Raw genomic sequence first — 57,671 nt, 5'->3', positions numbered from 1 at the left:
TCCCCACACGGTGTTGTATTCCTCGTTAAACACGTTGTGCACGCCGAAATTCACCGTCATGTCGGCCTTCTTAACGTGATAGGAGCCAATGAGGTCAAACAGCGTGTAACCTTCGATTTTGTAGCCGGAATTATCTTCCAGATCGAAGATATGCTGACCCTGCAGGCGCAGATTGAGTGTTTCATTGCCCCAGCCTACATGACCGCCAAGCTTGGAAACACTGGCCGAGCCGATGGTATCCTTGACCCAATCACCGTCTTGATCGACTTCAGTGCGTACCCATTGGCCAAGAATGCCCACATCGAAGCCATGATCGAGTTTCATACCCGCCTTACCTTCGATGCCATAGACCCGACGTTCATTATCCTCAAGCTCGACTGCAAGCGTCGTGCGATTAAGCACGATGGAACGATCGGAGGTGGAGTAGAAGCCTGCGGCCTCCAGATTATAGGTGCCGTCATCAAGACGGTAGCCGATCTCGAATGAATCGGTTTTGATCGCTTCAAGAGCGGAATTTGCAACATTTACGCCGCTCATCAACGCGTAATGGCCACCTGAGAGCGAGTAAGCACCATAACCGTAATATTTTGCCGGATCGGGAAGCTCAAAGCCCTGGCTGAAATTCGCATAGACCTGCTGTGTGTCTGTCAGACTGTAAGTAGCACCAGCATTGAACAAGAAAGCGTCGTAATCGACCGAGCCGCCGGGAATTGAATCGGCCGAAGTCGCTGTCCCATTAAGAATAGCGATCTGTTGCGCCGCGCCAACAAAGTCGCCAACTTCCGTTTTGGTGTACTGATAGCGCACGCCGCCATTGAAGGTAAGACGATCCGTTGCTTCATAGGAGGCCTCTGCGAAGCCAGCGAAGGTGGTAACGTCAATCTTGGGATAAAGGCCCGTGACGCCTGCAGTCTGGAAATCCATCGCACCGCTCTGCAAGGCCTTGCTCATATCGAAGATGTGTTGGTTTGAAGAAAGCGAATCCCTGTCAGCATCAACACCATAGGTAATGCGCAACCCGTCAAGCGGCTCCGAGATGAGTGCGGCCTTCATGCCGTAATAATCCGTATCCTGCGCGCTGCCATAAAAGTAGGTCGAGCTTGGGAACGGATGGAAATTGATCTTTTCGCTGCGATAGAAGCCTTGCAAGAGCAACTGCTGGCCGAAAAAGTCATTGTCCGTATAAGTCGCATTAAACATGGATCGGCGCGTGCGTGGATTGAAATCCGAATTGTAGCCGTCCCGTGTTTCGATGAGGCTTGGATTGCGCAGCCCAGCGAGAAATTGCCCAAAGTAGACGCTATAATCGGATTTCTGTTCCGAATTAAAATATTGTCCGCTCACCTCCAGCCGTCTATCCGGGTCAAACTGGAAGCCCGCACTGCCCATAAGATCGATGCGCCGGTTAAAAGCGGTCGAGGTTTGGGTAATATCTGGCACGACCATTGTGCCGTCAGCGTCGTAAAACGCGCCGCTGCGATTGCCCGCGAGCGACAAGCGGGCGTCCCATGCCTCGCTATTATACTTGACAGCAGCAGCGCCGTTGCGATCCAAGTCATTGCCAGCGCGGAACCCGCTTTCTATGCCAGCCGTAACTTCGCCATGCAAACCGTCCGGCGCGTTCTTACCTTTCTTGGTGATAATATTGATGATACCGCCGGTGGCATTGCCGCCATAGAGTGAAGTCGCACCAGAAAGAACTTCAATCCGCTCAATGTTGAATGGGTCGATAGAATCAAACTGACGGCTCAGTCCACGGGCGGAGTTCATCGATATTCCGTCGATGAGCACCAAAGCCGTGCGTCCGCGCAGGTTTTGCCCATACGAAGTACGAGCCCCTTGGCTGGCCGGATCAAAACTCGGTATTTCCTGCGCCAGAATCTGCTGAATGGTTTCGCCGGAACGTGCGCGCATCTGGATCTGCTGCTCGTCAACGACATAGACAGTGCGAGCCGTCTCTGAAATCTGTTGCCCACCGCGACTACCCGTAATCGTGATGGCGTTCAGTACCGTTCCTTTATTGGTCTCGGCATCTACTTCGGTCGCGGTCTGCGCCAATGCCTGTGCGGCAACGCTGCCGGTCGCAACCAGAGCGGCAACCGAAATCCCGAGATATTTGTTATGCATGAATTTCTCCAAGGACATGAGCGACACGATTTCCGCCAGCTATCCAGTATTTTATAAACAGGACTATTCTCGTCATGTTTAATTTATTAAAAGACAGATAGCTTGGAGATGAGCGAACCGGAAATGGATTGAAGCGAACCTTGAAGGGCTTTTGCATTGAATACGATGGGAAGCGTTAAACCGGTAAAATTTGGCAGCACGGCTTCAAGGGCGACAGATGGGCTAAAGCCGTGCCTCAAGATATTGCGAGACATGATGGGCATGCCATCTGTATTGCCGGCGCGGGGTGATCTGTCACAGGTACGCGGACTATTTTGGAACCATGCGTTACTGGTGCTGACCACGATTTATTTTCCGCTGGTCCGCACACGTCTGTCGGCACCCGGTTCTCGGGATGCGGGCATCGTAATTTTGCGCGCAATGAGTGGCCCGGTACACGTGGAGGAAGGACAGACCCGGCTCGATCTCGCAAAAGGCGAAGCCATTTTCATGCCATCGGATGTGCCGCTCTCGCTAATCCTTCCCGATGGTGGGCGTCTGGACTGCGCTTATCTGCCATCGGCAGCGATCTCCAAGATGAAAGCAGAAGTTTCAAATTTGTTTTGGCAACCACTTCCTATCACCTATTTACCTTTTCAATTGCTGGTAACCTATGCAGGTTATCTTTTGCAGCAAGACTATCAGACGGAAAGTGATGCCGAGATTATGGTCAATCACTTTTATGAATTGCTACCCATATTGGTAGCAAATTTGCAGGCACGGAATACAAAGCAGACCCTGACCGGACGAATGGGAGCTGTAAAAGACCGGATTGACGCCCGGGTCGTAGATGCTGGCTTCTCGATAATGGAGCTAGCCCAGTCCGAGGGGATAACTCCCCGTGCTATCCAAAAGCTATTTAAAAGAGAGAACACGACATTCTCGCGTTATCTGCTTGAGCGCAGGCTTGATATGGCACGGTCTGCGATACTGCATGGGGATGTATCCGCCATAGCGAAGATTGCATATGGTTCAGGATTTGACGACCCAGCCTATTTCAGCAGAGTGTTTCGCAATTTTTACGGCGTCAGCCCGTCTGCCTTGAGGCGTCAAATCGCTCGCAGCATATCGGGGTGACGATTAAACGGTCGCAACCCCACCCTTGCGTTTGTTCAGAGACATGGCTGCGTTTGAGTTCAAACCAGCCATGTCTTCGTTCCGAGCGCATTCGCTACAATCGTTGCTGTACGAATGCGGACACTCCAGCTTGGACTCCATACTCGCTCGCATTTGCTTGTATGTATGTCCAGTCTGGAGTTAGCCCTTAGTAATGGACCGACAGTGAGTCGATCAGTGTAGCCTTGGGTGGGGCGAACTTTGTCAGATTTATTCCCTCAACGGCGGAACGATATTCTTCCACGCTAGGCGTACGGCCAAGGATCGCCGACAACACTACCAGAGGGGTGGAAGCGAGAAGCGATTCACCCTTCTTTTCCGCAGTATCTTCAACGACGCGGCCCTGGAACAGGCGGGTTGAGGTCGCGAGAACCGTATCGCCCTTTTCGGCCTTTTCCTGGTTGCCCATGCAGAGGTTGCAGCCCGGGCGCTCGAGATAGAGAATGTTCTCGTATTCGGTGCGGTTTGCCGTTTTCGGCTTCAGATCATCGAATTCAAAGCCCGAATACTTCTGCAGGATTTCCCAGTCACCTTCGGCCTTCAGCTCGTCGATGATGTTGTAGGTCGGCGCAGCAACAACAAGCGGTGCCTTGAACTCGACCTTGCCCTGTTCCTTTTCGAGATTCTTGAGCATCTGGGCAACGATCTTGATGTCGCCCTTGTGGACCATGCACGAACCAACGAAGCCGAGGTCTACCTTCTTGGTGCCGCCGTAGTAGGAAACCGGACGGATCGTATCGTGGGTATAGCGGCGCGAAACGTCGGCATTATTGACGTCCGGGTCAGCGATCATCGGTTCGTTAATCAGGTCCAGATCGACGACGACCTCTGCAAAATACTTCGCATTATCGTCTGGTTTCAAAGCTGGCTTTTCGCCCGAACGGATTTCCGCGATGCGGGTATCCGCCTTATCGATCAGGCCCTGCAACGTGCGGGCAGCATTGTCCATACCCTTGTCGATCATGATCTGGATACGCGACTTGGCGATTTCCAACGACTCGATCAACGTCTCATCCTCGGAGATACAGATCGACGCCTTGGCCTTCATTTCGGCCGTCCAGTCGGTGAAGGTGAAGGCCTGATCGGCAAGCAGTGTGCCGATATGCACTTCGATAATGCGGCCCTGGAAGACGTTGTCTCCATGCTGCTTGAGCATCTGCGCCTGTGTGGCATGGACCACATCGCGGAAATCCATATAGGGCTGCATCGTGCCCTTGAAGGTGACCTTGACCGACTGGGGAATCGGCATGGTCGCTTCGCCGGTGGCGAGCGCCAGCGCTACGGTGCCCGAGTCTGCGCCAAAGGCGACGCCCTTCGACATGCGAGTATGGCTGTCACCGCCGATAATAATCGCCCAGTCATCCACGGTGATGTCATTCAGCACCTTGTGGATGACGTCCGTCATCGAATGATAGACGCCCTTCGGGTCACGCGCGGTGATAACGCCGAAATTGTTCATGAAAGACATCAGCTTAGGGATATTGACCTGAGCCTTCTTGTCCCAGACAGACGCCGTATGGCAGCCCGACTGATAAGCACCGTCCACGAGTGGCGAGATGGTCGTCGCCGCCATCGCTTCAAGCTCTTGCGCGGTCATCAGGCCGGTCGTGTCTTGCGAACCAACGATGTTGACCGTCACGCGCACGTCGGAACCGGCATGCAATACCTTGCCAGGCGTTACGCCAACGGCGTTGCGATTGAAGATCTTCTCGACAGCCGTCAGGCCCTGACCTTCAACCGAGAGTTCCTTGTTCGGAGCAAATACCGGCGTTGCCTCGACACTAAGCGTCTGGGCCGCAAATGTCTGCAACTTCTTGCCGAAGACGATAGCATAGGAGCTGCCCGCCTTCATGAATTCCATTTTCTGCGGTGTGAACGAGGAAGCGACATCGACCAGCTCGTTTCCAGCTTCGTCGCGCAGCTTCTTGTTCTTGGCGTCGATCTTCAGAACGGTACCGGTTTCAACCGAGAACTTCTGTTCCAGGATCGGGTTGCCGTCATTATTGAGGATCGGCTTGCCGTTCTCGTCGAGCTTCTTGACCCAGTTCTTCAGGTTGATACCGATGCCGCCGGTGACGTCGACGGTGGTTGCGAAGATCGGCGAAATGCCGTTGGTGCCAGCGACAACAGGAGCGAAGTTGACGAAAGGCACATAGGGACTCGCCTGTTTGCCGGTCCACAGTGCCACGTTGTTCACACCGGACATGCGCGACGAGCCGACGCCCATCGTGCCTTTTTCGGCGATCATCATCACACGCTTGTCAGGATGCTGCTTCTGAAGCGCTACAATTTCCTGCTGTGCTTCAGGCGTGATCATGCACTGACCATGAAGCTGACGGTCGGAGCGCGAGTGCGCCTGGTTGCCCGGGGAAAGAAGGTCGGTCGAGATATCGCCTTCTGCGGCGATGAAAGTCACGACCTTGATTTCGTCTTCAACGTCCGGAAGCTTCGTGAAAAACTCTGCCTTGGCATAGCTTTCGAGAACGTCCTTGGCGACGGCATTGCCAGCCTTATAGGCATCGCGCAGGCGGAACATGTCAGCGTCGTAGAGGAAGACCTGGGTCTTCAAAATCTCACCGGCCTTCACGGCAATCGCGGCATTGTCGCCAAGCGTGATGTCGAGCAGCACTTCGACCGAAGGCCCGCCCTTCATGTGCGACAGAAGTTCGAGGGCAAATTCGGGTGTGATTTCAGGAACGGCGGTTTCACCGAGCACGATTTTCTTCAGAAACGCAGCCTTGGCGCCAGCAGCACTCGTCGTGCCCGGCAGCGTGTTGTAGATGAAGAAATGCAGGGCATCTTTCCGATATTCGCTGCCAGTGTCCTCAATCAGCGCGATGATTTCACTGGTTAGCCTGCCATCGTCAATCGGCTTGGGAGCAAGCCCTTGATTTTTTCTGCTTTCGATTTCAGCCAAGTAATCCAGATAAAGATTCATCGCAATTCCAACATCATGAGGCTTGAGGTGCCGAAATGCACCGCTACTGAACGATATTTCTAATCGACCGGGGTTTGAGTACGCCAACACGGGCCGCATGACAAGATACTGAATTTCAATAAAACTAGTGTTTATTAGTCAAGTTTTATCGACTAAAAGCGAGATCAGACATTCTCTATTGGACTGGATTCATGGAAACCGAAGAATTCACCCCACTTGGCTTTTCTGATCTGACCAGTGACGAAGCATTTATTGTATCCGCTTTTAGATACTGGCAATCTTCCGGCTCGACGTCGACGGAAGCAGAAAGTAACTTGGCCGACATGCTGAAATATGATCGGCTGCACAACGGTCTCTTTTTGTTGTTCGACCTATTCAGAATGCTTCCAGACCAATATAGCCGACACCAGACGACCGACAGCGCCCTTTTGACATCGGTTGAGGAGGACTTGCTGGAGGAAATCGGTTCCTTTAACGCCAAGTCGAAGCGATGCGTCCAAGCGTTTCAGCAAGTCATGGAACAAGCAGGTACAACTGTTCGGCCCCCGTCGGAGATTCCACGTTCCGGTTACGACCAGCTTGTAGAGATTATTGATCGAAAAGCGGCGAAGGTATTCGACGCACTTTACCCAGGCTATCTTGCGAACTGAATGCAAAAACAGGAGCGCCCCCGCCCCCGACAAGGACGATATACGGCCTCAATTCTTCGTGATTCAGCGCCCACGCTGAACTGATATTCAGTCATCGGGCAAATTTCAGCTTGGCCGCGGACCCGTATAGCGGGATTGCGGTCTGATAAGCCTTCCCGTGCGTTCCTGCTCCAGTACATGCGCAGTCCATCCCGCCATACGACCGGCAGCGAACACATTGGTAAAACTGTCGCGCGGGAAACCGACCGTTTCGAGCACCAGTGCAGTATAAAACTCCACATTGGTTTGCAAAGGACGAAGCGGCTTTTTCTCCTTCAGAAGAGCCAATGCGGCCTCCTCCACTTTGCCCGCGAAAGAAATGCGCGCGGAGCCATCGTTCAGGATAGACAGGGCCCCCTTTAATACGTCGGCTCTCGGGTCACGAACCCGGTAAATACGGTGGCCGAAGCCCATCAGGCGCTCCCCGCGAGCCAGCGCATCCTGCAACCACGGCTCGATATTTGCATCGGTTCCAATCGCATCCAGCATATCAAGCACCGGGCCCGGTGCTCCGCCATGGAGCGGTCCCTTCAAAGCGCAGAGCGCACCGACAACTGACGAAAAAAGGCCGGCTTCCGTCGAGGCAATCACACGGGCCGTGAAGGTGGAGGCATTGAGCCCGTGATCGGCAACCGTAGTCATGTAAGTATCGAGCGCCCGTACCTTCTCCGGCGAAGGCTGCACACCGGAGAGCATCCGCAGGAAATCTGCCGAATGGGCGAGTGAGCTATCAGGCGCAATCGGCGCAAGTCCCTGCTTGTTGCGAATGATTGCTGTGGCAAAGACCGGGACGGCTGCAACAGCAATAATGTGATGTGGTCTTTTTTCATCATCCGGCAGCGACGATAGGAGAAGGCGAAGTGCCTCCACGGCAGAGAGGTGCGAAAGAGCTGGAAGCAAAGGCTGCATCAGTTCAAAGACGCGTTGCCTTGCTATGCCCAGTTGGTCGCGAATGTCCCGTGCAGTGACGATTGGCGAGGTTTGCTCCTTCCAAAATAATTCCAACACCTGCTCGAAGGACCAGTCAGCCAGTTCCGCTAGGTGATGGCCTCGAATGACCAGTTCGCCTGCCTGTCCGTCCACATGGCTCAGCATGGTTTCCGCCGCGACAACATCATCAAGGCCTGGAGCCGAAGCCTGGCGAACAATAGCAGGGGTTGCGGACATGTCATTCTCCTCGGTTCAATGCGAATACAGTTGAGGATGCCGCCGTGTGTATATATGGTCAATCTTGATTCATATAATCAATACGAGATCAGAATGCAGTATCCCGACAAGTTCATGACTGCCGATCGCGCTTCAGTCGAGCTTGGTATCAGCCGGGCAACACTTTATGCCTATGTGAGCCGTGGACTGATCCGCACAAGCAGTGCTTCGGATGACCCTCGCCGCAAACTCTACAGCGCACATGACATTGAGTTACTGAAGAAAAGGAAGGCCGTTGGACGGCGTCCGGGACGGGTAGCTGCCAACGCGCTTGATTGGGGACTGCCTGTTCTGGAGTCGGCCATTACCGAAATCGCGGAAGGCGCCTTGCGCTATCGCGGTCATAGCGCTCTTGATCTGTCCCAAAAAGCGACCTTGGAAGAGGTGGCGTGTTTGCTATGGAATTGCAGCGAAGCTGATCCATTTACCGATCCGAAGGCTTCTCCTCCGTCATGGCCACAGTCGGTTTTAGACCTCGCCAGAAATCTGCCGCTGACAGAACGATGTCAGACACTTCTTCCCCTTGTGGAAGCCGGTCGCCTTACCGCATGGCGGCGCGACAACCGGCGTCTATGGTCTGGCGCTGCGGTCATATTGCGGGCTGTCGCCGGAGCCTGCACCTCAAGCCAGCCGAATACCCAGCCGGCTCACCTGTTTCTCGCCAATGCCTGGCAAACGGATGCTCTGGGTGCTGATCTGATCCGTCGCGCACTGGTTCTACAAGCAGATCACGAGCTTAATGCATCGGCATTTGCCGTGCGGGTTGTTGCTTCAACGGGCGCTTCTCTGGGTGCATGCCTGAATGCAGGGCTTTCTGCGCTGAGTGGTCCCTTGCATGGTGGTATGACCAGCCTTGTTGAGCTGCTATTCGATGAATTGGATCAGAATAGCGACATAGAACGGGTAATCGAAGAACGTTTGCGTCGGGGTGAAACCATTCCCGGCTTTCATCATCCGCTCTATCCGGATGGTGATCCACGCGCAACAGGCCTGCTCCCCCATCTTCCGCCGAATGCACGGCGTGACGAACTTCTGCAAGTAATGAATGACACCGCCGGGCAATTGCCCACCTGTGATGTGGCACTGGTGAGCCTACGGCGAAGTCTCAATTTGCCTCGCGGCTCCGCACTGGCAATTTTTGCCATTGCTCGGACTGTTGGCTGGATAGCTCATGCCCTGGAACAGAAGCTGGACGACAAACTCATCAGGCCCCGCGCGCGCTATGTCGGACAATAACGGCAGAAGATTAGACCAGCATCCGTTCCAGTTCCGGGAGCAAGCATCCACCTCCATGCCCAGTGTCAACTGTTCAGCAAAGACACTGATTGCTAACAATCATTTTGTTTCAGCACCATCGTCCATCAGAGTTTTAGTGTGCCAACAACCTGTCGGCAAATCGGGCGACTATGCGACGTCTATACTGTGCGGGCGTGCAACCAAGCACGCGTCGGAAGACTGTACAGAAAGCCGCCTCTGACAAATACCCGACGGAGAACCCAATATTTCTTACATTGGTCTCCGTGGATTGGAGCAAATCCGCAGCAAGCTGCATTCGCCAACTCGTAAGATAATCAAGCGGGGTTTGACCGACCACTTCGCGAAAGCGAACGGCAAAAGTCGTTCTGGACATGTTGGCAATCCCGGCAAGCTCTGCAACCGTCCAGCGGCTTGCAGGCTCGGCATGCATGGCAGCAATCGCACGGTAGAGCCGTTTATCGGCGAGCGCTCCCAGCCAACCGTTATGTTCATCTGAAGAATCCAGCCAGAGCCGCAATACTTGCAAGAGCATGATATGGGCTAGGTGCTCGGTCATCAGCGCACTGCCAGGCGAGTTCTGGGCCAATTCCAACACGAGCTGTTCAAGTGACCATCTAAGTACACCGGCCGGTCTGGACGACCCGCGAATGTGGATTACCGCCGGCAAAGATGCAAATAGCTGATCAAAGCGCTCTTTCTCAAAAGTGAAGCGTCCGCCGATCAGAGAAAAATCACCACCACCATTATATGTGGCCACCCCATTTTCAGCACCGTCATAAATCGACGCTGCCTCAATCGCTGGCAGTCCGAGCTTGTTTGTCGCAACAACGGGATAGCCGCGTGTAAGCAGCACACAATCCCCGGCCTCAATCCAACGTGGCTCCACCTCACCCTCGACAGTAAGCCAGCAGCAGCCCTTCATTGCCGCGTTAAATTTTATGCCTTCATGGGCGGGAAAACTGATTGCCCAGTCTCCACCCGCCTCAAGGCCCACACTCAGCGTGCCTTTGGGCTTCAGTAAAGAAAGCGCATTGGAGAGAGGGTCCATACCTGAAATCCGAACGATCTAGTAACAAACCAGTACTTCTTAACATGGATTGTTCAGTTGGCACCTCTTATTTTTGTACAAGCCATTCCGGGCAAGCAACATCTATTGGAGAGCAAACATGACAGATCACCAAAAACCGCTTCATTCCGGCTTCAACGCAGACAGTTCAACAATGGATGTCATTTCTGGCGTTGACCTCTCAGGCAAGCGTGCAATCGTAACCGGAGGACACTCGGGTCTTGGCCTCGAAACAACCATAGCCCTGTCGAAAGCTGGCGCCGCTGTGACCGTTGCATCCCGCAACGTCAAGGAAGCACGCACTGCGACCGGTAACATTCCGAAAGTCACGGTCGAACAACTCGATCTGTCGGATTTGCAGAGCGTCCAGGCCTTTGCTGAAAAAGTCCTCAAGGAAGGCGAGCATATCGATATTCTCATCAACAATGCTGGCGTCATGGCTGCGCCCGAAACACGGGTTGGTCAAAACTGGGAAATGCAGTTCGCAACCAACCACCTTGGCCATTTTGCGCTGGCAAACCACCTGTGGCCGGTTTTGTCCGGTGGTGCACGCGTCATTTCGGTCTCTTCAGCCGGGCATCACTTCTCGCCGATCCGATGGTATGACCTTAATTTCGCAGATGGTTATGATAAATGGGTTGCTTATGGTCAGTCCAAAACGGCCAATGCACTTTTTGCTTTGGAGCTGGACAATCTTGGACGCGAAGAAAGCGTTCGAGCCTTTTCGCTGCATCCCGGAAATATTGTTACCCCACTGCAACGACATCTGACGATGGAAGAAATGCTGGCAGCCGGCTGGATCGATGCCGATGGAAATCCACTTATTCCACTCAAGTCACCCGAACAAGGCGCCGCGACGGCCGTTTGGGCAGCAACAACGCCGCAACTTGACGGTCTTGGTGGCCTTTATTGCGAAGATTGTGACGTGGCCATTCGCGCCAATGATACGACGCCGCCTTTGGTAGGCGTGAAAGCCTATGCGACCGACACGGACGAGGCGAAACGTCTTTGGAGAGTCTCAGCCGAGCTCACAGGTGTTAACGCTTTTGCAAAGGGCTAGCGCAGTTTGTGTCAGCTTACGCGCTGAACACAAACAAGAACCCTATACATAAGATCATTGCGGCACGTGGTAAGGCGCCGCGATGGATCGGCACCAGACCTATCCCTGAACCAGAAGCCAAACAAGCTTCGATAGCGCACATGTGCCTGCATTTCATTCTAGCCGCCCAAAACAGTCACCCCGACGCGAAACCCGAAACCGGAAACACAGATGAAAGAAAGAAACATTGCGATATCCAGTATGTTCTTCATGCTGGGACTATGCTTTGGCAGCTGGAGTTCTCGTATTGCATCGGTCAGAGACGCGCTTTCGATGTCGGATAGTATGCTTGGAAGCGTGCTCTTCGCATTGACGATAGGCTTGTTGATCTCGCTGCCGGTATCAGGATGGGCTATTGCAAGGATTGGGAGCAGGCTTGTCGGCGTAGCGACGATCATTATGATCGCTGTCCTGCTTGCCCTAGTACCGTTTATCACAAGCATCGCCCAGCTCGTGGTTGTAGTATTTGCTTTTGGCTTTTCATACAGCGCCGTCAATGTTTCGAATAACACGCAAGCCAGCATCATGGAGAGGTTGAGTGGCGAAACGAAACTACCATTCTTTCATGGCCTATGGGGACTGGCGGGCTTCGTCGGCGCAGGCATCGGCGCTTTGACACTAGGTCAAGGCATCAGCATGTCCCAGCATTTCAGTCTGATATCAACCATTGCGATTGTCTCTGCCTTTGCTTGCTGGCGTTATCTCTACAATGAACCATCCCTCGAAACGGCTGGAAATGCTTTCGCAATACCGGACAGATCTCTCTTAAACTATGGCCTGATCGCCTTCTTTGGCATGGCATGTGAGGCGATTATGTATGACTGGAGTACCGTCTACTTTCACGATGTAGTGGCACCCGACCAACGCTATGTGGGCCTCGGCTTCGCAATGTTCATGGGTGCAATGACAGTCGGGCGGCTGTTTATCCTCAACAAGTTCGTTAATCGGTTCGGCATAAAGAGAACGCTACAATGGAGCGGTGCGTTAACGCTTGCCGGATTCGCAACCGCTGTCGCTTTTCCAACTCTTATACTGTCAATTATCGGCTTCTGCCTCGCGGGGATCGGTATCAGTGGCGTCATTCCGTTGGTGGCTGGTGCTGCCGCCAGATCGTCGAACATGGCACCAAGCTCTGCGATAGCATCGGTTCTGACCATCGGTTTTGCCGGGCAAGCAAAATCCCGGAATAGCGTCGAAAGCACGATGACCACTAGGTGTGGCGTGCGATCGCCAAATCTTGATTAACTCCGCTCAAGTTTGATTGAAAGAACCATCATGAGTCAAAATCAATCCGGCCAAAGCCACTTCCCGTTTTCTTTTTGCTCGTGCCAAGGGAAAACAAAACCACTCCCATCGCTGAATCTTAGCTTCATTTATAAGCACACAGAGGACAATGCCCGCGGCGATCGATGGCGTTTCTTTAAAGCATGGCGGGCGAATCCGCTGCAAATTGCTGCGCTCGCACCCTCTGGCGCGGCTCTCGCTCGGATAATTATCAGTGAGCTCTCACCTGAGACTGGAAGAGTTCTCGAGCTGGGCCCGGGAACCGGAGTATTCACGCGCGCAATCCTGGCGCGAGGGATCAGCGAAGCCGACTTGACATTGGTCGAGTATGAAGAGGCGTTCGCCACCCTACTGACGGATCGATTTCCAGAGGCTGTCGTACTCCAGATGAGCGCAGCTTCTCTGATGGGTGATCCGCGTTTTCAGCAATCGGACTTTGGGGCCGTGATCAGCGGTCTACCGCTGCTTTCGATGTCATCACGCACCGTATTGAAAATACTTAGAGGCTCTTTCGCGGCACTGAAAGACGACGGGGCGTTTTTCCAGTTCACCTATGGCCCGGTTTGCCCCGTACCCCGCAGATTATTGGATCGGTTAGGCTTGAAGGCAACGCCCATCGGCGGCACATTTGCAAACATTCCGCCTGCCCGTGTTTACCGGATCTCGAGACGTTCTATCCGCAGCAATCCATAGCAACATCACTGCGTCTGAATTCAGGCGCGATGCCATAACTCCACGCAGGAAAAATTGCGTTACGATGAGTTGGCATCATGGAAATCTATGCATAACGGCCGACCGCATCAGACCAATCTCGCCCGCTTTTAATAATAAAAGCGGCTGAACACATACGATTAGATATCCGCTTTCCGTCGCCAATTGTGAACCATAATATACTTAATTATTTGATGATTTTCTCATTATATAAAGAAATTTTGATCGTACTTGAATATAGAATAATCCGATAAACAGAAATAAGTTAGTTTTCTTGTTTAATAGTTTCAATCAATACATTCGAAAAACTTTCGTTAATCTCGCGCAAAAAGATGATAAATTCAGTCAAGATAAGTTGACGATATCGCGCCGCGGCTATATGGTTTGATGAACAGTCTGTCACGCTGCAGCGTGAACAACACATTGAATTGATTTATTTGGCTGGCTTTGCTGATGCGGGGCCTTCTGGAGAGGATTTGTTTGTCGTGACCAGACTCCGCCGTCAGTGTAGCTCTCTTAGTCCGCTCACCTGTTACCTATTGCAAACAACATCAGTCTTGGCGGCCACTTTGGCAATGGGCAGTGCTGCCTTTGCTCAGAATAGTTCCGGCAATACGACTCAACTTGCCCCCATCATCATTGAGAACAGCGGTGACATCGGCGGCGTTAGCGAAGATAATTCTACCGTCATGGCCAAGCAGAGCCGTGGCGCTACCAAGATTGCGACGCCTATTCTCGAAACGCCTCGTGCTGTATCCGTCATCACGCAGAAAGAGCTGGAAGAGCGCGCCACCAATAGCATTGTTGAGGCTGTAAACTATACTGCGGGCGTAACCACTGCGTCTACCGGCTTTGATCCCCGCTATGATGTCATTATGTTGCGCGGTCAGATCCTGTCACTCAATGGCGATTTCCGCGACGGGCTGCGCCAATATTATGTCAATTATGGCAACTTCCCGACAGAGCCCTATTCGCTCGAGCGCGTTGAGGTCATCAAGGGGCCGGTGTCCGTGCTCTATGGTGCCGGTTCTCCTGGCGGCATCATCAACAAGATATCCAAGAGCCCAACAGAAGAAACGTTCCGTGAAGTCGGCGTGCTCTACGGCACCCAAAGTCGCGCGCAGGCAACATTCGATTTTGGCGGACCGGTTAGCGAAGACAACAACAATTTCCTATATCGCTTCACCGGTCTCGCACGGGCTGGCGAAACCAATTTCGACATTGCCGATGACCGCTATATGTTCCAGCCATCCTTCACCTGGAAACCGGACGCTGCCACATCGCTCACGGTTTATGGACTGATACAATCTGACGAATCTGACGCCAGTCCGAGTGCTGTCGTCACACCAAGCGGGCAGGTTCTCGATATTCGCGCCAGCGATCCGAAGTACGATTATCAGAAAGTGCGGCAACAGCAGGTTGGCTATCGTTTTGAACACGAATTCGACAATGGCCTGACCTTCCGGCAGCATGCGCGCTACTCACATATGGATTTACGCGCGCGTTATCTCAGCATCTATAGCTGGACTGACACAATTGCCCATCGCGGCGCGACCGCGCTTAAAGATGAAGCGAACATTTTTCAGATCGATAATCAGCTCGAAGCCAAGTTCGACACCGGGCCTCTTTCGCATACCATGCTGTTCGGGCTGGATTACACAAACCTGTCGTCATCCTTCGGCTACGGGATAGGAGCAGTCGATCCCGCTTTCGATCTGGACATTTCCAACCCTCAATACGGGCTAACGGGCGCAACGCCTGACTTCAATTACTCTCTGCTGGACATGGACCTGCGCCAGACCGGCATTTATGCCCTTGACCAGATCGAAGTGGACCGATGGCGTTTCACACTGGGTGCGCGCCAAACCTGGGTAAACCAGAAGCGCAATACCACCTATGTCAGCTCGGGAACACAAGACAGCCAGGACGTCGACGATACTGCAACATCGGTACAACTGGGCGCGCTCTATTTGTTCGATAACGGCATCGCGCCCTATGCAAACTATTCGACATCTTTCGATCCGGTCACACAGCGCTCGGCATCGGGAGACACGTTGAAGCCAACAACAGGCGAGCAATACGAAGTCGGCGTGAAGTATCAGCCTCCCGGAACAGATATCCTTCTATCCGCCGCCGCCTATCATATCGTGGAGCAGAACAAACCACAGTTGGTCGATCCCCTCACACTGTCCTATCAATCGCTGGGCGAAGTCACCACGAAAGGGTTGGAACTCGAAGCGAGAATGGCAATCTCGTCCGGGCTCGATATCATTGTTGCCTATACGCTGAGTGAGTCAGAAATCACTGAAGGTGAGAACTCAGGCAACGAGGTTGCCGTGCGGCCACGTCACACCGCGTCGCTCTGGTCCAACTATACATTTGATGAAGGATCTGTAGTCAGGGGTCTCAGCCTCGGTGCCGGCCTGCGCTTCAACAGCAAAAGCTATACTGACAATGCCAACACCGACAAGAATCCGTCGGCGCTCTATGTCGATGCAGGCATGACCTACGACTTCGGTGCCATCAACCATGATCTTGACGGTCTGACAGCCGCTGTCAACGTGCGCAATATTGCCGATCGTCGCCTCGATGTCTGCGAAAGCGGCTTTTGTTATCTCAGTCAGGGCCGCAACGTGACAGGCTCTCTTAAATACCGTTGGTAAGGTGTGATGGCGACATCTGTACAGGCTTTTGGGCGCGCTCCTTCTGTGACGGTTCGGGATCCCCACGTGCTGGACAAGGCGATTGACGAGCGCTTCGCCTATTGTCGAGGCAAGATACTCCTCGCCGCTCCAGAAGAAACGGAAACCATTCCATGCAGCGATCTGACCGATGCGACCGTGTTCGACAGTGTCATAGAGCGTTTCGCATCTTTGTTTCCAGGTGGCGATCGTCGTGCGGTTATTTCAATGTGGACGATGTATTATTTCAGCGTCGTTTCTATCTCACCGACAGTGCTGCGGCTCGTTCATGGAAAACATCTGCCTCTGAATCTGAACAGTAGCGCAGTGGTATGTACACCTGCCAACGCGGCTCCCACCGCAATTCTGCTCGACAATCCCGGTGAAGAAGGAACCGCCGCAAACCGTACCGCAGACCTCCTTGCGCTGATGCGGGATCATATAGAACCGCTGATTGAGGCTATCTGCTCCAATGCAAAGGTCGCGCCAAAACTTCTATGGAACAATGTCGCGGGCTATTATTCCTGGATTGTCGATGAGGTCGCGCATCATGTCGACCCAGTCCTCGGCGTTGCCGGACGAATGCTACTCGACGAACCACTATGGCCGGACGGCGGAAAGAACCCTATGTATGGCATGATGCGCACGACAAGCCCGTCATGCGGCGACGCCTTCAAACAACGTAAAATCTGCTGCTTGCGTTATAATCTTCCCGGCGTGGCTGGCTGCGGGCAATTGTGCCCGCTGCCCAATGGCCGTCACTAATCTCTTGTCTCAGGCGAAATACTGACCACCATTCACCGACAGCGTGGAGCCGGTGATGAAGCCGGCTGCATCAGAAGCAAGAAACAACACACAACGTGCAATCTCGTCGGGTGTCGCCAGACGGCCTGCCGGGATTTGCGGCAGGATGTGATCGTTCATGACGTTCTCGGGAACCTGCCTGACCATCTCCGTACCGACATAACCGGGGCATACGGCGTTGACCGTTATGCCTTTCCCCGCCCCTTCCTGAGCCAGAGCTTTGGTGAAACCCAGATCACCAGCCTTGGCTGCCGAATAGTTCACCTGCCCCATCTGGCCCTTCTGACCGTTGATGGACGAAATATTGATAACGCGCCCGAAACTGCGCTCACGCATCCCCTGCCAGATCGGATGTGTCATATTGAAAAGCCCACCAAGATTGGTGCTGATAACCTCATGCCACTCACCCGGTGTCATCTTGTGGAACATGCGGTCGCGTGTAATACCGGCATTGTTGACAAGAACGTTGATGACACCCAACTCCTGTTCAACCTTTTTGATCCCCTCTTCACACGCAGCGTAGTCGCAAACATCCCACTGATATGTCGGAATACCCGTCTTCTGAGAGAATGAAGCTGCGGCGTCGCTGTCGCGAATATAGGTCGCTGCAACATTATAGCCCGCTTCCTGCAAAGCTATTGATATGGCGGCTCCAATTCCGCGCGTACCTCCGGTTACCAAAGCGACTTTACGCATTTTGCTTTCTCCAGATTGTTGTCAACTCGGATGTGTGAAGGCGGCTAGTTGCGCACTCAGACTGAACGCCTGCGCTGTAGCAGGAGAACCAGCAACAGTGGCGTTCCAATCAATGCTGAAACAAGGCCAGCCGGTATCTGATAGGGAAATGCGATCATTCGACCAATCCAGTCGGCAAGAACCATCAGTCCGGCACCGGCCAGCGCGGCGCCCAGCACTTGCGGTACAGCCCGACGCAAGCCGAGCTCTCGCGCGACATGAGGTCCCATCAATCCGATAAAGCTCAAAGGTCCGACCACAAGTGTTGCCGCACTTGTCAGAAAAGCCGCCAGCGTTAACAGCGCCGAACGAGCGACTACCACATGAACACCCACCGACTGCGCCACCACTGGTCCGAGCGGTAACATGTCGAGCCATCGACGCATCACCAGTGCCAACAACAAGCCCGCGAGTCCGATCCCGGTCGCCGTAAGCGCCATTGGAGTTTCGATAAGATAGGTCGAACCGCTCATCCATTGCAGCAAGATAATGGCGCGCGGATCACCGCTGGCTGCAATGATACCGACGGCAGCGTCAAGCATGGCTGTAAGCGCGATGCCGGTTAGCAGAACCCGCTCAGGCGCGAAACCGGAACGCAATCCAAGCACAATGATGATGACCAGCACAATCAGAGCACCAATCGCCGCAAAGCCGATTTGGGCAAACAAGCCCATAACCGGTAGCATAAAGAGCGCCACAGCAACGCCCATGGTGGCACCGGCGGAAACACCCAGCACCTCCGGGCTTGCCATTTCATTGCCCGTCAACCGCTGAAGCAGTGTTCCCACGACGCCCAACATCAGGCCTGCTGCAAAAGCGCCTATCACCCGTGGAATACGATAAGGCAGAACTTCAGGCCACAAATTACTCCCTGTGAATGCCCAATTTCCGCCGGGTTCACGACCAAGGAAAAGTGCCAGCAATATCAAGACAAGCAGCAGCAGACTGACAAGCACCACCAGCCAAGACTTGACAGAGAGGGAACGTCCGGCTGCACCTCCCAACTCGGGCAACCCGCGATGCACAGCTTTCAGTCGGGGCACCAGCATCAGGAGCACAGGCGCCCCGAACAGAGCGGTGACCGCACCGGTTGGCAGAAAACCAGAGGATGCATTCGCCAATAGTTGCACCACTTCATCGGTCAGAAACAACAAGCCAGCGCCGACCAGCGGTGACCAGATAAGCTGGCTTTTCAGTGTGCGCGCTCCAGCAAGACGTGTGATCGCTGGAGCCACCAGACCAACAAAGCCAATCACGCCGACAGCGCTCGTGACCACCGCTGTCAAAGCCACGGCAAGGCAAATTGCAGCGATGCGCGCGTGTTTTACCGAAAGCCCAAGACCGCTTGCCCCGCTGTCTCCGAGTTCCATCAAGGCGAGTGGTCGCGCCATGATAAAGGTGATCAAGGACAAAGTGGCAACTTTTGGAATAAGCGATAGCGGAACCGACCAACTTTGCTGCGCCAGCGAACCGGCACCCCATATGAACAAACCCGACAAATAGCGGTCGTTCATCAGAATGAGGATGGAGGCAAGAGCACCGCACCACACACTGACGATCAGACCAGCCAGAATAAGCGCAAAGGGCGAAAAACTCCGCCGCGCACCGATGAGAAAAACGATAGCTGCGGCAAGAGCACTACCGATCAGCGCAACGCTGTCCCGGCTCAAACCCGCAAGCGTTGGAAATGCAAGCATGGTAACGACCAGTGCCAGATTGGCCCCCGCCGAAATGCCCAGCGTCGTTGGCGAAGCCAGAGGGTTACGCAGCACCTGCTGCAACAACGTACCTGCAAGTGCCAGTGCAGCACCACCTATCAACGCCGTCACCAGACGCGGTAATGTCGAATAGGCAAGCATGATAAATCGCGGATCGTAGTCTGCGCTACGCACGAACAATCTGGCTATGTCCGGGGCGATGCCATGCCATGCCAATAATCCGCCCGATAGCAGAAGGGCAAGGGCAATCAGTGGCGCCAAACCGTTTGATGATGAAGCAAGACGGATCATGCCTTACGCTCCAGTGCATTGACCAGAAGGTCCGCAAAACGTAACGCCTCCACCACCATGCCGAACATCAGAACGCCGGGCAAAACCGTATAACGGCCAGCTTTCACAAAGGGGAGTGAACTCCACAAGGGGCTTTCTTGCAGCCTTTCCATTATATCGGGAGGGACCAGCGGCTCGAAAGCGACCAGCCGCAAATTCTGGTCCATCAAGGCCAGTTGTTCAAGACCAATGGTTTCAAAGCCCCAATAGTTAGCGGCTCCGGTCCATGCATTCTTGAGGCCAATCCGACTCAAAACACTTTGATAAAGCCCGCCCCCGCCATAAATGCGGGCATGACGCATATCCACAAAATTGACCAGCGCCAACGGCGGAGCGTTCAACTGGGCAATCCGCGCGGAATAATCATCAAATTGTCGGTCGGCTCGTTCCAGAAAATCGCGAGCCTGTACTTCGCGTCCGAGCGTCACCCCCAGCGCCTCTGTCGCCGCGATAGAACGGGATAAGGCATCGCCACCCTCAGCATAAATGGTAAGTTCAAGTACCGGGCCGATAGCTTCCAGCTTCGGTTTCAGTGGCGCGAGAAACGGCGTGGTCAGAATGAGTGTCGGTTTGATACTCGCCAAAACTTCGAAATTGATCGCACTGGTAGCCCCCAGATCAGCAACGCCCGATGGCAGCTCCGGCTCAACCACCCATTTGTTCCAGTCGGCGCGCCCGGCAATCGCTAACGGTGCGACATCGAACGCCAGCATGGTGGATACCAGTCCATAATCCAGCGATACCACACGCTCCATCACCGGCTCGACATCCGCCCGGGCAGATGAACCGTTCGCCAGACACAGACCTACCGTAGCCTGAAGAAGACTACGGCGCGTCAGAAAGGAAAACGAAGCAAATTCAGACGTCATAGACAACAGTTCTTGGAACAATGGTTTGGTGATACGCGAAGTTCAATGCGATGCATTCAGTGGTTTGACAAAGAAGAGGCATGGATGATCCTCATGCCAAAGAGTGGGAAACGTCTCGGCCCGAATAAATCCACTTCTGTCATAGAAAGCGCGTGTCGCATCATATTGCGGCTCATCCTTCCCACGGGGTGCAAGCGTCTTCACAGTAAGGAGTTGGCAATTGGCTTCTCTAGCCACATGTTCAGCCGCAGCGAGCAACCGCCTGCCTATTCCTGCCCGGTGGTGTGACCGGCGCGAAGCAATGACCAGTATTTCCATGGCCGACGGCGGATGTTGCTTCAGCGCGACAAATCCCACGATATCATTGCCGTCCTTGCAGCCGAACATCGGCAGTTCTTCCACCGCCTCGGCACAGGCTTCGATCACCGCCGGTTCGTTGAACCAATCGGAGAGTTCCGACATGATATCGCGGCAAATCTGCCCCTTGTTTTCGACAATCTCTATTGCATCATGCATGGACGGCTCCCGTCTTTCGCGCATCGTTCTCAGGCATTCGTTCTGCGCCTGACAGGCATCTTCCGCTCGTCATTCGACCCAATAGCAGCCACACAGAGCCGATGTGCGTCCTTCAAAAGTCCGCAGACCAGTGCACAGGAAACTCCAGCCCGCTGGGCGATAACCTTTTGTGGAACTCCATCAAAATAATATTGCTCGTAAAACGCACGCGTGCGCGCCGGCATGATTTCCATGGCATGTCGAAAAGCCTGATATGCCTGACATTCGCGCACGTGCTCCTCAGGACTGCCATATTGCGCTATACATCCGCTGGTTGGTTCTTCGACAAAGAGGGCTCTTTCGAATTCGCGGCGGCGTACATAATCCGTAGCGAGATTTCTCACCATCCGCGTCACGTAGGAAGCTGGGCGCTCTACCTCTGATCCTAAAGGCGCGGAGATAAGCTGCAACATCACTTCCTGAACAATATCCTCCGCCACCGTTGCACTGCCTGTGATACGACGGGCAACTGCCAAAAGCTTTCTGCGGATCAGAAGCGCTTCATGAACCTGGCCATCCAATGTTGACTGCGAAAGATTGAGTGTCATTTCCGGGCCCTTCGAAATCCAAGTTTGCATTTCCCCGCCGAGTGACAACGTCAGCCTATAAAAGTGGATAGAAATAATCAAGATATATTTGATTTCTTTTATCTTGTTGTTTTCGCAATATTTATCCGGTTAAGGTGGTAAGTGGCTCAGGTTCCAACGCAATCTGCTTCCATCGATCCGATTACTGCAAGCTTGGGCCAGCGCCCAAAAATATCGATTCCCATAGACATCTGAAAATTGTCCACCCTCGATAGTCGTTCGTGCGCCTCCAGTCCGCTTTGTCATATGGCTTCCATATTGATCTGACTGGATGCGCATGTCTCTGGGGTCAACCAGAAATCCTTGCCCCCAACATTTCAGAGCGGCCTCTCTTCGCACCCATGCTGACAGGAGCGCATCGTGCCGCTCGGCCTCGTCAAGCTGCACAATCACCCTCAACTCGACATCGGAAAGAACCAAAGATGCCGCAGCCTCAAGATCGTCTCGATGATCATTTCGAAACGCCTCCAGATCAATGCCTATGTCCACATGACGGCTTGTTGCGAGCAACACGCAATTGGCATTGTGAGAAAGGCTGAAGCGTATGTCACAGTCTGGCAAATAGGGCTTTCCGGCGGAATTTATCGCGATGTGAATTGCCGATGCCGTTTGCCCGGTCATACGGGCAATGACCGAGCGGCAAAGTTGCCGCCCGGCAATAAATAGCTTGCGGCTCTGAACAGAATGAAAGGCAGCTGCCCGCTCCCTTTCATCCATACTCAAGGCATCTGTATTGCAGACAGTGTCATGCCTTAAGTGCAAGCAATGAATAGCCACTTCACCCGAACTCATCGGATCGCTTATTCTGCGGCCTGAACGACATCAACATCATGAGATGCAACTTCATCACCTGTTTCGGCTTGCCATTGCACAATTGCGTCTGGCGGCGTGAGGTCGAAATGCGGTCTTCCCAGCAGTGAATTGGCGATGACCGCACTGCGCCAGGCCGCGAGGCTAAGTTGCGGCTCTGCAATTCCATGACTATGACGCCCGGCATTCATGACATAGATCCGGTTGTCGCTTGGTCCGTCCCAGACAAGCGAGAAATCGCGTTCCAGCACCGGGTCGCCCAGCGAATTCATGGCGAGCGGCGCATGCAGAGAATTCAGAAATTCCGGTAGAACAAAGCGATAGCCCGTCGCCAGAACGAGAGCGTCAACGGTTACCCTCTCTGTCGTCTGATCGAAACCGTTATTCATGGTCAGGTGAATTTCACGATCTGCATAGTCTGCGGCAACCACATCACGGTGTGGACAAAGCGAGATATCCGCCTCAGCACCTGCTGAATGATCCAGTTTCCGTTCATAAAGCCGCCGGTAGAGCTTTTTGAGCGTGGAAACCGATATACCGTCGCTGGCCAGCATCTGGCGATGGGTATGTGACAGGCGTAAGGGTTCCGGCAACCCATGGAAGCAATCCATATAGCCCGGTGTGAATAGTTCATTTGTGAACGGTGTGGCATCCAGCGGCTCGAAGTTCGGCCTGCGGCTGATCCAATGGATGGATGCATCTGGATTAGAGTCGAGAAGTGCGTCGATAATCTCCGCGCCACTTTGCCCGCCGCCAATCACGGCTATGCGGCGGGCTTTTACCGAGTCGAGCCTTTCAGCTGCGACGCTGTTGTGAAAGAACGCATTCTGGGGAAGGTTTGCCACCCAGTCGGGCATTGAAGGCTGTTTGCCAACAGCCACAGACAGATTGCGCGTCTTAACCTCTTCACCATTGGTCCGGACACGGAAGTGATGATCGTCAAAGCGTACATCCTCGACACGCGTATCGAAACGCAAAGACTTCAACCCCGTTGCCACCCATTCAAGATAATTGGCAAATTCCCGGCGTGGTACGGCTTCATATTCAGCATTTAGGAATTGGTAGAAGCGCTTGTGCTTGACCAGATAGGAAAGGAAACTCCATGGGCTCGTGGGATTGGTTCCCGTGACGAGGTCTTTCAAGAACGACGTCTGCATCTCCGCACCCGGTAACAACATTCCGGGATGCCACGCGAAAGCCGCTCGCTTGTCGAAAAAACGCGCCTTGATGTCGGGTATGGAGTCCAACTGTGCAGCGAGACTGAGATTGAAAGGGCCAATTCCAGCACCCACAAGATCGAGCACTTCAGAGGACATGATGTATCTCCTGTTAGGCAGTCGAAAGAAACTGGGAGGACAGTTTTCTTCACGAAACTGCAGCACGACAAACGCGCAAGGTTTGACTAAAGCCCGGTGGCAAAGCCACTCAGTTCAATTCGATAGTCCTATGCAGTTTTGTTACCAGCGCCTCGTCGAGCCTGCGCGCAAAACGCTGGTGGAAAGGCGATTTACCGATAATCGTCAGATGGTTGGTGCCATTGACGATCTCGGGCGCCGTCGCCCTGGACGAGTATCGGCGCCAGTCAATGACGTTGAGCGAGCGGGTCAGAGAATCCTCTGCCGCAAAGGCGTGAATGCGAAAATCGCTTTGTGAGAGTTGGTAGTTGCGGAAGATCATCGCATTGTCGATGAGCACCCAGAATGTGTGCTCTTCCGAACCAATGTCTGGCCCGTCTACAGGCAGGACTACATCGTGTTTCACGACATGGCTGAGAAACTGTTCATAGATTTCGCGGTCCATCGCCGCAAACAGTCTCTGCCAGTCATCGCGCATCGGCGCCACATTCAGCCATTCCTGGACGCGTCGATGGGTCCGATCACGAACGCCTTCCTCAAAACGCGGTAGAATTCCAACCGTAAATTCTTCGTCCATATCACAGACATCAACCATACCGATCATGCGCAGATCGATATCGTTTCCAAGCTGATGCGCTGCCTCATAGGCAAGCAGCCCGCCCCATGACCAGCCAAGAAAAGCGCAAGGCCGCCCCTTGGCCAAACGCCGTACTTCTTCGGCATAACGCGCGGTGATATCCTCAACCCCCGTGCTTAGCGTTTTGGTTTCGCTGAGCGAGTAACAGATAAACCCCGTCGCTGGCTGATCCGGACCCAGATAATCGACGAGGCGCATATATTCGCGCGTACTGACAAGCAGACCGGGGAAGCAATAGAGCACCGGGCGGTCGCCACTACGGCGCAAATAGATCACGTTGACGCCGGTATCCTCGCGCGAGCCATCGAGTGCCGCAGCAAGATCGCGCACCGTCGGATGATTGAACATATCTGCAATTGTCAGAGGCCAGTCCGGATGGTGTGTCTTGAGACGAGACACGATACGGACTGCCGCAAGGGATTGCCCCCCGATATCGAAAAAATTCTCGGTAACGCCGATATCCGGAATGTCGAGAACATCGCGCCAGACCGTTAGAATGGCCCGCTCACGGTCATTTTCTGGCGCAATGGTCTCGCGTTCCAGAAGAGGCGGTGGAAGAGCAGAGCGGTCAAGCTTGCTGTTCGGCCCCATCGGCAGCTTATCGATCAACATGATCGTTTGCGGCACCATATAATCCGGTAAAGCAACCATGGCGGCGCGGCGCAGTTCCGTCATGGTGACAGTTTCGCCTTCGCGCGGCACGACATAGGCAACCAGTGACGAACGGGCGCCATCGCGATGCAGCAGGACGACCGTCTCGGCAACACGGGAATCGGCGCTCAGTACCGCTTCAATCTCACCGGGTTCAATGCGATACCCCCGCAGCTTGATCTGATGATCGACCCGACCGGCAAATTCAACAATGCCATCTTCACGCCATCGTCCGAGATCGCCGGATTTATACATTCGACCAGCGCCTGACGAGAAAGGATCGGGAATAAACCGCTCTTCCGTCAAATCCGGACGACCTTGATAACCACGAGCGAGACCACTACCACCGATGTAAATCTCGCCAACGACGCCGACCGGAACAGGAACCAGATCCTCATCGAGAATATAGACTCTCCGATCGCCAACGCCTCTTCCGATCGGAGCCACTGTGCCTTCAAAGCGGGTTCCCAACGGAATTTTCCAGATCATCGGCGTCATGATGGTTTCGGTCGGACCATAACCATTGATGAGGAGTGGAGCCTGAAGATTATCGTTGATCATGTCGAAAACAGCGCGCGGTAGGGCCTCGCCGCCGAATGAATATAGCCGTAAAGCCGGAATATCCGGATGCTCACTGGCATACTCGGCCAGTCCGCGCACATAGCTTGTTGGAAGGCTGGCATTGTTGACCCCGTGCTTGCGCATCAGCGCGAAAGCCTCATCCGGAGTTGCGAGCTTGTCCGGTGTCAGAACCACGCCGCCGCCAGCCATCAGCGGCACCATCCAGCGCTCATGCCCACCATCGGACGTGAACGGAAGGACCGGATATTCACACGATTTCTCGGTCATTTCATAAATGCGCAAGGTCGCCTTGCAGTGATGCGCCAGTGGACCATGCTCAACCGCCACACCCTTTGGAACACCCGTTGAACCGGATGTATAAATGACATAAGCAAGTTGATCCGGCGCAACAACAGTCACCGGTGGCTCAGCGCTTTCCTGCGACAGATTCAGCCGATCTATATCCAGCTTCGGCGTGATGACATCCTGCGGAAGACTTTCGAGGAAACGCTTACGCGTGATGATCAGCGAAAGGCCCGGCGCAGAAAGAATATGCCGGTTGCGGGCTTCCGGGTGATCTGGCTCAACTGGTGTGAAGGCGCCCCCCGCCTTCATGATAGCCAGAATGGCAATTATCGCTTCGATGGATTTGTCGAGTGCCACTGCGACACGGTTTTCCGGTCCGATTCCCATAGCTATCAGATGACGCGCGAGACGATTGGCCGAGGCTTCCAGCTCGCCGTGGGTGATGGAGCGGTCCCCCTGTGCAACGGCAAATGCACCCGGGCGTCGCAGCGCCTGCGCTGCGATTGCTTCATGCACCGGCACACCATCATCCGGCTGCGGCTGATCTGGATAAGGCGCGGACAGCTGTTCCAGTTCTGCACTCGAAACAAACGGAATTTCCCGGACAAGCGCTGCCGGATCATCGTTCAGGCAAGAAAGCGCAATCTTGAAATCACTGGCAAAGCGGACCACGTGCCGACGATCCTGCTTTTGTGGATCGAAACCAAAGACAACTTTGAAACCCCCATTGCTGGCCGGGCGAACAGTGACCACCAGTTCGGCATCCCGGCGCGCTGGAGGCTCTATGATGACGCGCGTGAACGCATCATTGAGAAAATATGCCGGTCGCAGATCAAGAACGGTTCTGGCAAGCGCCGTGGTTTCGAAACTTTCGTCCCGACGCAGAAGGCTATCGGCCAATGTTTCGAATGGCATGAAGTGTTGTCTGGAGACGGTAATCTCCCGTTCAAAACGCTGCTTCGTCTCTTCCAGTGTCATGCCGCCATTGACTTCAGCGGCGAGAACCAGAGTGTCTTCCGTTCGCGTTGCGATATCGGCAGCCCCATCTCTGGTAGTGAGGCCGATCCGTTGTGTTCCATAGCCCGAGTAACGTCGCAATGCCACGGCAAGGCCCGTCAGAAGATCAAGTTCGAGTTGTTTCGTCGAGGTGGAACTATCGCCATCAACGTATATCTCTGTTTCCGTCCAATTTTCCAGCTCCGTTCCGTGGGGCAATACCGGAGTGAGGACTGCGATATTTTCCTGCCTTCCAAGTCGGTCGAGCCAGAAGTCCACCTTGTCGGCAGGTGGTGTGATTGTTTCAGCTTGTTCGAGTGACCATGTGGTCGGCGAAGTTTTTACAACTGCGCCGGAACCGCTGTGTAAGGATTCTACGAAGTCAACGGCAAGTCGCCCAAGCGCTGCGCTGTCGGCAACAATTGCATGCAGGGAGAATAGGACCCCGACGGCCTTGTCTCCGCGTTTGAATAGAATGAAGCGTGCGGGATTTTCCTGCTCAAGATCAATCTGCCGGTCGCGTTCCGAACGCGCCACAGCCAGCATCACTTCATCGGCTGCAACACCGACCGCTACGTGTTGTTCAACAATATCGACGCGACCCGCGTGAGGTATATGCTGATAAACAACACCACCCGGCTTGAGTTCAAATCGACGCGTGATGAGTGGGTGTCTTGCGGACAGCTGCGCCAATCGTTCCGCAGCAAAATTCGCATCGATATCGCCCAGCGCTAGCCCCAACATCTGGCGACCATAGATGCTTTCATTTCCAATAGCCGACAGTATCCAGATGCGTGATTGTGTCGACGACAGTGGCCATTCAGCCGCCGCCTGGTGACCACCATTCATTCCACAAATTCTACTGTCGATATTCATTCTGTTTAATCCTAAGAAAAACAAAATTAATTTTCCTCAGCAAACAACCTGAAGAAATATTTTTATTCTCTAACTATTTTATGGGCAATCGAGAATGATCACATCATATATGCTCCATCATTGTACCGATGCCTGATAGACGAATTAGATCAATAGAAATTCAAATATTTTGTGTCTAAAAATTTCTATATTTTTTCTGAATTTATTGATTGCTCAATCGTCCCTTGAATAGCGAACCTCGGACGACAAACGCGCCATCACAAACGCCACAGCAAATCGAATTCCTAATGTTGGAGAAATGACGATGGATACGTCGCCAGTGAGAGAATATTCGTTCAACGCAGGAGGCGATTCCAACAGCAAGGCGCGTCTGCGCTTACCCGAAGCAGGTTTCGCCAGCCATACAGCCACCGTTGCTCATAGCGCACCGATGCTTTTTGGGCATGTAGTGGCGACCGCAGATGGCTTTAGCGTCAAGCACAACGGCAAGGATATCGCGGCTGGCACATTTTCACACGCAAGAGGCCCCAGCCTTGATTTCGGAACTTTGCCCCCTGCAACTGCGGAGGCGGAAAGAGCAGTTCTTGCCGTATTGGAAGCGCTTTTCACATGCCACCCAGATTTGCCCTTCGTACAGGTGACGTTACCCACATATTGTGATCCCACAGACATTCTGGCGAGTGGCTCAATGGAACGGACAGAGGATGGATTTATCTCCCGCCCCGAACTCCTTTTCCAGCTGGCGCAACTTTGGCTTGGAAGTGCTCCCTATGCTTATCCCGCTGTATCGACAGTGACCAACGGAATTCACCATCCAATACGCCCACCGAAGCCAAGCGGCATCGTTTACCAGCGCCATATCCCTTGGATAGATAAGATTCTGGCCTTCCATATCGCAGATTTAGAAGTCGATCTGGCACATTTTCATCGCTGGATGAATGATCCCCGTGTTTCAGCAATATGGGAGGACCATGGTAGTCTCGACTATCACCGCAATTTCCTCAATGGACGGCTGGCTGATCCACGCACATTGCCGCTAATCGGGACCTTCGATGGTGTCCCCTTCGGTTACTTCGAACTCTACTGGGCAAAGGAAGACCGGCTCGGCCCCTATTATGATGCAGACCCCTATGATCGGGGCTGGCACGTCGCGATTGGCGAAGATGCGTTCCGAGGAAAGGCCTTCGTCAGTGCATGGCTGCCTTCCTTGATGCACTATATGTTTCTCGCGGACCCCCGAACAACCCGGATCGTTGGAGAACCCATTCACCACCATCAGCAGCAGATACGCAACCTCGACCGGTCAGGCTTTGCCAAGATCAAGCATGTCCAGTTTCCCCATAAGATGGCGCTTCTGGTCATGCTGTTGCGCGAACGCTTTTTTGCAGACCGGCTGCTTTCTCCCGATCTCGGCACCCTCACCGATCAACAGGGCCGCCCGGTCATTGGCTCCTTGTCCCGCGACGCAGGTTGAGAGCCCGAAACGAACATCCGCTATCCAGTTTCTGCCTTGCGAGGACAATCATGAACGAAACGCCCAAGTTCGACGCTCAACATACAATCATTCCGAACAGCTTCACCTCAATACGCGATGACCCGTTCGACGCTGCCGTGCCGCCTATTTACCAGACGTCACTGTTTCTGTTCGACAACTACGCGGAGCTGGAAGCGGTTTTTGCTGGCCGATCGCCAAAACCCATTTATTCACGCGGAGACAATCCCACCGTTCGCTTGCTCGAGCAACGAATTGCGGAAATGGAAGGTGCCGAAGATGCACGCGCCTTCTCCAGCGGCATGGGCGCAATTGCGGCGACCATTTTAGCCTTCGTCAATCCTGGTGATCGTATTGTGACGGTCCGCCATGTCTATAGCGATGCGTTCCGCTTTTTCGAAAAGGTGCTGAAGCGTTTCGGCGTTATTGTCGACTATATCGACGGCAGGGATACAGAGCGTATGGTCGAAGCGCTACCTGACGCGCGCCTGGCCTATCTTGAAAGCCCGACATCGATGGTCTTTGAACTGCAGGACTTGAAAGCCATCGCTGAAGCCGCCCGCAAACACGGTGTACTGACAATTGTCGATAATTCCTGGGCGACCCCCCTCTTCCAAAATCCCCTGACAATCGGCATGGATCTGGTCATTCACGCCGCTTCCAAATATCTGGGTGGACAGAGTGACACAGTTGCTGGTCTGGTCGCCGGATCGCGGGCGCTTATCGACCGGGTCAATGCGGAAATCTTTCCCTATACCGGCGCCAAACTGGCCCCCTTCGAAGCCTGGCTGGTGCTGCGCAATCTCGAAACGCTCCCTCTGCGGATGCGCCATCATCATGAGGCGGGATTGGATGTCGCTCAATGGCTGCAATCCTCGAACAAAATTGCCAACGTCATGCATCCGGCATTCATGGATCATCCGGGCAAGAACAGTTTTTCCGGTTTCGGAGGTCTGTTCTCCTTTGAGGTGACAGACGCCATAGACATTCCAACCTTTGTCGATGCACTGAAACTTATCCGCATCGGGGTAAGCTGGGGCGGGCCCGAAAGCCTTGTTGTGCCAGCCAAGGCTGCACTCAGCATTTCGCCGGAGACAAATGTGTTCGCGCGCTTTGGCGTCAGCGAACGCACGATCCGGTTGAACATTGGTCTTGATAAGGCGCAGGATCTTATCGAAGATCTTGATCAGGCTCTTAAAGCCGCCACTCGCTGAACGATCATAGATTCTCGATCATCTGCCGGGATGAACTGTATAGACAACAGTATTGCGCGGTCCAAAATTCAAAAAGACACGATATTTCTGAATTCATGGATGGCAATCTTATTGCCATCCATTTGATTTATATTTTATTTTTTAGAAAAAATAGTCACTATTCGAATTTATATAAATAATCCCATATAATATTGCATTATTGCACCACAATACGTTTTCGTTTTGGTGTTTATCCATCATATAATTAGCACGCACAATATTGGTGATGATATTGCAACAGGATAATTGAAACAGTTATTGTCATAAAACTGATAATTGAAAGTGTAGCTATTCAATGTTTTTTTGCATCCGTAAATACAACTTCATCGGGTGACAAAAATGAAAATCACTACACTTCTCATGACTTCCGCAGCAGGAATTATATCTTTGCCAGCATTTGCTGCAGATGTAATCGTTGCTCCGGAGCCAGAAGCCGTTGAATATGTTCGCGTTTGCGATGCTTACGGCGCGGGCTATTTCTATATTCCGGGCACCGAAACCTGCCTGCGCATCAGCGGCTATGTCCGCTATGATGTGAAGGGTGGCGACGATGCCTATACCGGTTTTGATCGCAAGGGCTGGGACAAGGGCGCTCGTTTCACGCTGCGTACGTCAACCGCGACCGAAACCGAACTCGGCACGCTCAAGTCCTATACCGAAACCCGCTTCAACTACACCTCTGAAAACTCGGGATGGGATGGCGAGTATGGCTCGGCATCGAGCAGCGTCGATAATCGTCGTGCCTACATCGAACTTGGCGGCTTCCGCGTCGGTATCGATGAATCGGCTTTCCATACCTTCACCGGCTATCTCGGCGACGTCATCAACGATGACGTGATCGCAGCCGGCAGCTACACGACGGGTCAGGTTTCTTACACCTTCACAGGTGGCAATGGCTTCTCGGCCATCATCGCTGCTGAACAGGGTGGCAGCAGCTATACGATTGATGGTTACACACCACATCTTCTCGGCGGCCTGAAGTTCAAGGGCGGATGGGGCTCGATCGCAGGTGTAGTGGCTTACGACCCGGTTATTGAAGACTGGAACGGCAAGCTGCGCGGCGACGTCAACATCACCGAGAAATTCTCGGTCTGGGTGCAGGGCGGCTATTCGTCTGAAGAAACCCCTTACCAGAATTACGGCCAGTGGGGCGGTGAATGGGCTGTCTGGGGCGGCGCGAAGTTCAAGGCGACCGACAAGGCAACCTTCAACATTCAGGGCGCTTACGAAGATTGGGGCAAGACTGCAATCACCGCAAACGTCGCTTACCAGCTGGTTCCTGGCTTCACCATCACTCCGGAAGTTTCCTACACCAAGTGGGATAGCGATCATCCGCTGCGTGAAGCTGGCCTCGTCGGCTCGGACGGCATTCAGGGTACGGTTCGCTTCCAGCGTTCGTTCTAAAGCGCCCCTGAAAAGCTCGAAGCAGTTTTGTATAAGACTTTCGTAAAAAACCAAAAGTGAGAGCGGTTACAAAACCTGTTTTGAAATCGCTCTTACCGGCAGATAAATGAACGATTCTCGATCAGTAAAAACAAGTATTGATTGACATCGAAGAATTTAGACAGAATAGTGATAATGTGATTATCTGATCTCCAGTCAGCAAGTGGTCACAACAATTACAGCGGCAGATTTTTCTGTCGCTGTTTTTTTGTTTCGATATAAAATTAGTTAAAGCACAATTAGTCTTGCAATAATTGGTGTCATCGTCGCAACACGTATAGTTAGAAATACTTCACATTCGATATCAGCAATTGTTCTCTATCAATATTAGTGTTCAATAATATGCATTGTTTGAAAACGAAACAAGGCGAATAATATGAACATGAAGTCTCTCCTCCTTGCCTCATCGGCAGCAGTAATGTCGTTCCCGGCATTTGCAGCGGATGCAATTGTTGCTCCTGAACCCGAAGCTGTTGAATATGTTCGCGTTTGCGATGCTTACGGCGCTGGCTATTTCTACATCCCGGGCACCGAAACCTGCCTGCGCATTCACGGCTATGTCCGTTATGACGTAAAGGGTGGCGACGATGCCTATTCCGGCGTTGACCGCGAAGGCTGGGACAAGAGCCTGCGTTTTGCCCTGCGCACGTCAACGGCTTCCGAAACCGAATTCGGCACTTTGAAGACCTTCACCGAAACCCGCTTCAACTATTCGTCGAGCAATTCGCGTCACGATGGCTATTACGGCGATTCGAACATTGATGGCTTCGGCGGCACCAGCTCCGATGTTGTACTGCAGTTCGCCTATATCGAACTTGGCGGCCTGAAGGTCGGTATCGATGAGTCGGAATTCCACACCTTCACCGGTTACCTCGGCGACATCATCAACGACGACGTGGTCTCGGCTGGTGCATACCGCACGGGCAAGATTTCCTACACCTTCGCAGCTGGCAACGGCTTCTCCGCAGTGGTTGCTCTTGAACAGGGCGGCGATAACGACGGTGGTTATACAAACCCATTCGGTCATGACTACGCTATCGACGGTTACATGCCACATGTTGTTGGCGGCCTGAAATATGCTGGCGGCTGGGGTTCGATCGCTGGTGTCGTTGCATACGACTCGGTTATCGAAGAATGGTCTGCAAAGGTCCGCGGCGACGTTGCAATTACGGACCGCTTCGGCCTCTGGCTGCAGGGCGCTTATGCTTCCGAAGAAAGCCCAGATCAGATGTACGGTCAGTGGGGTGGTGAATGGGCTGTCTGGGGTGGTCTGAAATATGCCCTGACGCCAAAGGCAACCTTCAACCTTCAGGGCGCACATGACGATTGGGGCAAAACAGCCGTTGCCGCCAACGTTGCTTATGAAATCGTTCCGGGCTTCACGATTACGCCGGAAGTCAACTACACCAAGTTCGGCGGCGACTGGAAGCGTTATGAAGCCGTTGCTAACGGCAATGACGTTGACGACGCATGGGGTGGCACGATCCGCTTCCAGCGTTCGTTCTAAGCTCGATATATAGATAGCATTCATTTGCTATCAGTATCGACACGGCCAAATAATGCATGATGATTATTCTTCATTATTGCCGTGTTGCGTTTGAGAGAAATACAAAGGCGGCGAAAGGGCTCTTTCGTCGCCTTTGCTTGTTGCCGCCCACATAAACAAGACAGCCGATTGGCAGAGCCATCGCCAGCGATAAACTGTCGGATTTTTCTTAAAATCATTCCATCTATACATTAATATGAGAAAACTATCCATATAATTTCTAATAACAATTCATTGTATTTAATATAAATACAATTATCATTTCTGAAAACGTAGGTAATTTAATTTATAATTACCTTTCTATTTTTCAGTGACATCTGTACTTGTCGGAATCATCCCAAGCGCTATTTGCCCTACCGATCCGCCTCCCCGGATCACTGGTACTCACAAAGGAGAAACCGCGATGGCATTTGTTCAGACACAGGATGGAACTGAGATCTATTACAAGGACTGGGGTCCGAAGGACGCACAGCCGATCCATTTCCATCACGGTTGGCCGCTCAGTGCGGATGATTGGGACAACCAGATGCTGTTCTTCCTCAAGGAAGGCTTTCGCGTCGTCGCGCATGACCGCCGAGGCCACGGTCGATCGAGCCAGGTCAGCGACGGTCATGATATGGATCATTATGCTGCCGACGCCTCGGCCGTCGTCGAACATCTCGATCTTCGCAACGCCATCCATATTGGCCATTCAACAGGCGGCGGGCAGGTTGCACGTTATGTGGCGAAGTTTGGCCAGCCGCAGGGTCGGGTCGCCAAAGCGGTTCTGGTCAGTTCTGTTCCACCCCTGATGGTCAAAACAGCCAACAATCCCGATGGAACCCCCATCGAAGTATTCGATGGCTTTCGTTCGGCACTCGCCGCCAATCGCGCGCAGTTTTTCATCGATGTGCCCTCTGGTCCTTTTTACGGATTTAATCGGCCGGGAGCAAAGCCATCGCAGGGCGTTATCGATAACTGGTGGCGACAGGGCATGATGGGAAGCGCCAAGGCACATTATGAGGGGATCAAGGCGTTTTCAGAAACGGATCAAACAGAAGATCTGAAAGCGATAACGGTACCAACCCTCGTGCTGCAAGGCGACGATGACCAGGTCGTTCCTTATAAATGCGCCTCGATCCTGCAGGACAAGCTGCTGCAGAACAGCAAACTGATCATCTATCCGGGCTTTTCGCACGGGATGCTTACAGTCAATGCAGACGTAATCAACGCTGATCTGCTAGCCTTCATACGTGGATGAAAACAGTGCGCGCCGNCACCACTCATTAGATTCTCGAGCAAATGCATCGCTTTTCTAGGGAACGACTGCAATTGCTTTCAGCAGATCGGCATTGAAGCGCTCCGGATCCTGCATCTGCGCGCTATGCCCATAGTCGGGATAAGTAATCAGTTGCGAATTGGGAATACGCGCCTGAGCTTCCTTTGCCAGTACCGGATAATTGCCGAGCGTTGCCGCGAGTTCGGGATTCGCACGGTTTTTGCCCATGGCCGTATTGTCCTTCAGGCCGATCATCAGCACCGTCGGCACACGCAGCTTGTCCAATTCATGGACAACAGGCTGGTTGAACACCATATCGGCGGTCAAAGCCTGATGCCACGCAACAATATTGCCGCCCGGACCTTCATACATGGATGCCAGCATATCGACAGGGCGGTCGAATTCCGGTTTCCAAGTACCGGCATAGTATGTCGATTGTTGATAAGCCTTGATGCTTGCGCGCGTCACCTTCAGCTCGGTGGCGTAGAGCTGATTGATGGTCGCATTGGGCACGCCCTTGGCACGCCAGTCTTCCATTCCCAACGGATTGACCACCACCAGCTTCTGGAGTTCATCTGGATATTGCAACGCATAGCGTATGGCCAGCATCCCGCCCATCGAATGCCCGACCAGAACCGGCTTTTCGATGTTAAGCGCGGTCAAAAGCTGATGCGTGTTATCCGCAAGCCCGTGCAGACCATATTGATAGCGCGCTGGCTTCGCTGATTTGCAAAACCCGATCTGATCGGGAGCAATCACCCTATATCCCGCCCCCGTAAGCGCCTTGATGGTGGTCTCCCATGTGCCACCACAGAAATTCTTGCCATGCAGAAGCACGGCGGTCTGGCCATTGGCCTTTTCTGGACGGGCATCGATATAGGCCATGGTCATGGCCTCGTTCTGGCTGAGTATGGTTTGACGCTGGACCGGCCAACCATAATCGAAATCACCAAGCAGAGGGTCAGCCATGGCAGGTGTTGCAACTCCCAACGCGATTGCCATCATCATCGGGATCATGGGTGATACAGTCATCTGGGCCTCCAATTGTCTGCTCGAACTGCAACGATATCGATAGAGACTGGAGCGTTCCGAGCAAAAGTGTGAAACGGCTTTTTCGTACAGGAATGCGTTATGGAAAGAGATCGAGCGGCTTTGGCTCAAACGGACCGCGACCGCTCGATCTCTATCATCATCATGGCTTCATGACCGTTGCGTGCCTTGCCGCGATCACGAAACCGTTGGTGAGGACCAACACGTCTTACTTGTCGATGAAATCGGCAAGCAGCGCGTTGACTTCAGGGGCCGATTCTTCCAGCAGCCAATGGCCGGTATCCGGAAGAATGGTCGAACCAAGCTTGCTCGTATCCTTCACGAAGCGGGCTGCGAGCTGCTTCGGCAGAACGTCGTTCACGCCCTTGGCGCCGCTGATCGAATAGACCGGGATGGTCAACTGCTTGCCAGCGGCGAGCAGAGCTTCATTCTGACGAATGCTATCGGAATGCGACTGATAATAACCGAATGCCGCATGCAGGTTCGCGCGGGTCGAATAGGGCTCGATCAGTTCATCCAGCAGAGCCGGGGTGAAGGTGTCCTTCTTGCCGGCATATTCCTTGATGAAGTAGCTCATGAACAGAACCGGATCGGTGGAGACCATCTTTTCAGCGATGTCGCCGAATGAGAAATAGCCAAAGTGCCAGCCAAGGCCCGGACCGTGCGGCGTTAGACCCGGATAGGTCCACATTGCCTTGTCAGGGATCGGCGAATCCATGAACACCACCTTCTTGATGATATCCTGGTTGTTCGCGACCATCGGGTAGGAAGCCGAATTGCAAAGGTCGTGGCAGACATAGGTGAAAGGCTGATTGTTGGTCAGGCTTTTGATAGCGCCCAGAAGATAGGTGCTCATCTTTTCTGCATCATAGCCTGCAGCCGAGGGCTCCGACTGACCGAGGCCCGGTAGATCAATCGCGATGACCTGATGGTTCGCGGAGAATTTTTCCAAAGCAGGTTGCCACATCTTCCAGGTAGAGCCGAAGCCATGAACGAAGATGATCGGATCGCCCTTGCCCTCTCCCCCGCTCACATAGTGCAGGCGGATGCCATCTGTTTCCACCATGCCGCTCTTGAAACCTTCAGGAACCGCATATTGTCCGCGTTGCTCCTCCTTCACCTTGGCCAGAGCTGCTTTAGAAACTTCCGGCGGCGTATTGATGGAAGGCAGCATATTTTCCTGCGCCAGAACAGGCGATGAAAACAGCATCGTGGCGCTGAGCAATGCACCAGCGGATAGGATTTTAGAAAACACGGTTTCGTCCTTTCTTGAGAAAGCCCGATTACGAATGATCTCGGGCGGAATGACCCGGCGTCCCTGAAGTTGCCGTATAAGTCGGACACCGATGCCAAAAGGGTTGGAAGGCGGCGAGGCCAGGCCGCAAAAATCCATCGGCCCGGTTGAGCGGCGCCTGAATTCTTCCAGAAAGAGGGTGTGATCAGGCGACGAGCGAACGTCCGCTATAGGGCGGATAGTCGACATAGCCTACGCGTCCGCCGCCGTAGTAAGTCGCACGATCCGGCTCGTTCAGGGGCCAGTTGTTACGCAGACGTTCAACGAGGTCGGGATTGGCGATGAATGGCTGGCCGAAGGCAGCAAGGTCGATCAATCCGGCATCGATCAGACGCTGCGCACGCGCCTGATCCAGACCACCAGCCAAAATGAGTGCGGTATCCGGCAGCAATGGGCGCCATTGTTCCATCAAGCCATGGATCGCATCGCTGACCGGGCGTTCGCCATAAGGCAGCTTGACCTGTCCAGATTGATCCATGACGTGCACATAGGCAATGCCACGCCTGCCAAGTTCCGCAGCCAGAGCCACATAGGTCTCTTCAAGGTCGGGGAAAAGCGGGTTGTCGTGAATGGTGCCATAAGGCGACAGACGAATGGCAACGCGGCTGGCACCGATGGCTTCCGACACAGCATCGACGGTTTCGAGCACAAAACGCAGTCGATTTTCGATGGTGGTTGCCGAATAGATATCATCGCGGTCATTGACCAGCGGATTGATGAACTGTTCGAACAAATAGCCATTTGCGCCATGAAGCTCCACGCCATCGAAACCAGCTTCCACCGCGTTACGTGCGGCCTGCACGAAATCACCGGTCACCCGCTTCACTTCTTCAGTGGTGAGGGCGCGGGGTTCCGAGACCGGAACGAAATCCGGCTCACCATTCGCATTGCGAACGAAGGACATTGCGCCCGAAGCAACGCGTCCCGTCGAGCTCACCGGCGCTATACCGTCTTCCTGGATCGAGCGGTTGGAAATACGACCGACATGCCATAGCTGCGTGAAGATGCGACCACCTGCACTGTGAACGGATTGCGTCACCAGACGCCAGCCCCTGATCTGCTCTTCGGTGAAAATTCCCGGATTGAAAAGATAGCCCTGCCCTTCGCGGGAAATCGGGGTTCCTTCCGTAATGATCAGTCCCGCCGTCGCGCGCTGGCTGTAATAGAGTGCGACCAGCTCATCGGCTGCGCCACTGAAACTACGCGAACGGGTCATCGGCGCCATGACAATGCGGTTGGGCAGTGCCAAACCCGAAAGATTAAACGGCTTGAAAAGGCTGCTCATGTTCTGGTTCTCCTGAACGGCGTCCATCAATTTTTCTCGAGAGTTTTATATGGCCGTTGACGCGGCAGCTGAATGCGGCTTGAATTCGGAACATTACGGAAGGATTTTCCGGTATGAAATTGAAACTGGATCATTTCGGCGCACTACAGACATTCGTGCACGCTGCTGAGAAAAGAAGCTTTCGCGAAGCGGGCCAAATTGTTGGCCTTTCGGCGTCTGCCGTCGGCAAGTCAGTGCAGAAGCTTGAAGAGCAGCTCGACGTGCGCCTGTTTCATCGCTCGACGCGCTCGATCACGCTGACGACCGAGGGAAAGCTGTTTCTCGAACGATGCCGCCGTATTCTGGGCGAACTGGAAGTAGCACAGGCAGAGTTGTCGCAATCCTCCCAAGGTACCCATGGGCGCCTGAAGGTTGGTTTGCCCATTTCATCCACGCTGCTGGTGGCAGCCGTCAGTGCTTTTATGAAGGCCTATCCCGAAGTCGATCTCGAACTGGATATCAGCGACCGCTTTGCCGATGTCATCGACGAAGGTTTCGACGTGGTAATCCGCACGGGGAAACCGAAGGACAGCCGCCTGCTCTATAAAAAGGTGGGAGAATTCTCTTGGTGTCTCGTCGCATCACCGGACTATATCGCACGATGCGGCGCACCCCAGTCCGTCGCCGATCTCCAAAATCATCGCTGTCTTCGGCACCGCTATTCAGAAACCGGCAAGATTGCCCCATGGGAACTGGCCGGCCAGGAGGATGACACCTCCAGAGCACCGGAAACATTCACGGTAACGACTGTCGATTCAATTATACAGCTGGCACTGGATGGCAATGGAATTGCGATGTTGCCGAGTTTTGCTGTTAAAGGAAAAATACTGGATGGTTCATTGATCGATGTCCTTCCGGGCGCGGCCAACAATACAGGGATATTCTATCTTCTTTGGCCCGCAAGTCGTTATCCGCTGTCGCGAGTACGCGCTTTTGTCGATTTCGTTTCGAAATTTCTTACAGATGAACTCGCTTAGATAATAGCGTTTCTCACGACCTTAGGGCAACGGCTGATACACATGTCGTCATTTCGAAGAATGAGAACCGTGTTCAGCAGAACGATCAAACGCCTCCAGTATCTCGGCAAGTCCGATCTGGAATGCGGAAAACATCGCTTCATCTAAAGGTTGACGCCCTGGGTCCTCGTCTTGGATTGATGCGGCAAGCGCCGCACCGTGCGTATAGTCAACCAGAATATGTGTCCAAAGCGCCGTGCGTTGCGAAGAATAGCTGCGTTCACCCAACAGGTTCGTCAACTCAGCTGTGATCCTTCTGGCTTGATCCGGGAAAATCGCTGGCCGGGCAAAAATCGCCAAGGTCAGTGAAGGGTAGAGGACAACCTTGGCGTAATAGTCCCTCAAGAGGCGACGGGCGCGTTCCATTGCATCACCATGCTCAGGCGCTACGACATCCGCATAGACAAGCTCTGCCAGTGCCCTGATCAACCCATCTCTATCCTTGAAGTGATGATAGATCGTCATAGGATTGATGCCCGCCCGTGCTGCCAGTGCGCGCATAGTCAAGCCGTTAAGGCCGTTTGCATCGAGCATTGGCAATGCCTCACGAAGAATGGCTTTCGGCGCGACGGTCATTCCGTCGGCTGGCGGCCGACCTCGTTTCCTCGCCGTCATTGGACAACCTTGTAATGCGACTGGACCAATCCAGAAGGAAAGGACCTCGTGCACTCGTGCTTAAGCGATATATCGCGTTGATCACCACCAAAAAGTGGACGACCAGTTCCGAGTAAAACTGGCACCGTCGTGATCACCATGTCGCTGATCAGATCGCGAGAGAGAAATGATTGAATAATGCGGCCGCCATCCACATAAGCCCGTTTTGCACCCTCCGATTGAAGCATCGCCATAGCATTTTCCGGTGACTTGTCCGAGAAGCGAACCCGTCCGATCAGGTCAGAGGGAACCGCTTGCTTTGCAAGCAGCGCTGACAAGACCAGTACCGGACGGGTATAGAACCAATTTCCCATGCTTCGAACCGACTCGTAAGTCCCGCGACCCATCACGATAACGTCGATGTCGCTTATGAAGTCATTGTAGCCATGATCCTCACCAGCATTGTCGCGCTCGAGCAGCCAATCAATGGCCCCGTTTTCGCGGGCGATAAAGCCATCCAGGCTTGTAGCGATGAATACATGTCCGGTGACCATCTTCTACTCCTTAATTATACGTCGTATAATTAAGGAGTTTTTGGCCTCTGTCAAAATCGCCCTATCAGTCGGGTCCATAGATCGTCGTGAAAACTGACGATCCGCGCGATTCAACTGACGTTCGCAGCATGGTGGGAGAAGGCTTCGTCGGGAAATTGCTTAGTCAAGAATCCGAGTTCTGAAATCCTCGTTCCACGGTTCACGTACTGATATAGAACCAGAAACGTTTGAAACCGTCTTGGCGAAAGCTTCTCGCTCGTCAAAACTGAGCGTCCCGCCGGGCCAAGCGAGATTGATGACATCGCCTACGCACGCGCGGTGGTGGGTGGGTGGGTCTAGACGTCTCCTGGTCGTTCAGCCGCGTCAATAGCGCTAAATGCACCATACCACCCGATAATCTGAATACTCACGCCGCCTTGTCTCCCACCAGACGATCCCTTCCCTCTAGCTTGGCCCGATAGAGGTAGGTGTCAGCGCGTGTGATTGCCGATTTGAATGACTCGCCATGTTCGAGGACCGTGACGCCGAAACTTGCGGTGAGACGAAGGTTCGCAGATATATGATACCACCTTCGCGCTGCAAATGAGCAACGCAAGTCTTCAACTATGGTGATCGCGGCTTTCATGGGAGTGCGAGGCAGAAGAACCACAAATTCCTCTCCTCCCAGTCGCGCCACACAGCTTCCATGGCCAGCCTGCTCTTGCAGCAGCTGAGCGAAATCGGCCAAAACCATATCACCGGCATGATGCCCATATTGATCATTCACCGTTTTGAAATGATCAATATCAGCCAAGACAATAGCTGCCTGTTCTCCTGACATGGTGTCTAACTGAAACGAGCGTATAAATGCCTGCATGCCTCTACGGTTATGGACTCGCGTGAGTGAGTCCGTATTCGCCAGATCGCGGTAACGATCGATCACGTCCATGCTCACAGCAAGCACAATCGCAAACGTCAAGATAACCACACCAAAAAGCCCGGTATACTGAAGCACCACACCCCAGAATGAGCCGCTCCACGACCCCACCTCCGGTGCAAGATCGTTCAAGAAAAGATAGACGCCACACTGAAATAGAAGAAATAGAAATATCGCACCAAATGTTGCGAAGAATATAATGTCTGAGGAGGACTTCACTTTCGATTTCACGCGCCACAGAGAAGCCAAGATCAACGACGCACTACCGGTGAGGATTGATAGTGTTTCAAGTCTTACGCTTTGGAAAACCATCAGTGATAGAGCGGCCATGCCTAAGAAAATAACCACGATATTTGCGTCTAGAACCGGCTTCTTTCGGATGTTGAAACGCTCTGCGAGAGCACGACAACAAATGGCCACACCCGCCATTATAATCGAGTCTTCTCCTAAAGGTTTGACTGCCGAGAATGTAACGGTTCGAAAAAGCATGAGGCCGTAACCGGCACCAAGAAGACACAGCCCACTGCCCCATGAAACTGTCGGAAAGCCAAACCGGGCAGCACCTATCAGACCAAAGCCACAAACGAGGATCAACAATGGAACAGACCATTCCAGAGCGGAATTGATCATTAGACGGCCTTCACGATTTTTCAGTTGAACTAAGACGCAATTAACGTCGGAAGAACGAATGAGCTGCACGATAGATCAACGATTTCTTGCTCAAATTATCGTTGCTCGACTAACATCTGATCGTTAGATCGACAAGCCAGTATTTAATTAATTTCATCAAAACAATGTGTTCTTCATAAATTTCCCGTGAAATATTAATACGTTTTTTATTCAAAATTCATCTTACGATTGACACTTTTATATTTACGGACCAACCGCATTGCGATGCGAGAGGACTCCATCAATGTTGATCATAAATATTACTATCCAGATCGCTGTATCATACGAGAAAGGGCGGCATTCAATATTAAATGCCGCCTCTTAAATCATCTGGACACCGATGATCCTTGATCAGCCCAATGATACTCGCTTGTTCTGATCAAATATATCTGGGCTAGCCCGTACTTCCTTTAACAAAAGTACAAGATTGAACCCACCATTTTTCCACGCGTAGACATACACGCTTAAAAACCTAGGGTCATTGGCAGTATGCTGGCTTTTTGTCGCCAGCCATGCTGCAACCCCGCTTGATTTCATCTCTGATCAGATCGCACGAATTAGCCGCATTGCATGGCGGATTCGTAGCGGGTGAAATCTCCTTACATTGATTGACAAGAATGTTCGCTGCTTTGGCACCAATCTCCTGCTTGCAGTCAGCCGCCGCATCCGCCTCGTCCTTGTCACCTAGCTTTTTCAACCAACCCAACTGTTGGCTTAAAAGGCCGATCCTTTGGCGGGTCAACACTTCCTTGCAATCGGCTTCTGAAACCATAATCGCGTAGTTCACCTGCTGATAGCGACACTCACTATCGCGATACTTGATCCAGTTGCGCTGACTTTCCTTGAGTTGCCCCTGATTTGAGGCTGGCAACGAGTTGATGACCTGACCATAAAGATCATTCAGTCTTCGATCCGCCGCCTTTAGATCAGCATAGGCCACCGAAGACTGGAGTACAGCAAACGTAACCAACACAACTGTTAATAATCGTTTCATCGTCACATCCCCTCGTTTACGATCAAACATCGACAGCCGCACCTCAACCAAAGGCACTCTGCGCCGCCATCCTATTACTTGGTGGTGTATCCTCCATTAACGAGGATGGTCTGGCCAGTCATCCACCAGCCTTCCGAGACCAGAAGACGAATCCAGGGAACGATGTCGCCAATATCCGTGAGACCGGTCTTCGAGAAACCGGAAAGGGCTGCTGCGGTCTTATGATAGGCCACGGCATCTGCGCCTTCGGCAGGATAGAAGAAAGGCGTATCCATAGGACCTGGTCCGATAGCGGTTACAGAAATCCCACGTTCGCCGAACTCCTTTGAAGCCGCGCGCGTGAAATGTTCAACAGGAGCCTTGGTGCCGGCATAGCTCGAATAAAACGGCGTATAAGCGCCGAGCAGGGAAGTCACCAATGTACAAATTTTGCCGTTGTCGTTCAGTTGTTTACCCGCTTCCTTGATGAAAAAGAAAGCGGCCTTCGCGTTGACTGCGGACATTTCGTCATACTCGGCTTCCGAAATTTCCGTCATCGGCTTCTTCAATACCTTGCCGACGGTATTGATCGCGATATCCGGCTTGCCAATCGCCGCAATAGCGTCAGCGAACAATTTCTCCGTTGCGCCGGCAGTGATCAGGTTGGCCTGAAAAGCAACAGCTTCAGCGCCTGCAGCCTTCACGGCAGCAACGGTTGCGTCAGCGTCGGCTTTGCTCGCCGCGCTGTTGTAATGGATCGCAATTGCCTTGGCCCCATGAGCGGCAAGATCACGGGCGATGAGCCCACCTAAATTCTTTGCGCCACCAGCAATAATGACGGTTTTGCCTTTGATGGAATGATCAGTCATGGAATTAGGCTCCTATAGTTTATAACGAAATACCCCGAATATTGGAGACATAGCGGTCTCTCATAACCCGGGCGACCGCTGTCAGTTATATGGGGGCGGACTGACAGCGGTCTGTCACCGCGGCCAACATTGACCAGTATGGAAAGTCCTCGCCAGCCTCCGGTGATTGGTAGATAGCATCAAGCATGCAGCTGGCTGTCCCCCGACATCATAACTGTGACCCCGACTGGTCGTGCCGGCGTTGAAAGGATGTCGTCATAGTTCGAATATCTGTCATCGCCCAAGCTCGCACTTAAACCGTCTACCACATATTCGATAGGACAGCGGTGAAGGGGCGCTTGGTTGCTATGAGGCGCGTACGAAATGAAACTCGAAGTCGTTGGTAAACTCCTGTGTGAGACGTTGTGCAACTCAGGATATACCAGAGTTCCTATTTTGACCGCTGCTACAAAGTAACGGCCGACCATCAGATTCCAGTCCTATTCAGATAGAAGAGTTGCTTCAGAATACGCTGATATTCGCAGATGCAACCAAGCCCACTGGAGGACAGGTGCATTGAGCCTCAATGGCGCCTATATTCCGCCGCGTCGGATTCTTGTTGGTGTCGTTTTTCTGCGCTCTCTCATAAGTGAGGTCATATGGCTTTGACTTCCGAACCCACAGGTTCTCCATATCTCAGCTAAGGGGAGGTCATCAGCCCGGATCAACATCTCGGCATATTCCAATCGCAAATCTATTAGATATTGATGTGGGCTCTTTCCGGTGGTTTGACGGAATCCACGCGCAAAGTGACTGACCGAAATGCGAGCCAAACTTGCCAGTTTCTCAATCGGAATATTTTCCGATAGATGAGATCGCATGTAATCATCAACGGTACGCCAGGTTTTAGCTGAAAGCCCCCCGAAGGCCGGACTGTGATTCACCTTTTTGATTGAAGAATGGTTCCGCAGTACATTCAACCAGAATGCAACATTGAGAGAATCCAAGTACAATAAATTTGGCTTGTCACACTCACGCAAAATCTCTTCGCGCATGAGGTTCGCCAACGCCAATGCGGTCTTATCAACACTCCCAGCCCTGAGTGGTCTTAACTCGTACACATCATTGTCGAACTCTGCCGCAGCAAGGTTGCGCAAACGCTCCGCTCCGAAAGACGTCAGAATATTCTCTTTTGGCGTGTGCCATCGTGCAAAAAGATCCGCCTTGTCCGGAATTAACTCCAAAGATCCAACCGGGACATTTGCAGATGTACGCCTGTCAGACCCCAGCCTCGCTTCCCGTTCCATCTGCGGAGTTAGAAGAATAAGAGCAAACGGTTCTGGCGCCACCAGTTGGATCTCATTTGGTCCTGTTCTGGTGAGCGTAATCGCACTTTTCTCAGAACTGTAAACCTTGCCCCATTCTTCAGGGATGCTCTCTAGCCACTTCATTTTTGAGCGAGACCCGGAACGACGTGCTGCAATTTAGCGAGTTTATTCCCAACACGACTGCAGTCAGTTAAGCCAGCGAGTACCGACGACGATCCGCTGTGGCTTTCCGATTGAGGAGTGCAGGCAAGCAACACGTATCGGCAGACTTCGGTAATAAATTGCTGCAGGCACGAAACGGACTTTTGATGTTGCTTATTCCGGAGAGGCCGCGTCCTATCAAAGAGATCAATGCGATGGAAATACCCACGTTGTGATTTCAGTCGGATGTGTGCAGGATTACCCTTCACATCCTCCAGAGTTACGATCGTCGCACTCGCCACTAATGGCCAGTATGTTCGGTCACTCATCCACGCTCCACAATCGCAGTATACAACGTCCATCGATTTGGCATTGCTTAATAGGAAACCACGGCTTGGATCATTATATAAGTGAGTAAAATTGAATTTAGAACGTTACGTAACCGTCACATCAAAGACGAAACCTCTTTGCTCTCTCCGCAGAAGACGGGATTTCCAAACGGTTATATTCGGTTTCTGCCGGGAAAAAGACATCACGGCTCCCGGCGAAGCCCGATAGCTGCGTTCCATATCAACCCATCGAAACGTTGCGCGTGAACCTGGGTATATAACTCCCTTTGGGAATCGTAATATGTATAGGCTCGGATTTACCTATTCCATTATTATAAGCATCGAGTGTATCGCGAAGCCGCTTCGCACTGGTTCTAACCAGTGAATCTCCGACGAGATCATCCCCGATTTTCCGATCAAAGACGTCAAGTGCGATTGCGCATTCTTTAATTCTCTCCGCTCTCCCAGAAAGCGTTTCTTCCACAATGTAGATAATGAACTTACGCGCCCGCGGCGAGCGAGCAAAACCAATTGAATTCGTCATTCTGAAAAGGCAATCACGTATAACGTCTTCAAACCCTGTGATATCGCTTAATACGGCTTCCCCATCAGAGGCATTACGCAAGATCATGGCTGAACCTGGCGTTAAATATTCAGCGCTAATTGACTTCTGCACATTGCTTGATCCGTAAGGCAATGTCTGCACGTCATTGGAGGTCGTACTTATACTTGCAAATTCAGGTAATCTCACCGATGTGTAGGATGTAGAAAATGTGGTCGCTCTCTGTCGATAGGCAGCAAGTACATCCAGGTTTATCGCCAGGAGGACGGAGAATGCGAGTACAACCCCACCGATGAGCCCAGTATATTGAATTAGTATCCCCCAAATGGAATTACTCCATAAGCCAACTGTAGGCTCCCCATCGTCAAGAAATATGTAAATAATGGCTTGAAGCAGCAAACACGCGAAAACAAAAGTAAATGAAAATAAAATTATCAAATCGGGTGTTGTTCTGCTTCTGAATTCGACCTTCCATACGTATGAAAACACGACGGCTGCACAACCAATAATGATCGATAGACTTTCCAGTCTGACGCTGTGGAAAAACAACAGAGAAAAAGCCGCAGCCGACAGCGCGAGAAGAATGATCATCCCATCGAAGAACAGGGACACCCTCAGCTTAAACCTGTCAGCAAATGCCTCACAGCAGATCACCACGCCTGTCAGCAACAGGAGATCTTCACCGAGGGGTTTAACTGCAGAAAAGCTCTTGGTACGAAAAAGCATCAAGCCATAGCCGACCCCTAAAAAGCACAATCCGACTCCCCATTTCATGGTCATCGCGTTCAATTTCGCCGCAAGTATAAGCGCGAGCCCACAAAGGAAAAGTAATATCGGAACGGACCATTCCAAGGCGACATTGATCATAGTTGGGCCTTTTCTTTAAACCGCAAATGCGAGGGAACTAGGGGATCCTCGCATCACAATTCGGAGGGGATGAAAGCCGCTCCATTATGGATGTCGACTAACATCACCTCGTAAATGCCACAACTATTTTAAACACTTATATATTACAAATAAGTATTTGCTTTATACATTTTTGGTGAACACCTATTTGCACAGAAATGCCGTCACGATACTTGATGATTTTGGTCCATTATACGATGAGCACCCCCTATTGCCATTTTGTGAATGGCGAACTCGTCTTTAGCTAGTTGTCGGCATCCGGATTATCAACCTGACAGCCGACGCCATGACATCCGATATAATCGCCTTGCGTATCAAAGTTCGGGTTGCCGTCCTTATCAAACTGGGGTCGCGTGTCGATCTGACTTTCTTCACGGCGACGGCGCTCTTTCTTGCGTTCGCGCTCCTGCCGCTCATGAAGACCATCCATATAGCGCCGCTCTTCATCGTCATGACGCGCGCTCTGCTCCATCATGCAATTCGCGAATGCATCTGTACCAGGACGGAAGCCGAAGGATGAACATTTGTCCTGATCTACCTCCTCCGCAGTAACACAACCGGCAACGGCCAGCGGCAGGAATGCAAGCAGCATATGTCTGAACTTGAAGCTCTTCATTTGATATCCCATGTTGGAAACCATGGCGCCAGTCGACGACGGCTGCCATCTCGCTTTTGCTATAAGAGATTTTTATGGGCTTTGCTGGTAACGCATCTGTCCAAGCGCTTGATTGTCGATATCTGGAATGAATGCAGGGCCAACGACGCGAACATCGCGGACGGGAGCTGACCGATATTGTTCGGGAGCAACTTCTGCGACCACAGTCGTCACTTTCTCCGGCCCCGTATCTGGCAAGGGATTTGTGGTATCTGCAATCTGCCGCGGTTGCTTTTTGACAGTCATGAGTGAGGCAACTTTCGCAACATAACCATTCCAGTTACAGCGCTTGAATTCTCCATCACCGTGATAATCGTAAGCCGTTGTCAAATCGGCATAGGTTTGACCCGTCTGGACCGAAACCATTTCGGCAGATTCTTCATTCTGGTCATTAATATAGACTGCCATATCGTTCGTATCGCAGATCAGTCTGCACTGAATAAGCGCGGCGTCTGTGCCGCCTTTCTGACCGAACTGCGAGTTAGGCGTTGGAAAGTAGTAACCGTCCGAAAGACGCACACAATATTGCAGTGCATTTTTGAATCCAGGGACTTTTTTTGACCTATCTATAGCAGGCCCCGTGCGGGCGGATGCTGCGGAACTCAACACGTTGACTGCCTTTGGACGCGGTGCTGCAGATGCAAGAGCCTTGCATTCACGATCGGCGGCCGAAGCAAGGCTCAGTTCCTGCTGGACTTCACCAATTTTCATGCCAACGTCACGACAGGCATTGAAAAAACCACCCTCAGATTTACCAGGTTTACAACCCCGACTCCGCTCAATGGCTCGAAGCGCCGAAAGTTGTCGTTGCAGCATCTTAACTGCGGGATTATTTGCCGATGCACCTCCGCAGGAAGCCGCGAAAGTATCCTTTGGTGTTAACCCAATCACGAGAAGGGCAAATAGGGCGGTCACCTTGATCATAGTACCCGTCCCCCGACGTTCTAACCAGCTTGCTTCATGAGCTCGCGTTCACAGCCTTGATGATCATTATCATTGTATCTTTGTAAAAATGGAGCGGGTTGGGTTCCTGCCATCAGCGCGGTGAGAGCCAATTGCAGATAAAGAGGCGCCCCTCGACGGTCGATCGCTTTTAAGGCAGCCCTAGACAGCCCCAATGTGTGAGCAAGCTCGCATTCCGTTTTATTCAATATCGCGCAAACCTTCGCCAAACGGAATTTGACCGCCTGCCCTCGTTTCGCCATCGCCCACAGCTCCTTGATAGTCTGTTATGAGTTTTGAATACACTTACAGGGTCACTGAGCCTGACAGGCTGGAAGCTTTGAAGGACTAGCTGGATGCTATCGGAAACTGCCTTCCCGAAAGCGTGCCGTCGATGAACTGCGAGACACGTAATTCCATCCGAATACCCCCAGCGCCTATCAAGTCACCAACAGCCATCGCTGAGTATCTGGTGCCTTCGATCATGGGCACAAGATCGGCATTGCAAATGCACTCTCAGCAAGAGTGATGATCATGTGTCTTCACAATTCGCCGAACTATTTATATATTCAATAAATATGATTACATTAAATATTACTCTATGAATGAATTCAGATTATCGTGAAATAACTATATTTTTTCCAATTCTGCTAAAAAGAGCACAAGCGGAAAAGCCCACTCGCTATCTAATAATGTGGAGGTGGGCGCTTGGGGGGTGATGGGTCCTGAACATCTCGCGTAAACCGCCAGCACGCTGGCAGTTTTAGATGCAATAATGGAAAAATAAGAATTTGAGATTCGAATTCTAATGGCGATCAAAAATTATCGGTGACATTCATTACATTATACTAAAATACAATTTCTGAAATCCTGGCAATCGTCACGGCGTAAAAGAGGGACGAGCTTCTTGTCCCTCTTTTATCTACCGCCAGCCTAGTCTGGATCGTCAACCAAGCATCCGACGCCATGGCAACCGATATAATTGCCATGAGTATCGTAATTGGGCTCTCCGTTTTTATCGAACTGCGGCGTTGTATCTATAGCCTCGGAATCATCCGGTCTGTCGACTGTACACCCAATACCATGGCAGCCATTATAATCGTCGGAATCACGATGATTGCTGGTCGTATGATGACGCTTGTGCCCACTATCTGCAACCATTCCCTCAACGATCGCGCCGAGCACAGCACCCGCTACGACACCGCCTATATCATGACCGTGATGATCATATTGGCGCGCACCTGGATCAAACCCATCGCCACGACCGTGGTGATAACCGCCAACATCTGCAAATACACCGGAGCAACCCTGAGCAACCCATATGTAGCGGCTCTTCGGATTATATCCCCACGTGCGATTTAAGATGCATGCCGAACTCGAAGTCTGATGAATGAGCTGAGGTTTGGACAACGGCCCCGCGTAACATTCATCGTACTTGTAGTCTCTGGATCGGCATTCGACTGTCGTTTGAGCTTGAGCATCGACAATGAACGACGGCGTAATGTTGGCGCCCACTAAAATGGCTGTAGCCATGGACAAGTATCTCAGCATTCTTCCCTCCGAATACAGTTCACTTTCGCATTGCACATGAACATCAGAAAATGCAGGCTGGCGGCGCTGCAGGCCGTCAATTTATACTTGTATTCTTTCCCAATAGCTTTTTGTAAAATAAGCATAATTAATATTAACGCGACGCAAATTAGCTATACTTAATATACAGACGGTATGATAATATGTATCCATCTCGAAAATCTTATTGTCCCAGGATGACATGGGAGATTCGGTTTTTGCGCTTACTAAGCAAGCAACATCAGAATGTCTAACATGACATCATCCCGCACGCAGCTTTAGCCGCACATGATCCAACTCATCTGAACGACATCTATAAGTAGACTTTTCGTGCGAATGCCTTTTGCGTCACACCACATCGGACAGACCGAAGGAGGGCACCACTGCGCCAAGCAGAATAAAATTCACGGAATTCGCTACGTGCTTACTGAGATCGCTTTCGAATGTATATATCCGTTGGGAACTACCCAGCAAGAAATTGATCGTTTTCAGAATTCTGAGCAGTTTTAGGCTAAAAAGACACCACGTCCGACTTGCCCAATTCCAAGTATATTATATTAATCTTCTTAATTGATTCTCGAAATGCTTACCACACAGGAAGCGTAGCGACAGAGGGGGCATCGATTGCGTGTTGACCATGTGGAGATGCCTGTTGCCATTTCAGGCCTTCGTGCGCGGATCTGCAACGCGCGCAAGAAAGCACTATTAAGCTCTATTTGCTTCCATCCTGCGACCTTGGCCGCAGCGATGACGGTGCTGTTGCCCTCCGCTCAAGCCTTGGCGCAATGTGCGCCATCGGCACCGGCTGCAGTCAGTGTTTCTTCAGGCAGTTGTTCGGATCTCGCTTTCACCACGCGAGAAAGCGCCAGCGCAACGCCGGTGGTCGACGTATCAGGCACCGGAAGTTATAGTGGCACCTCTGTCTATCTGACGGCCAACGGCAGCGGTTACGGCGTCCGCGCGAGCGGCGGGGGGATGATCAGCTTGATTGGCACCTCCGCGGATGCGGCTGAAGTCACCACCAATGGCACGGACAGCTATGGTCTCTACGCCGAAGACGGTGGAGTAATCACAGGAAGCTACACTACCATCACAACGAACGGTGTCGGTGCCTATGGCATCAGCGCAGTTGGCACAGACAGCAGCGTCACGCTCACCGACAGTGTCGTATACACCGCGCTAAACAATGCGCATGGCGCCTATGCGGCCAGTGGCGGGACCATCACTCTGACCCGCACCGACCTCATGATTGACGGTACAGCTGCGTCTGCCGTATTTGCGGATGCCGGGGGAACGATCACTCTCAATGATCTGAACACATATAGCTCCGGCGACAATGCCCCGGGCGGAGTAGCTTCAGGAGCCGGCAGTAATCTCATTCTGAATAATAGTTACTTGAACGGCTATGGAAGCGGCAGCGCTGTTCTGTTCGCAACCGGCGGCGGAACAATCAACATGAGCGGCGGCGCCATCGCGTCCGGCGACTATTATGGCGCCACAATCAACGCCGACGCGCCGGGCATGCTTGCCCACGGTATTGCCAGCAGCATCGTCGTCCGCGGTGGCGCCAGCAGCGCCACCTACGGCGCAAACAGCCAGGGCATATGGGCCGATGCCGGAGGCAGCATTGATTATGCTGGTTACGGTATTTTCACCTACCAGCCCAATTCAACCGGCGCAGAGGCTAGTGGCGCAGACAGCTCTGTCATTCTCACCAGAACCATAATCCGAACGACCGGCCCTTCCAGCGCAGGTCTGCTTGTCACCGACACCGGCACAATCACCGTGACGGGAACAGAAGTCACCACAGGTTACACGATAGCGGGCGGCAGCGGCCCCGCCCTCCAGTTTCCGGTGGCTGAGATTGGACTGGAGAGTCATGGCGCGGATGTGATCGGGGTGGATAGCACGCTGCAAGCTCAGGACACGATAATAACGACTATTGGCGATGGAGCCATCGGCGTTCGTGTCAGCCAGGGGGCTGCGGCCTCGATTACAGGTGGCGCCATCAGGACAAAGGGTGGCGAAAGCGCGGTAATCGGCGGCGCCGACGGCGTCCAGGCGACGGATGCTGGCAGCACCGTCACCTTGTCTGGCACCAATATCACCACGGAAAACAATAGCGCCATCGGCATGCATGCGATGGCAGGCGGCTCGATCACTGCTACTGATGTAAACGTCACCACGATGGGCAGCGCTGCTCATGGTCTTGCAGCGGTCAATGGCGGCATGCTCATCGCATCCGGCACGGCAGTCGCGGTTAACGGTGCCGGATCTGCGGCTATCTATCTTGCTGGAAGTGCACCGAGCACTATGTCTTTCACCGGCGGCAGTCTGAGCGCCACCGATGCCGCGATCATCCTCGCCGAGGGCGGCATTGGTACAGTCTCAATCGATGGCAACACGGCAATCAGCCCGGCTGTGGTCAACGGACAGCTCTTGCTTGCAAAGGTTACCGAGGATGGAGCGAATACGCCTAGCAACCTGACGCTCAATATTGACCGCATATCGTCTCTGACCGGTGACATCGTCGTTGATCCTTCGACGCTCACCTATAATCTCAGCAACAGCCAGTGGGCCGGTAATCTTGTACTGACCGGCCCGGGCAATACTGTCAGTGCCAGTCTGACTGCATCGCAATGGACAGGCGACTTGCTGGCCGACGCTGGCAACACTGCGGATTTGTCACTGGCGCAAGACAGCCTTTGGACCGGATTGTCGCAAAACGCGACGAATATCACGATCGATACCGGCAGCATCTGGAACGTCACCGGCGATTCCAACGCAACCGGTGCTATTTCGAATTCCGGCCTGATCGAGTTCCTGCCGCGATCGGAAGCCTATAGCACTCTGACCGTTGGCAGCTACGCCGGCAGCGCTGGCAGCCGTATCGGTTTCAACACCTATCTTGGTGCCGACGGCTCGCCGAGCAACCTGTTGGTGATCAATGGAGGCCAAGCCAGTGGCACGACATCGCTGCTCATCAACAATACAGGCGGTCCGGGAGCGCAGACAGTGGCGGATGGCATCATGCTGGTACAGGTAGCAAATGGCGGCACCACAACAGCCGATGCTTTCACCCTCGGCCAGCGTGTGGCTGCCGGTGCTTACGAATATCAGCTCTTCCGCGGCGGCAGCACCGATGCGAACGATTGGTTCCTCCGGTCCCATATTATCGACACACCGACGGGGCCTACGACGGAAGAACCGGATACTCCGATCTACCGTCCAGAAGTGGCACTCTATGCGCCAATCCCCGCAATTACTCGGCAGATGGGCCTTGCTACCCTTGGCACGTTGCATGAGCGCGTCGGCGAGGAGGAAAACCTGCGCGGTGTGCCGGAGTCACGCGCCTATGTGAACGGCGCGTGGGGACGAGTGTTCGGCGAACACCTCAGCAACCGATGGGGCGGTTCCGTTGATGCCAGTGCGACGGGTGATCTGACAGGCTTCCAGACGGGCCTCGACATCCTGCGGCGAACAACGGATAGCGGCCACCGTGACCATGCTGGTCTGTACTTCGCTTATTCCAACTACAATTCAAGCTCTGTGCGCGGCTTCGCGCAAGGAATAGAAGATTTGGCCGTGGGCGAGCTGACGCTGAAAGGTCCATCGGTCGGCGCCTATTGGACTCATTTCGGTCCAACCGGTTGGTATCTCGATACGGTGGTACAGGGCAGCTGGTACGATGCTGATGCGACATCGCTTTATAATGCCGGTCTCTCCACAAAAGCGACTGGATATACGGCATCGCTCGAAGCGGGCTATCCGATCCACTTTGGTGACGATGATCGCTGGCTGATTGAACCGCAGGCACAGCTCGTCTATCAGGACGTATCAGTAGATGGGTCCCAGGATCAGTATTCGAGTGTGGATTGGGATGCAGGTAGAGCCTGGACCGGACGACTGGGAGCGCGGCTGCAATATACAAGACGCGACGAGCGCGGAACATTGTGGCAGCCCTATGCACGGTTCAATCTCTGGCATGCCTTCTCGGGCAATGACACTGTGGCTTTCGGACCATCCTCACCCGCGATTGAGAACAGATTTGGCGACACAGCATTCGAGGTCGGTGGCGGCATAACTGCGCGCTTGAAGGAAAATGTGAGCTTGTATGGCCAAGCCAGCTACCGTTGGTCGTCGAATAGCGGGCACAGTCACCAAACAGCAACGGCTGGTACCTTCGGCGTCCGTTTTGATTGGTGACTGGCGCACGACGCCATGAACCAATTCAAAACGTAGCGCTGGTTGCGAGTATAGACACTGCTGAATACCTACAAGTACAAAGTGATCGCGAACAGCTATTGCCAAGGCCGCTCAGCAGCGTTGTATTTCGTTCTCAAGTCGTTCAAAACTAATCGGTTATTTTCGATCAGTTTATCAATTGACCCTGCCCTGTACCATTCTAAAAACCGGTCGAGGCCGTAAAACTGTCGGTCAGTTAAGCCTGTATTCTGTGCCTGCATGAGAACGTCATCCAAAGATGGCCTCCTTTCAGAGGCGATACGCATTTGTGCCTCCAAAAGCATATATTCCCGCATTTGCATGTTAATCGTTTCCAGACGATGCGGAACTTCGACGATTTCTCCCTGCGTAAAAACTTCACGCATAATCCGCCCAGCCCCTGGCCCTTGATTGGGTGCGGCCACGTGGAGCACGGCTGCGATGGTCGGAACGATATCCGTCTGTTCTCCGTATGACAACGTGCGACCTCTGGCGATGCCTGGGCCTGTGATTAGAAAGGGTGTCGACCACGATGCTTCAGACATCGGCGCATGCCAGCCATGGTCAGCCTGACCGTGGTCCGAGGTAACTATCAATACGGTATCATGCCATTTACCATTAGCTTTTAGTGCATCAATAAGGCGGGCAAGCTCGCTATCGGCTGCCTCTGCCGCACGACGATAGGGAGAGTTTTCATCCCAGATATTGTGACGCCAGGGAACATCGTTAATCTGATCGGCACTTTCTACCCGACCAGCCTCGCCAGTGTTTTGCAGATGTATGCGCATGAACTTGACATCTGTGCTTTGAAGCAGAGCATTCGACCAATCAATGACAGCACGATCTGGACCGCGCTGCATGAAACTGTGATTAAAGCCGCGATTAAGCGAGGCATAGGCGGTACTGTTGGTCGCATGGGCTGTTATTCCAACAGGCCCACCTCGACCTAGCTGCGGCGGAAACCATATTTCCTGCACGTAACGCGTATCGGGTTTGATAAAGAGCGTCCCCGTCAATTGAACGACATTCGGGAACGATGTCGTTTGCAGATCACCCCATGGGCCGATGGTTGGATGCCAGGGCGGTGCCACAAACATTTGACGTATTCGCACTCCCTGTTTCGCTAGTGCGTTGAATGTCGGCATCGCTATGCGTTCAGGCGCAGTAGCGGCAAGTCCGTCAATACCAAACAGGATGACACGTTTGGCCGTGGCTGAAGTTGTTGGGCTTGAGGCATCGTCAGAACTGGCGGAAGCGACTGAATTGGCCATAGCGAATGCGACAATGCCGAACAGAATGATCTTTAACATCGTTGGTTCCCTTGCTTTGTCGATCATTGCGGATCGGTTGCGGACAAAAAGCGCTCCACTTCGGCAAGAAAAGCGTTGCGTCCCTTATCTCCGCGATCGAGATGGACGAAATGCGTGGCTTCTGGAATGGTGACGCTTTGAACGTCCTTCGCCCTTACCAATCGTTCCGCAAGGCTCGTCGCGTCGGCAGGTCTGCTCCAAAAATCATTCTCAGATCGAATAATTAACACCCGCGCAGTGATCGATGCCGCATCCCAAAGCTGTCGGCCATTTGCCAGGTAAAAACTATCTTCCATGGCGCCGGACGGCGCACGAAAAGCAGGGGGCGTTCGTGAAGAAGATGTTGGATCAGACGCTAACGCAGCTTCCTGATAAGCTGCAGCCACTGTCGGATCCCGCCAGATTGACTTATCGTCAAAGGGAATGGATTTGTCCCAGGCGGACATGAGCGAGCCAGCTGTATTTAAACGAAAAGCGCCGAATTTATCGACGTTAAAACGACCGTGATCCGACGGATCGGCATTTTCACCCGTTGATCCAAGCGTTGGATGTCCGGACGTTGCGCCATAGAGGCTGTTCAGCATAACCAAATGGCTGACCCGCCCGGGATAAAGGGAGGCATACATGCCTGCCCAGTGACCACCCGTGGCCCAACCCAAGAGCGCGATTTGCCTTGCCCCTGTTCTGAATGTGACGCTGTCATTGACCGCCAGAATATCCCGCACCACCTCAAATGAACTTGAAAGCGGCAATCCTTTATTATCCCCGTCCTGTCCCGGTCGGCTCGATCCGCCGTAGCCACTGGCGTCCATGACAAAAACAAGGTGGCCGGCACGTGCGAGATCTGCGGCCAGCGACCCACCTTCAACGGGCAAATCGAAAAAAGCAATTCCCGGCACGCGTGCACCGTGAAGAAGAATAACCGGGGGCTTGTTGGCCTCAGTTCGTGTCTCGCGGACTTCCCGGACGGCAATTTCAATGCCCGGCGCAGCGGTAACACGAAAGTCCTGCCGCTGGATTTCAGCTGATGCTGGATTGCATAAGGTCGTTGCAAGACCCACGGCGGAGGCGAACGCGAGTTGTTTCATCGTCAGATCCCTTGCTACTTTTGTCAATCGACAGAACGCCGCGCTCTATTTGCCAAAAAAATGTCGCGACCAAAGAAGGACTTCAAATATCAATGTTCGCTGTATTAAGTGGAATAGCCCCCTAATTGCCCGGACAGTTTCTGCCACTTAAATAAGTGATAGGACTACTGTTCACATTATGACTGGTAATAGCATTAAGATGGAAATTCTTTCCGGCCCTGAGCGGCGTCGACGCTGGAGTACAGCGGAGAAGCTTGCGATTGTCCACGAAACCTACGAGGGGGGCGCGACGGTCAGTCTGGTCGCCCGTCGTCATGGCATTGCGCCTAACCAGCTGTTCGCGTGGCGCAAGCTTGCATCGCAGGGTGCCTTGGTTGCCACCGC

At 52.9% G+C, this 57,671-nt stretch carries 45 protein-coding genes (1 of these 45 running past the window's edge); 16 read left to right on the top strand and 29 right to left on the bottom strand.

Translation table 11 applies throughout. The features are described 5' to 3' along the window. On the bottom strand, positions 1–2,127 hold the 5' portion of the coding sequence (locus ACTJKP_RS19815; RefSeq protein ID WP_440631887.1) for a TonB-dependent receptor. The gene continues 102 nt to the left of window position 1, outside the view; 2,127 of the gene's 2,229 nt are visible here — the first part of the coding sequence; its start codon is at positions 2,125–2,127; the stop codon falls past the left edge of the window. 252 nt (positions 2,128–2,379) lie between these two features. Between ACTJKP_RS19815 and ACTJKP_RS19810 the strand changes: the two genes are divergently transcribed. Further along, the gene (locus tag ACTJKP_RS19810; protein WP_440631886.1) at positions 2,380–3,243 is read left to right on the top strand and encodes a helix-turn-helix transcriptional regulator; all 864 of its coding nucleotides are present in this window, start codon (positions 2,380–2,382) and stop codon (positions 3,241–3,243) included. Positions 3,244–3,430: 187 nt separating this feature from the next. Here ACTJKP_RS19810 and ACTJKP_RS19805 read toward each other — a convergent pair whose 3' ends face one another. Continuing rightward, positions 3,431–6,220 carry a bifunctional aconitate hydratase 2/2-methylisocitrate dehydratase gene (locus tag ACTJKP_RS19805; RefSeq protein ID WP_440631885.1) on the bottom strand — a complete coding sequence of 930 codons (2,790 nt, stop codon included), beginning with the start codon at positions 6,218–6,220 and terminating at the stop codon, positions 3,431–3,433. Positions 6,221–6,411: 191 nt separating this feature from the next. Between ACTJKP_RS19805 and ACTJKP_RS19800 the strand changes: the two genes are divergently transcribed. Further along, the gene (locus ACTJKP_RS19800) at positions 6,412–6,870 is read left to right on the top strand and encodes a hypothetical protein (RefSeq protein WP_078340074.1); all 459 of its coding nucleotides are present in this window, start codon (positions 6,412–6,414) and stop codon (positions 6,868–6,870) included. A gap of 105 nt (positions 6,871–6,975) precedes the next feature. Here ACTJKP_RS19800 and ACTJKP_RS19795 read toward each other — a convergent pair whose 3' ends face one another. Next, on the bottom strand, positions 6,976–8,076 hold the full coding sequence (locus ACTJKP_RS19795; RefSeq protein WP_440631884.1) for a citrate synthase/methylcitrate synthase: 1,101 nt from the start codon (positions 8,074–8,076) through the stop codon (positions 6,976–6,978). 93 nt (positions 8,077–8,169) lie between these two features. Between ACTJKP_RS19795 and ACTJKP_RS19790 the strand changes: the two genes are divergently transcribed. Beyond that, positions 8,170–9,351 (top strand): citrate/2-methylcitrate synthase, encoded by a 1,182-nt coding sequence (locus ACTJKP_RS19790; RefSeq protein ID WP_440631883.1) that lies wholly within the window; start codon positions 8,170–8,172, stop codon positions 9,349–9,351. A gap of 133 nt (positions 9,352–9,484) precedes the next feature. Here ACTJKP_RS19790 and ACTJKP_RS19785 read toward each other — a convergent pair whose 3' ends face one another. Next, the gene (locus ACTJKP_RS19785) at positions 9,485–10,420 is read right to left on the bottom strand and encodes an AraC family transcriptional regulator (RefSeq protein ID WP_440631882.1); all 936 of its coding nucleotides are present in this window, start codon (positions 10,418–10,420) and stop codon (positions 9,485–9,487) included. Positions 10,421–10,538: 118 nt separating this feature from the next. On the opposite strand from ACTJKP_RS19785, the gene ACTJKP_RS19780 reads away from it, so the two are divergent. From ACTJKP_RS19780 to fhuF, 5 genes are all read left to right on the top strand, one after another. Further along, a complete protein-coding gene (locus ACTJKP_RS19780; protein WP_440631881.1) occupies positions 10,539–11,498 on the top strand; it encodes an oxidoreductase in 960 nt (319 codons plus the stop codon). Between the two features lie 210 nt (positions 11,499–11,708). Then, positions 11,709–12,782, top strand: a complete 1,074-nt coding sequence (locus ACTJKP_RS19775) for an MFS transporter (RefSeq protein ID WP_440631880.1) — start codon at positions 11,709–11,711, stop codon at positions 12,780–12,782. Between the two features lie 30 nt (positions 12,783–12,812). Further along, positions 12,813–13,514, top strand: coding sequence for a class I SAM-dependent methyltransferase (locus ACTJKP_RS19770; protein ID WP_440631879.1), 702 nt, complete (start codon positions 12,813–12,815; stop codon positions 13,512–13,514). Positions 13,515–14,107: 593 nt separating this feature from the next. After that, positions 14,108–16,195, top strand: coding sequence for a TonB-dependent siderophore receptor (locus ACTJKP_RS19765; protein WP_440631898.1), 2,088 nt, complete (start codon positions 14,108–14,110; stop codon positions 16,193–16,195). A gap of 6 nt (positions 16,196–16,201) precedes the next feature. Beyond that, positions 16,202–16,978 carry a siderophore-iron reductase FhuF gene (gene fhuF, locus ACTJKP_RS19760; protein ID WP_440631878.1) on the top strand — a complete coding sequence of 259 codons (777 nt, stop codon included), beginning with the start codon at positions 16,202–16,204 and terminating at the stop codon, positions 16,976–16,978. A gap of 9 nt (positions 16,979–16,987) precedes the next feature. Here the strand turns inward: fhuF and phbB are convergent, their stop codons facing one another. The 8 genes from phbB to ACTJKP_RS19720 all read right to left on the bottom strand — a co-directional run bounded on the left by phbB (position 16,988) and on the right by ACTJKP_RS19720 (position 28,003). Then, entirely contained in the window at positions 16,988–17,713 is a 726-nt protein-coding gene (gene phbB, locus ACTJKP_RS19755) for an acetoacetyl-CoA reductase (RefSeq protein WP_440631877.1), read from the bottom strand. A 56-nt stretch (positions 17,714–17,769) separates the two neighbouring features. Beyond that, complete coding sequence (gene fhuB, locus ACTJKP_RS19750) at positions 17,770–19,761, bottom strand: Fe(3+)-hydroxamate ABC transporter permease FhuB (RefSeq protein ID WP_440631876.1); 1,992 nt, start codon at positions 19,759–19,761, stop codon at positions 17,770–17,772. After that, on the bottom strand, positions 19,758–20,669 hold the full coding sequence (locus tag ACTJKP_RS19745; protein ID WP_440631875.1) for an iron-siderophore ABC transporter substrate-binding protein: 912 nt from the start codon (positions 20,667–20,669) through the stop codon (positions 19,758–19,760). Before ACTJKP_RS19745 ends, fhuB begins: the two co-directional genes overlap by 4 nt. A gap of 42 nt (positions 20,670–20,711) precedes the next feature. Continuing rightward, positions 20,712–21,185: a GNAT family N-acetyltransferase gene (locus tag ACTJKP_RS19740; RefSeq protein ID WP_078341134.1), complete on the bottom strand. Its 474-nt coding sequence runs from the start codon at positions 21,183–21,185 to the stop codon at positions 20,712–20,714. Positions 21,186–21,214: 29 nt separating this feature from the next. Continuing rightward, positions 21,215–21,853: a sigma-70 family RNA polymerase sigma factor gene (locus ACTJKP_RS19735; protein WP_440631874.1), complete on the bottom strand. Its 639-nt coding sequence runs from the start codon at positions 21,851–21,853 to the stop codon at positions 21,215–21,217. 48 nt (positions 21,854–21,901) lie between these two features. Further along, positions 21,902–22,603, bottom strand: a complete 702-nt coding sequence (locus tag ACTJKP_RS19730; protein WP_440631873.1) for a 4'-phosphopantetheinyl transferase family protein — start codon at positions 22,601–22,603, stop codon at positions 21,902–21,904. Between the two features lie 8 nt (positions 22,604–22,611). Further along, the gene (locus tag ACTJKP_RS19725) at positions 22,612–23,937 is read right to left on the bottom strand and encodes a lysine N(6)-hydroxylase/L-ornithine N(5)-oxygenase family protein (protein ID WP_440631872.1); all 1,326 of its coding nucleotides are present in this window, start codon (positions 23,935–23,937) and stop codon (positions 22,612–22,614) included. Positions 23,938–24,046: 109 nt separating this feature from the next. Beyond that, positions 24,047–28,003 carry an amino acid adenylation domain-containing protein gene (locus ACTJKP_RS19720; protein WP_440631871.1) on the bottom strand — a complete coding sequence of 1,319 codons (3,957 nt, stop codon included), beginning with the start codon at positions 28,001–28,003 and terminating at the stop codon, positions 24,047–24,049. A gap of 304 nt (positions 28,004–28,307) precedes the next feature. Between ACTJKP_RS19720 and ACTJKP_RS19715 the strand changes: the two genes are divergently transcribed. The 5 genes from ACTJKP_RS19715 to ACTJKP_RS19695 all read left to right on the top strand — a co-directional run bounded on the left by ACTJKP_RS19715 (position 28,308) and on the right by ACTJKP_RS19695 (position 34,977). After that, positions 28,308–29,477 (top strand): GNAT family N-acetyltransferase, encoded by a 1,170-nt coding sequence (locus ACTJKP_RS19715; RefSeq protein WP_440631870.1) that lies wholly within the window; start codon positions 28,308–28,310, stop codon positions 29,475–29,477. A 50-nt stretch (positions 29,478–29,527) separates the two neighbouring features. Further along, the gene (locus tag ACTJKP_RS19710) at positions 29,528–30,709 is read left to right on the top strand and encodes a PLP-dependent transferase (protein ID WP_440631869.1); all 1,182 of its coding nucleotides are present in this window, start codon (positions 29,528–29,530) and stop codon (positions 30,707–30,709) included. Between the two features lie 378 nt (positions 30,710–31,087). Further along, positions 31,088–32,152 carry a porin gene (locus ACTJKP_RS19705; RefSeq protein WP_078341129.1) on the top strand — a complete coding sequence of 355 codons (1,065 nt, stop codon included), beginning with the start codon at positions 31,088–31,090 and terminating at the stop codon, positions 32,150–32,152. A 415-nt stretch (positions 32,153–32,567) separates the two neighbouring features. Then, positions 32,568–33,698 (top strand): porin, encoded by a 1,131-nt coding sequence (locus ACTJKP_RS19700; protein ID WP_078341128.1) that lies wholly within the window; start codon positions 32,568–32,570, stop codon positions 33,696–33,698. Positions 33,699–34,140: 442 nt separating this feature from the next. Next, positions 34,141–34,977, top strand: a complete 837-nt coding sequence (locus ACTJKP_RS19695; RefSeq protein WP_440631868.1) for an alpha/beta fold hydrolase — start codon at positions 34,141–34,143, stop codon at positions 34,975–34,977. Positions 34,978–35,031: 54 nt separating this feature from the next. Here ACTJKP_RS19695 and ACTJKP_RS19690 read toward each other — a convergent pair whose 3' ends face one another. The 3 genes from ACTJKP_RS19690 to ACTJKP_RS19680 all read right to left on the bottom strand — a co-directional run bounded on the left by ACTJKP_RS19690 (position 35,032) and on the right by ACTJKP_RS19680 (position 38,624). Further along, positions 35,032–36,027: an alpha/beta fold hydrolase gene (locus ACTJKP_RS19690; RefSeq protein ID WP_440631867.1), complete on the bottom strand. Its 996-nt coding sequence runs from the start codon at positions 36,025–36,027 to the stop codon at positions 35,032–35,034. Between the two features lie 226 nt (positions 36,028–36,253). Next, positions 36,254–37,300 (bottom strand): alpha/beta fold hydrolase, encoded by a 1,047-nt coding sequence (locus ACTJKP_RS19685; protein WP_440631866.1) that lies wholly within the window; start codon positions 37,298–37,300, stop codon positions 36,254–36,256. A gap of 184 nt (positions 37,301–37,484) precedes the next feature. Beyond that, positions 37,485–38,624 (bottom strand): alkene reductase, encoded by a 1,140-nt coding sequence (locus ACTJKP_RS19680; protein WP_440631865.1) that lies wholly within the window; start codon positions 38,622–38,624, stop codon positions 37,485–37,487. 113 nt (positions 38,625–38,737) lie between these two features. On the opposite strand from ACTJKP_RS19680, the gene ACTJKP_RS19675 reads away from it, so the two are divergent. Next, positions 38,738–39,640 carry a LysR family transcriptional regulator gene (locus ACTJKP_RS19675; protein ID WP_440631864.1) on the top strand — a complete coding sequence of 301 codons (903 nt, stop codon included), beginning with the start codon at positions 38,738–38,740 and terminating at the stop codon, positions 39,638–39,640. A gap of 48 nt (positions 39,641–39,688) precedes the next feature. On the opposite strand, the gene ACTJKP_RS19670 is transcribed toward ACTJKP_RS19675, so the two are convergent. From ACTJKP_RS19670 to ACTJKP_RS19615, 12 genes are all read right to left on the bottom strand, one after another. Beyond that, on the bottom strand, positions 39,689–40,255 hold the full coding sequence (locus ACTJKP_RS19670) for a TetR/AcrR family transcriptional regulator (RefSeq protein ID WP_440631863.1): 567 nt from the start codon (positions 40,253–40,255) through the stop codon (positions 39,689–39,691). Between the two features lie 35 nt (positions 40,256–40,290). Then, a complete protein-coding gene (locus ACTJKP_RS19665) occupies positions 40,291–40,827 on the bottom strand; it encodes a dihydrofolate reductase family protein (protein ID WP_440631862.1) in 537 nt (178 codons plus the stop codon). A 406-nt stretch (positions 40,828–41,233) separates the two neighbouring features. Continuing rightward, positions 41,234–42,373, bottom strand: a complete 1,140-nt coding sequence (locus tag ACTJKP_RS19660; RefSeq protein WP_440631861.1) for a GGDEF domain-containing protein — start codon at positions 42,371–42,373, stop codon at positions 41,234–41,236. 517 nt (positions 42,374–42,890) lie between these two features. After that, positions 42,891–43,463: a lysozyme inhibitor LprI family protein gene (locus ACTJKP_RS19655; protein ID WP_440631860.1), complete on the bottom strand. Its 573-nt coding sequence runs from the start codon at positions 43,461–43,463 to the stop codon at positions 42,891–42,893. A 17-nt stretch (positions 43,464–43,480) separates the two neighbouring features. Then, positions 43,481–44,254: an SDR family oxidoreductase gene (locus tag ACTJKP_RS19650; RefSeq protein WP_440631859.1), complete on the bottom strand. Its 774-nt coding sequence runs from the start codon at positions 44,252–44,254 to the stop codon at positions 43,481–43,483. A 572-nt stretch (positions 44,255–44,826) separates the two neighbouring features. Next, positions 44,827–45,684, bottom strand: a complete 858-nt coding sequence (locus ACTJKP_RS19645; protein ID WP_078341119.1) for a helix-turn-helix domain-containing protein — start codon at positions 45,682–45,684, stop codon at positions 44,827–44,829. A 588-nt stretch (positions 45,685–46,272) separates the two neighbouring features. Next, positions 46,273–47,460, bottom strand: coding sequence for a hypothetical protein (locus ACTJKP_RS19640; protein WP_078341118.1), 1,188 nt, complete (start codon positions 47,458–47,460; stop codon positions 46,273–46,275). Between the two features lie 283 nt (positions 47,461–47,743). Continuing rightward, positions 47,744–48,115: a hypothetical protein gene (locus ACTJKP_RS19635; RefSeq protein WP_078341331.1), complete on the bottom strand. Its 372-nt coding sequence runs from the start codon at positions 48,113–48,115 to the stop codon at positions 47,744–47,746. Between the two features lie 72 nt (positions 48,116–48,187). After that, positions 48,188–49,078, bottom strand: coding sequence for a DUF2865 domain-containing protein (locus tag ACTJKP_RS19630; RefSeq protein WP_440631858.1), 891 nt, complete (start codon positions 49,076–49,078; stop codon positions 48,188–48,190). Between the two features lie 20 nt (positions 49,079–49,098). Beyond that, the gene (locus tag ACTJKP_RS19625) at positions 49,099–49,359 is read right to left on the bottom strand and encodes a hypothetical protein (RefSeq protein WP_078341329.1); all 261 of its coding nucleotides are present in this window, start codon (positions 49,357–49,359) and stop codon (positions 49,099–49,101) included. Positions 49,360–50,029: 670 nt separating this feature from the next. Further along, positions 50,030–50,629: a DUF3011 domain-containing protein gene (locus ACTJKP_RS19620; protein ID WP_440631857.1), complete on the bottom strand. Its 600-nt coding sequence runs from the start codon at positions 50,627–50,629 to the stop codon at positions 50,030–50,032. A gap of 806 nt (positions 50,630–51,435) precedes the next feature. Further along, positions 51,436–51,564 carry a hypothetical protein gene (locus ACTJKP_RS19615; RefSeq protein WP_440631856.1) on the bottom strand — a complete coding sequence of 43 codons (129 nt, stop codon included), beginning with the start codon at positions 51,562–51,564 and terminating at the stop codon, positions 51,436–51,438. Positions 51,565–51,649: 85 nt separating this feature from the next. On the opposite strand from ACTJKP_RS19615, the gene ACTJKP_RS19610 reads away from it, so the two are divergent. Beyond that, a complete protein-coding gene (locus tag ACTJKP_RS19610) occupies positions 51,650–54,871 on the top strand; it encodes an autotransporter outer membrane beta-barrel domain-containing protein (RefSeq protein WP_440631855.1) in 3,222 nt (1,073 codons plus the stop codon). A 95-nt stretch (positions 54,872–54,966) separates the two neighbouring features. Here ACTJKP_RS19610 and ACTJKP_RS19605 read toward each other — a convergent pair whose 3' ends face one another. After that, the gene (locus ACTJKP_RS19605; RefSeq protein WP_440631854.1) at positions 54,967–56,199 is read right to left on the bottom strand and encodes a sulfatase-like hydrolase/transferase; all 1,233 of its coding nucleotides are present in this window, start codon (positions 56,197–56,199) and stop codon (positions 54,967–54,969) included. A gap of 23 nt (positions 56,200–56,222) precedes the next feature. Further along, complete coding sequence (locus ACTJKP_RS19600; RefSeq protein WP_440631853.1) at positions 56,223–57,287, bottom strand: alpha/beta hydrolase; 1,065 nt, start codon at positions 57,285–57,287, stop codon at positions 56,223–56,225. Positions 57,288–57,465: 178 nt separating this feature from the next. Between ACTJKP_RS19600 and ACTJKP_RS19595 the strand changes: the two genes are divergently transcribed. Continuing rightward, on the top strand, positions 57,466–57,671 hold a 206-nt coding region (locus ACTJKP_RS19595), incomplete at its 3' end, for a transposase (protein ID WP_440631852.1).

Origin of the sequence: Brucella sp. 22210 (assembly GCF_052045675.1) — a bacterium.
Lineage (GTDB): Bacteria > Pseudomonadota > Alphaproteobacteria > Rhizobiales > Rhizobiaceae > Brucella.
This window is presented reverse-complemented; position numbering and strand designations above follow the sequence as displayed.

What these genes read in the sequence shown, in the direction of transcription:
- ACTJKP_RS19650 (WP_440631859.1), bottom strand. Translation starts at nt 44,254, where the DNA reads ATGACTGATCATTCCATCAAAGGCAAAACCGTCATTATTGCTGGTGGC.
- ACTJKP_RS19695 (WP_440631868.1), top strand. Translation starts at nt 34,141, where the DNA reads ATGGCATTTGTTCAGACACAGGATGGAACTGAGATCTATTACAAGGAC.
- ACTJKP_RS19720 (WP_440631871.1), bottom strand. Translation starts at nt 28,003, where the DNA reads ATGAATATCGACAGTAGAATTTGTGGAATGAATGGTGGTCACCAGGCG.
- ACTJKP_RS19780 (WP_440631881.1), top strand. Translation starts at nt 10,539, where the DNA reads ATGACAGATCACCAAAAACCGCTTCATTCCGGCTTCAACGCAGACAGT.
- ACTJKP_RS19805 (WP_440631885.1), bottom strand. Translation starts at nt 6,220, where the DNA reads ATGAATCTTTATCTGGATTACTTGGCTGAAATCGAAAGCAGAAAAAAT.
- ACTJKP_RS19715 (WP_440631870.1), top strand. Translation starts at nt 28,308, where the DNA reads ATGGATACGTCGCCAGTGAGAGAATATTCGTTCAACGCAGGAGGCGAT.
- ACTJKP_RS19665 (WP_440631862.1), bottom strand. Translation starts at nt 40,827, where the DNA reads ATGGTCACCGGACATGTATTCATCGCTACAAGCCTGGATGGCTTTATC.
- ACTJKP_RS19670 (WP_440631863.1), bottom strand. Translation starts at nt 40,255, where the DNA reads ATGACCGTCGCGCCGAAAGCCATTCTTCGTGAGGCATTGCCAATGCTC.
- ACTJKP_RS19770 (WP_440631879.1), top strand. Translation starts at nt 12,813, where the DNA reads ATGAGTCAAAATCAATCCGGCCAAAGCCACTTCCCGTTTTCTTTTTGC.
- ACTJKP_RS19600 (WP_440631853.1), bottom strand. Translation starts at nt 57,287, where the DNA reads ATGAAACAACTCGCGTTCGCCTCCGCCGTGGGTCTTGCAACGACCTTA.
- ACTJKP_RS19605 (WP_440631854.1), bottom strand. Translation starts at nt 56,199, where the DNA reads ATGTTAAAGATCATTCTGTTCGGCATTGTCGCATTCGCTATGGCCAAT.
- ACTJKP_RS19640 (WP_078341118.1), bottom strand. Translation starts at nt 47,460, where the DNA reads ATGATCAATGTCGCCTTGGAATGGTCCGTTCCGATATTACTTTTCCTT.
- ACTJKP_RS19660 (WP_440631861.1), bottom strand. Translation starts at nt 42,373, where the DNA reads ATGATCAATTCCGCTCTGGAATGGTCTGTTCCATTGTTGATCCTCGTT.
- ACTJKP_RS19810 (WP_440631886.1), top strand. Translation starts at nt 2,380, where the DNA reads ATGATGGGCATGCCATCTGTATTGCCGGCGCGGGGTGATCTGTCACAG.
- ACTJKP_RS19645 (WP_078341119.1), bottom strand. Translation starts at nt 45,684, where the DNA reads ATGAAGTGGCTAGAGAGCATCCCTGAAGAATGGGGCAAGGTTTACAGT.
- ACTJKP_RS19630 (WP_440631858.1), bottom strand. Translation starts at nt 49,078, where the DNA reads ATGATCAAGGTGACCGCCCTATTTGCCCTTCTCGTGATTGGGTTAACA.
- phbB (WP_440631877.1), bottom strand. Translation starts at nt 17,713, where the DNA reads ATGCGTAAAGTCGCTTTGGTAACCGGAGGTACGCGCGGAATTGGAGCC.
- ACTJKP_RS19765 (WP_440631898.1), top strand. Translation starts at nt 14,108, where the DNA reads ATGGGCAGTGCTGCCTTTGCTCAGAATAGTTCCGGCAATACGACTCAA.
- ACTJKP_RS19680 (WP_440631865.1), bottom strand. Translation starts at nt 38,624, where the DNA reads ATGAGCAGCCTTTTCAAGCCGTTTAATCTTTCGGGTTTGGCACTGCCC.
- ACTJKP_RS19775 (WP_440631880.1), top strand. Translation starts at nt 11,709, where the DNA reads ATGAAAGAAAGAAACATTGCGATATCCAGTATGTTCTTCATGCTGGGA.
- ACTJKP_RS19620 (WP_440631857.1), bottom strand. Translation starts at nt 50,629, where the DNA reads ATGGCTACAGCCATTTTAGTGGGCGCCAACATTACGCCGTCGTTCATT.
- ACTJKP_RS19730 (WP_440631873.1), bottom strand. Translation starts at nt 22,603, where the DNA reads ATGAGTTCGGGTGAAGTGGCTATTCATTGCTTGCACTTAAGGCATGAC.
- fhuF (WP_440631878.1), top strand. Translation starts at nt 16,202, where the DNA reads ATGGCGACATCTGTACAGGCTTTTGGGCGCGCTCCTTCTGTGACGGTT.
- ACTJKP_RS19795 (WP_440631884.1), bottom strand. Translation starts at nt 8,076, where the DNA reads ATGTCCGCAACCCCTGCTATTGTTCGCCAGGCTTCGGCTCCAGGCCTT.
- ACTJKP_RS19740 (WP_078341134.1), bottom strand. Translation starts at nt 21,185, where the DNA reads ATGCATGATGCAATAGAGATTGTCGAAAACAAGGGGCAGATTTGCCGC.
- ACTJKP_RS19690 (WP_440631867.1), bottom strand. Translation starts at nt 36,027, where the DNA reads ATGACTGTATCACCCATGATCCCGATGATGATGGCAATCGCGTTGGGA.
- ACTJKP_RS19745 (WP_440631875.1), bottom strand. Translation starts at nt 20,669, where the DNA reads ATGACGTCTGAATTTGCTTCGTTTTCCTTTCTGACGCGCCGTAGTCTT.
- ACTJKP_RS19675 (WP_440631864.1), top strand. Translation starts at nt 38,738, where the DNA reads ATGAAATTGAAACTGGATCATTTCGGCGCACTACAGACATTCGTGCAC.
- ACTJKP_RS19710 (WP_440631869.1), top strand. Translation starts at nt 29,528, where the DNA reads ATGAACGAAACGCCCAAGTTCGACGCTCAACATACAATCATTCCGAAC.
- ACTJKP_RS19705 (WP_078341129.1), top strand. Translation starts at nt 31,088, where the DNA reads ATGAAAATCACTACACTTCTCATGACTTCCGCAGCAGGAATTATATCT.
- ACTJKP_RS19700 (WP_078341128.1), top strand. Translation starts at nt 32,568, where the DNA reads ATGAACATGAAGTCTCTCCTCCTTGCCTCATCGGCAGCAGTAATGTCG.
- ACTJKP_RS19785 (WP_440631882.1), bottom strand. Translation starts at nt 10,420, where the DNA reads ATGGACCCTCTCTCCAATGCGCTTTCTTTACTGAAGCCCAAAGGCACG.
- ACTJKP_RS19800 (WP_078340074.1), top strand. Translation starts at nt 6,412, where the DNA reads ATGGAAACCGAAGAATTCACCCCACTTGGCTTTTCTGATCTGACCAGT.
- ACTJKP_RS19625 (WP_078341329.1), bottom strand. Translation starts at nt 49,359, where the DNA reads ATGGCGAAACGAGGGCAGGCGGTCAAATTCCGTTTGGCGAAGGTTTGC.
- ACTJKP_RS19725 (WP_440631872.1), bottom strand. Translation starts at nt 23,937, where the DNA reads ATGTCCTCTGAAGTGCTCGATCTTGTGGGTGCTGGAATTGGCCCTTTC.
- ACTJKP_RS19635 (WP_078341331.1), bottom strand. Translation starts at nt 48,115, where the DNA reads ATGAAGAGCTTCAAGTTCAGACATATGCTGCTTGCATTCCTGCCGCTG.
- fhuB (WP_440631876.1), bottom strand. Translation starts at nt 19,761, where the DNA reads ATGATCCGTCTTGCTTCATCATCAAACGGTTTGGCGCCACTGATTGCC.
- ACTJKP_RS19790 (WP_440631883.1), top strand. Translation starts at nt 8,170, where the DNA reads ATGCAGTATCCCGACAAGTTCATGACTGCCGATCGCGCTTCAGTCGAG.